General features: G+C 52.4%; 34 protein-coding genes (1 of these 34 running past the window's edge). 17 read left to right on the top strand and 17 right to left on the bottom strand.

Translation table 11 applies throughout. The features are described from left to right. The 6 genes from CWS43_RS15380 to CWS43_RS15355 all read left to right on the top strand — a co-directional run. Positions 1 to 611, top strand: the 3' portion of a protein-coding gene (locus CWS43_RS15380) for a hypothetical protein (RefSeq protein ID WP_101077903.1). Its footprint begins 103 nt before the window's first position; only the last 611 of its 714 coding nucleotides appear in the window; its start codon lies off the left edge, out of view; the stop codon is at positions 609 to 611. A gap of 97 nt (positions 612 to 708) precedes the next feature. After that, on the top strand, positions 709 to 4356 hold the full coding sequence (locus CWS43_RS15375) for a hypothetical protein (RefSeq protein ID WP_101077902.1): 3648 nt from the start codon (positions 709 to 711) through the stop codon (positions 4354 to 4356). Then, a complete protein-coding gene (locus CWS43_RS15370; protein WP_101077901.1) occupies positions 4349 to 15136 on the top strand; it encodes a LysM peptidoglycan-binding domain-containing protein in 10788 nt (3595 codons plus the stop codon). The genes CWS43_RS15375 and CWS43_RS15370 overlap by 8 nt, the downstream gene beginning before the upstream one ends. Positions 15137 to 15138: 2 nt before the next feature. Beyond that, positions 15139 to 16101, top strand: a complete 963-nt coding sequence (locus tag CWS43_RS15365; protein WP_101077900.1) for a hypothetical protein — start codon at positions 15139 to 15141, stop codon at positions 16099 to 16101. Between the two features lie 123 nt (positions 16102 to 16224). Continuing rightward, positions 16225 to 16425, top strand: coding sequence for a hypothetical protein (locus tag CWS43_RS15360; protein WP_101077899.1), 201 nt, complete (start codon positions 16225 to 16227; stop codon positions 16423 to 16425). Between the two features lie 24 nt (positions 16426 to 16449). Continuing rightward, positions 16450 to 17979: an asparagine synthase-related protein gene (locus CWS43_RS15355; protein WP_101077898.1), complete on the top strand. Its 1530-nt coding sequence runs from the start codon at positions 16450 to 16452 to the stop codon at positions 17977 to 17979. A 733-nt stretch (positions 17980 to 18712) separates the two neighbouring features. Here CWS43_RS15355 and CWS43_RS15350 read toward each other — a convergent pair. The 5 genes from CWS43_RS15350 to CWS43_RS15330 form a co-directional block, all read right to left on the bottom strand. Then, positions 18713 to 19381, bottom strand: coding sequence for a pirin family protein (locus CWS43_RS15350; protein ID WP_232776994.1), 669 nt, complete (start codon positions 19379 to 19381; stop codon positions 18713 to 18715). Between the two features lie 158 nt (positions 19382 to 19539). After that, entirely contained in the window at positions 19540 to 20772 is a 1233-nt protein-coding gene (locus CWS43_RS15345) for an MFS transporter (protein ID WP_101077896.1), read from the bottom strand. Positions 20773 to 20911: 139 nt separating this feature from the next. Continuing rightward, positions 20912 to 21727 (bottom strand): alpha/beta fold hydrolase, encoded by an 816-nt coding sequence (locus tag CWS43_RS15340; protein ID WP_101077895.1) that lies wholly within the window; start codon positions 21725 to 21727, stop codon positions 20912 to 20914. 167 nt (positions 21728 to 21894) lie between these two features. Next, complete coding sequence (locus tag CWS43_RS15335) at positions 21895 to 22497, bottom strand: TetR/AcrR family transcriptional regulator (RefSeq protein ID WP_101077894.1); 603 nt, start codon at positions 22495 to 22497, stop codon at positions 21895 to 21897. A gap of 106 nt (positions 22498 to 22603) precedes the next feature. Then, the gene (locus CWS43_RS15330) at positions 22604 to 23281 is read right to left on the bottom strand and encodes an SDR family oxidoreductase (protein WP_101077893.1); all 678 of its coding nucleotides are present in this window, start codon (positions 23279 to 23281) and stop codon (positions 22604 to 22606) included. A 239-nt stretch (positions 23282 to 23520) separates the two neighbouring features. Here CWS43_RS15330 and CWS43_RS15325 point away from each other — a divergent pair, with 239 nt between their 5' ends. The 4 genes from CWS43_RS15325 to CWS43_RS15310 all read left to right on the top strand — a co-directional run bounded on the left by CWS43_RS15325 (position 23521) and on the right by CWS43_RS15310 (position 28091). Continuing rightward, positions 23521 to 24762, top strand: coding sequence for an MFS transporter (locus CWS43_RS15325; protein WP_101077892.1), 1242 nt, complete (start codon positions 23521 to 23523; stop codon positions 24760 to 24762). A gap of 18 nt (positions 24763 to 24780) precedes the next feature. After that, complete coding sequence (locus CWS43_RS15320; RefSeq protein ID WP_101077891.1) at positions 24781 to 25851, top strand: sugar phosphate isomerase/epimerase; 1071 nt, start codon at positions 24781 to 24783, stop codon at positions 25849 to 25851. Continuing rightward, a complete protein-coding gene (locus CWS43_RS15315) occupies positions 25844 to 26995 on the top strand; it encodes a Gfo/Idh/MocA family protein (RefSeq protein WP_101077890.1) in 1152 nt (383 codons plus the stop codon). The genes CWS43_RS15320 and CWS43_RS15315 overlap by 8 nt, the downstream gene beginning before the upstream one ends. 115 nt (positions 26996 to 27110) lie before the next feature. Beyond that, positions 27111 to 28091, top strand: a complete 981-nt coding sequence (locus CWS43_RS15310; RefSeq protein ID WP_101077889.1) for a LacI family DNA-binding transcriptional regulator — start codon at positions 27111 to 27113, stop codon at positions 28089 to 28091. A 47-nt stretch (positions 28092 to 28138) separates the two neighbouring features. Here the strand turns inward: CWS43_RS15310 and CWS43_RS15305 are convergent, their stop codons facing one another. Both CWS43_RS15305 and CWS43_RS15300 read right to left on the bottom strand, forming a co-directional pair. Beyond that, complete coding sequence (locus CWS43_RS15305) at positions 28139 to 28993, bottom strand: sugar phosphate isomerase/epimerase (RefSeq protein ID WP_101077888.1); 855 nt, start codon at positions 28991 to 28993, stop codon at positions 28139 to 28141. A 165-nt stretch (positions 28994 to 29158) separates the two neighbouring features. Further along, entirely contained in the window at positions 29159 to 30340 is a 1182-nt protein-coding gene (locus CWS43_RS15300) for an MFS transporter (RefSeq protein WP_101077887.1), read from the bottom strand. A gap of 272 nt (positions 30341 to 30612) precedes the next feature. Here CWS43_RS15300 and CWS43_RS15295 point away from each other — a divergent pair, with 272 nt between their 5' ends. Then, complete coding sequence (locus tag CWS43_RS15295) at positions 30613 to 31383, top strand: DUF3750 domain-containing protein (protein WP_369825875.1); 771 nt, start codon at positions 30613 to 30615, stop codon at positions 31381 to 31383. Between the two features lie 71 nt (positions 31384 to 31454). On the opposite strand, the gene CWS43_RS15290 is transcribed toward CWS43_RS15295, so the two are convergent. Beyond that, complete coding sequence (locus CWS43_RS15290) at positions 31455 to 33140, bottom strand: NAD-dependent malic enzyme (RefSeq protein ID WP_101077885.1); 1686 nt, start codon at positions 33138 to 33140, stop codon at positions 31455 to 31457. A gap of 489 nt (positions 33141 to 33629) precedes the next feature. On the opposite strand from CWS43_RS15290, the gene CWS43_RS15285 reads away from it, so the two are divergent. Beyond that, a complete protein-coding gene (locus CWS43_RS15285; protein ID WP_101077884.1) occupies positions 33630 to 34574 on the top strand; it encodes an AEC family transporter in 945 nt (314 codons plus the stop codon). A gap of 62 nt (positions 34575 to 34636) precedes the next feature. On the opposite strand, the gene fumA is transcribed toward CWS43_RS15285, so the two are convergent. Together fumA and CWS43_RS15275 are read right to left on the bottom strand one after the other, a co-directional pair. Further along, positions 34637 to 36283: a class I fumarate hydratase FumA gene (gene fumA / locus CWS43_RS15280; RefSeq protein ID WP_101077883.1), complete on the bottom strand. Its 1647-nt coding sequence runs from the start codon at positions 36281 to 36283 to the stop codon at positions 34637 to 34639. A gap of 190 nt (positions 36284 to 36473) precedes the next feature. Beyond that, positions 36474 to 37985 (bottom strand): anion permease, encoded by a 1512-nt coding sequence (locus CWS43_RS15275; protein ID WP_101077882.1) that lies wholly within the window; start codon positions 37983 to 37985, stop codon positions 36474 to 36476. Positions 37986 to 38712: 727 nt separating this feature from the next. On the opposite strand from CWS43_RS15275, the gene CWS43_RS15270 reads away from it, so the two are divergent. Together CWS43_RS15270 and CWS43_RS15265 are read left to right on the top strand one after the other, a co-directional pair. Next, positions 38713 to 41490 (top strand): flavocytochrome c, encoded by a 2778-nt coding sequence (locus CWS43_RS15270; RefSeq protein WP_101077881.1) that lies wholly within the window; start codon positions 38713 to 38715, stop codon positions 41488 to 41490. Positions 41491 to 41555: 65 nt separating this feature from the next. Then, positions 41556 to 42518: an FAD:protein FMN transferase gene (locus CWS43_RS15265; protein WP_101077880.1), complete on the top strand. Its 963-nt coding sequence runs from the start codon at positions 41556 to 41558 to the stop codon at positions 42516 to 42518. Here the strand turns inward: CWS43_RS15265 and dcuR are convergent. The 4 genes from dcuR to CWS43_RS15245 all read right to left on the bottom strand — a co-directional run bounded on the left by dcuR (position 42512) and on the right by CWS43_RS15245 (position 47995). Next, positions 42512 to 43231 (bottom strand): two-component system response regulator DcuR, encoded by a 720-nt coding sequence (gene dcuR / locus CWS43_RS15260; protein WP_101077879.1) that lies wholly within the window; start codon positions 43229 to 43231, stop codon positions 42512 to 42514. The genes CWS43_RS15265 and dcuR overlap by 7 nt on opposite strands. Beyond that, positions 43228 to 44847 (bottom strand): sensor histidine kinase, encoded by a 1620-nt coding sequence (locus CWS43_RS15255; RefSeq protein WP_101077878.1) that lies wholly within the window; start codon positions 44845 to 44847, stop codon positions 43228 to 43230. The genes dcuR and CWS43_RS15255 overlap by 4 nt, the downstream gene beginning before the upstream one ends. 142 nt (positions 44848 to 44989) lie before the next feature. Further along, positions 44990 to 46375: an MFS transporter gene (locus CWS43_RS15250; RefSeq protein ID WP_101077877.1), complete on the bottom strand. Its 1386-nt coding sequence runs from the start codon at positions 46373 to 46375 to the stop codon at positions 44990 to 44992. 45 nt (positions 46376 to 46420) lie between these two features. Then, on the bottom strand, positions 46421 to 47995 hold the full coding sequence (locus tag CWS43_RS15245) for a family 78 glycoside hydrolase catalytic domain (RefSeq protein WP_101077876.1): 1575 nt from the start codon (positions 47993 to 47995) through the stop codon (positions 46421 to 46423). A 215-nt stretch (positions 47996 to 48210) separates the two neighbouring features. On the opposite strand from CWS43_RS15245, the gene CWS43_RS15240 reads away from it, so the two are divergent. After that, positions 48211 to 49035: a helix-turn-helix domain-containing protein gene (locus CWS43_RS15240; protein WP_101077875.1), complete on the top strand. Its 825-nt coding sequence runs from the start codon at positions 48211 to 48213 to the stop codon at positions 49033 to 49035. Between the two features lie 37 nt (positions 49036 to 49072). On the opposite strand, the gene CWS43_RS15235 is transcribed toward CWS43_RS15240, so the two are convergent. After that, a complete protein-coding gene (locus CWS43_RS15235) occupies positions 49073 to 49390 on the bottom strand; it encodes an RcnB family protein (RefSeq protein ID WP_101077874.1) in 318 nt (105 codons plus the stop codon). Between the two features lie 682 nt (positions 49391 to 50072). Here CWS43_RS15235 and CWS43_RS15225 point away from each other — a divergent pair. Then, a complete protein-coding gene (locus CWS43_RS15225; RefSeq protein ID WP_101077872.1) occupies positions 50073 to 50408 on the top strand; it encodes a hypothetical protein in 336 nt (111 codons plus the stop codon). 47 nt (positions 50409 to 50455) lie between these two features. Here the strand turns inward: CWS43_RS15225 and CWS43_RS15220 are convergent, their stop codons facing one another. Then, on the bottom strand, positions 50456 to 51799 hold the full coding sequence (locus CWS43_RS15220; protein ID WP_101077871.1) for a glycoside hydrolase family 10 protein: 1344 nt from the start codon (positions 51797 to 51799) through the stop codon (positions 50456 to 50458). 137 nt (positions 51800 to 51936) lie between these two features. Beyond that, on the bottom strand, positions 51937 to 54150 hold the full coding sequence (gene fhuE, locus CWS43_RS15215; RefSeq protein WP_369825874.1) for a ferric-rhodotorulic acid/ferric-coprogen receptor FhuE: 2214 nt from the start codon (positions 54148 to 54150) through the stop codon (positions 51937 to 51939). 1067 nt (positions 54151 to 55217) lie between these two features. Between fhuE and CWS43_RS15210 the strand changes: the two genes are divergently transcribed. Beyond that, positions 55218 to 57386: an autotransporter outer membrane beta-barrel domain-containing protein gene (locus tag CWS43_RS15210; protein ID WP_101077869.1), complete on the top strand. Its 2169-nt coding sequence runs from the start codon at positions 55218 to 55220 to the stop codon at positions 57384 to 57386. Positions 57387 to 57671: the final 285 nt, after the last annotated feature.

The following is a 57671-nucleotide window of genomic DNA, read 5'->3' as shown; positions in this document are numbered from 1 at the left end:
TTACGTTTGATTACAATGGGCCGAATGCCAACCAGCCAAGCACTTATGGTAATACGGTATATATCTGGCAATCAGGTGAAGCAATCCCGTGGTCTGTCGATGCGTCCAATTCTACAACGCTTATCGGGAACAACCCGGCAGGCTCACAATCTTTCGATAAATTGAATGTGACCACGCTGTCCTACATCATCGGCTATGCGGTGGGCCCTATTCTGACTACCAGTTGGTCAAAATACTCCAACGTTGTGGCTTATACCTATGTTCCGGCCATTGGCGGTGGGGATATTTCTTCGGTCAAATCGACCGTCGCTGTGGCAAAACTGGGCTCTACGTCGCTGGTTGCGCAAATTACCTTACTTCCGGGCTTTAACCCTTCCGGGTCAAATACCTGGGTTGGGATCTGGGAGGGGCAGGCAGCTTCCTATAACCAGAAACCAAAATGGCGTGCAGCAGCAGCCAGCACGAGTGCCAGCAGCACCGTGTCACTCAATAACATTCAGCTGACTCGCGGAACCACCTACACCCTTGGCCTGTTCGCGACAGGTTTTTCCACCGATGACTCACAGCTCAAGCAAAGCTCGCTCGCAGCCACACACACTTTCACCGTTTAACTCCTGAATAGCGCCTTTCCCTGCCCCTCAGCGGGCTCAGGGAAGGGCGTTTTTCGTTCAAAATTTTGATACAGCAGATTTTTTGCGGAGGTGTTCAATGGCTTTTTTTACTCAGTCTGCCAGTCCGTCACTTTATCTTGCCAGCACCGACAGCGGAAACGTGGGCGCAGTGGCTTTTGTCACTGGCGCAGGCGTTGTGTCAGCGGAAAAGGGCATTGAACTGGCTGATGCATTAACGAATATCGACCTGGCGGGCAATTTTGTATTTTCACCGTCGCTGCTGAATTTTGGTGATGACGCGCAGGTGCAGGCAGCATTCGTGAAAGCGGTACAAAATCAGGTGGCACAACAGCCTTCACCGCGCGGGATTTTGTGGCTGCCAGACCCTGATCCGGCCGTGGTCGCTGCAGAAAATGCGCTGATATTTTTGGGGCTGGCCTATGACGGTTCTTCCGTGACCTCGGGGCTGGCGAATGCCAATATTTTGCCAAACCTGTCGTTGTTTATTCAAAACGGCATGACGATCAGCCTGTCGGGGAACACTTTCACACTCAGTAATGGAGCCGTGAATTTTGCCGGTGCAGCCGCGCCGCAAATGGTGTCCGCACTGACCGCCGTTCTGGCTTTTGACGGTGTAACGCGGGGCTGCGTAGGCTTTGATACCCGCATCCAGCGCCTGTCGTTGTACAACACCTGGAAATGGGGTTTCCATTTTATCTTCCCGCACGATGGCGCCTTTGACGGGTTGATTTCAGAATGGCTGCCGCTCGGCTCCGCGGATGACGGGCCGACCGACATGCTGGGTTTTCAGGTGTCAGCCGATCCGGCTGATCCTCTGAATACGCTGCAAACCATTAACAATCAGAACCCTAACCGCTCATCGCTGCTGTTTACCGGGCTGAACGACGACCAGAGCGTCACAAAAATAGCTTCGTTTTACCGGACCGTTTCAGGTGACGTTGTCACATTAATCCCCGTCGGGTTAGCGCCGGACGAAGGTTTACAAACCGGCGGTCTGGTGTTTGCTGCCGGCCACCGCATTGCCGAAGGTGTTGTGGATTTCCACGTTGCACCCTACGGCGATTTTTTGGTCTCAGCGAAGGCCGGGCCTAACGGCGTAACCACCGAATTGCTGTGCGGGCTATCCGGTAATGAATTTATCTCAGTCGTGCCGGGCAGCACGTCAGCTGACGCTTCGCGCATCCGCTTTGTGTCACAGCAGGGCGCGTATGCGGCCGATTTTCCGCCGCCCGTCGCGTCCCCGACCGGTGCGCCGCGTGACGGCGACAGCCTTCTGACCGGGGGCTATGTCACTTCGTGGATGACGGTTTTGCCTCCGGCGAATAAACAAAACAGTTATGCCGCCCAGCCGGACGGTGCCGCACTGTTTGGTTACGACAGCTATGTCTGGAAAAACAATGCGCAAATGCTCGGGCATGTCGATCCCGGCTATGTGCTGCCGGACGCCGGAACGACGGCATTCCCGATGGTGCCTTACGCCGGTTTTCAGCCACAGGATGGCAAGAACGGTTTTGACCAGACGCAGAGCCGCAACTTTGAGGCGCTGATTATCGGCGCGACCCGACGTCAGTTAATTGGCTCGGTCAGCAACCGGCAAGTGTTGTCGGCCCGATGTCATACGCAGGATATGCGTGCGGCATCGGCGGCAAATGATGCCGCAGCTGTCAACTTCACTACGCCGTCCGGCATGATTGCGACCCTCGACAACACATTGGCAAGCTGGCAGAAAATTCTGCTGGGTCAGATTGTCACGCCGGTATCGAGTGAAATGAATTTCACCCGGCCAGCACCTGAGCTGCAACAGGCGTTTCAGACTAACCAGCTAATGATGGTGGCGGCGAACAGCACAAATTTCTGTCAGCCGGACGGCACATTCAGCAACCGCCTGAATATCGGTGGCTGGAGCATTGAGGCCGACGTCGGCACCTCTCTTGATTACGGCGATTATTCCAACATCATGATCATCAAAGGGATCGACGGGCCGCTGTATGACCCTGATGGAGACCCGACGCACAACCTGATCGCCAGCCCTTCAAAGTGGACGCAGGCCGCACAATTCTCTGCACCGACCATGACGCGGGACGGTACGCCAGACCCCGGTCAGATAGTGAATCTTTCCCAGTGGTTGCAGGATTATTTTATCGACGCCCTCAGCCCCGGTGGCGAAGGCTTCTTTGATGATTTCAATGCGCTGGCGAAAGACCCGAACTGGAAAGGGATACTGATCCTGCGCGCTAAAATTGCCGAACCGCCGCAGGATCTGGCGGGTATCACCGCTGGTATCCGTAACCCGGATCGTTTTTATGCGCATCATCTGGCGATTCAAATCAGCCAGATCAAAAGCGATCCGCAGGGCGGTGGGATAAATATCGACAGACAAAGCTCGGTGTATGGCCTGATTTATTACATCGACAACGATTATGACACCGCCAGCGAAGGCAGCCCCGTGCAGCCCGCTTATGGCGTTGACTACGATTTCATTACCCTGACCCTGAAGGTGTTGTTTGAAAATACGGCGGTAAAAACCTTCTCCAGCTACACCCAGCTGACGCTGAATAACATCTTTGGCAGCGCGGTGACGGCAATGGGGGAAAACGGCAACAACTACAACTCAATCATTATGCAGGGGACTTTCCAGAACAATAACGGCCAGCCCACCTATGGCATGAAAACCCTCGCCAATTACAGCTTCCTGTTCAATAACAATGTGCTGAGTGACGTTGAAACGCTGTCTGCTGAAATGAACACCATCAGAACCGATAGCGTCAGTTCTGTCGTGCGCTTTGGCCTGAGTGGCTTTATGGGTTTCCGCTTGCTGAGCGGAACAGACGTTAACGGCGAAGAGGAGAACATTGATCTGTTCTCCTTCGGCTCACCGGAGGGTGATTTCTTGTCACACACCGGCCTCAATTATACCGGGCTGGGGCTGAACATGGCCTTTACCGCCGCCGATCCGGTCGGTTCCCGGGCTCTCACTTTTGACAGCAGCCAGATAAGTTTCAACATGGCGGTGAGCACGCCGCGTGCAGGCAGCCTTTATCAGGCGTTATCAATGGAGCTGGACGGGCTGACCAGTTCGGACAGTGCCGATGTGACCCCGGCATCATTAGGTTATCTCGATGTCGTGACCAATGTGCAAATGAACGGTGTATCCGCGCAGTGGAATGCGTTGAAATTCAAGCTAAATCTCGGCACCGCTGGTGAGCTGGCGGGCAAAGTGGGGCTGAATGCTTACCTGCTGCTGGCCTGGTCTGCGGACAGTTTTGACGGTTATCAGGCGCTCACCGGGATCAAAATGCCCGGTTCGACCCATGGCGCACCGCTGATCAGCCTGCAAAGTGTGCTCAGTATGTCCTACGGCACTATCCAGTTGTTGTATACCGATAAACCGGGCACCGTGCTGCATCCGACCTCCCTGCAGCCGGTCAGCTGGCGCAGTGATTATGCGCTGGAAGATGATGAGGCACCGGCAGCCAGCACCGGCAAACAATTCATGCTGGTACTCAACGAAATCGCTATCAAATTCCTCGGGATGCTCAAAATTCCTCCAAGCGGAAGCACTGCGTTTTACCTGTTCGGTGACGCTGACGGCACCGCTGGCAATAGCGACACCGGCCTGGCCTGGTATGCCGCCTACAACAACACACCGCCTGAGGGCAAAAATGCACTTCAGGGCAACCGCCGTCTTACTTCTTCTGTCAAAGGGAGTACAGCTAATGACTAAAAATCCTCCGGTAGTCAACCCGTCACGCAAAGTAAGACGCGGTGGCGGTAACTGGGACTTAGCCTCGCTGATCAAAGCCTTTGCTAACTCCGCAGAAGGCACCAACACCAATCTGACGCAGGCCGGGCTGGAGCGTTTGGGGAATTTGCTGACAGGCGTCAAACTGCGTTACTTCGTCTACCGTTCTTCCGGGTTTGGCAATCAGGCCAACACGGTGAACCTGATGAAGCGCATGATTGCGCTGGGTTTTACCAACCCGATTGAACTGATTTATGACACAACGGCGGGCAGCGAGGTCATCGACAAACTGGCCGTTCTGTTACCGGGGCTGAACCCGAAAAATCTGCAGCCGTACGATCTGAACGGTGTGACCATTACCTTCTTCCCGTACAAAGAATCCGGTGCGGGGAAAAAGGTCAACCGCTCGGTGACCGGGCTGGTCGGGCAGGTGCCGCTGTGTATCAACGGCGGCGCGGAAATGGACAGCATCGCCGACATGAATATCGCCAATGTCCTGTTGTCGGATTACTACCTGCAATTACAGCCTTACATGTGGGAAGTGGTTAACACCTCGGATAATCCGCTCAGCCTGATCCTGCCAAAAGATGCCAGCGTAGCGGTCAATCTTGCTGTGCAAGACAGCCTGCAAAAACGCGTATTTTCCACCCGTGCCTTCGGGATGCCCGCGCCCGCTGAGCCGGACTGGGCGCAGCTGCTGAGCATTCCTAAGGTTAACGTGACGTCGGTTAACCGCGCCCGCTCCGTGGTCAATGCCGTGGCTGGCGACGCGGTCTGGTCATTCCCGGTGTATGGTTTGTACGACGGGGCGATGGTCCGCAAACCGGTCAATGGTGACGCCTGTGATATGGCGTTTGAGCTGATTGCTGCCAGCGCGCTGGCGCAAAAAACCGGGAAACCTTTTGGTAAGCCGATAGTCGTCGGGTTGCTGAACTCCCTGCTGAAAACCACTTTTGAACGGCTGAAAAATTATTTTCCGCTAAACGGTGAAGTGCTTCAGGCGGAAGATATTTCGGAGATGGATCAGGACGATCGCATTACTTATTTTATCCGTCGCTGGTGCGTGCAAAACAAACTTTTTCAGCCGGATGTGGAAGGAAACAAGCCCGGCAATATTTATATCTGCCCGGACATTACTGACGGCGATCTGACAGCTCTGCTGACCCGGCTGGCGGCGGAAGGTAACGGCGGCGTGGTGGTGGTGAATCTTCCCGGTCTGCCGCAGGATTTGTTCAATTATTTGTATCAGATTGCCAGCCTGCCATCGGTATTTGAAGGACAGGGCACGGCAAATCTGGCGCTGAACCTCGGTAAACCTTTCTTTAAACTGGCGAAAGTCAATGTGAATCCCTACCCGAGTGATCTGGGAAACGCGGCGATTGGGCAGCCAGGCAGCGACGGGCAGCCGAGCACGTCCAGCGTTTTGTCTGAGCAACTGTACAATGCAACCTACGATCTGATTCAGATCGGCACCTACGAATTCAAAAAGGGATTTTCCGGCAAAATGCCGCCACAGCGTCTGGCCGATTTACTGGTGCAACAGGCGAAGGACTACAATGAAAACGGGCCGTATCGTCGGTATTTCGACGAATTGCCGAAATTTTATACCGCCGCAGCCAACGACAAACTGCTTCAGGCACTGGTGTTTCTGGTCACGAAATACAATCTCGGGACGGCAACAACCCTGCACAGCCTGAAAGCATTGGCTGTGGCAGAGGGCGATGAAACGCCGCTCGAACAACTCTATACGCAGATTGAAAATGCCATTTCGCGCGGCGTATTGGCGCTGATCCCAACGGTGATCCCCGACGGTCCGTTTGCTGATTTTATTACCGCTATTATTGAAGGCACCAATTTTACCCTGGGTTCGGAAACGTCGCCGGTGCAGGTTACGTTCCCCGCCAGCCATGACAAAATTACGGTGACGGGTCAGACCGATGATTTCCTCGGTGCGCCTTTAAAGGCGACGGTAGATTTCACTCTGAACGAAGATGGCAGCTCGATTGATATTGCGTTTGAACTGGCGGTGGGCGAAGTCAGACTGACCGGCGTTGAGTGGTTTACCCTCGACAGCCTGACTATTTCCGCCAGTATTCCCGGCACCGACGAACGTCTGACCGGCTCCGTGGCGACGCATATTAAAGTCGGCCAGCAGCCGCTGACCTTTAACATGGACTTCCCGACCTCTGGTGACGGTAAAATTGTCATAGACGGTGATTTTACGACCAGCCCGCCGTCGCTCAATGACCTGTTTAGCTTACTGGGGGGGATGAATTTTCTTAACACGCTGCCTTCCGCTATCAGCGGCGCGGGCAACATTACCCTGCAAAATCTCAAATTTGGCTATGACTACGAAACGTCATCGATCCAAACCTTTGAACTGGCGTTGCTCAACAACCAGCCGTGGCAACTGCTGCCGAAACTCACGCTGAATAATCTGGCCTTTAACGTGGTGCTGCTGGAGCCTACCGGTTCGCGCACTTACAGCTGGCTGGCGAAAACGTCAGTGATGATTGGCCCGCAGGGCGGTGATCCGCAGACCTACGGCAGTATCGACATCGGGGTGAATTACCCCAACCTGACGGTCAGCGCCAGTATGGCTGAAGACAGCACGCCGATCCCGCTGGGGGATCTGGTGACGTTCTTCCTGCCCGCGAACTACACCATCAATCTGGATGCGAATCTCGGCAATCTGGATATGACACTGACGCCCGGAGAAAAAGGTGCGGAAACGGTGTATGCCATTTCGGCGGGTATCGCGCTGGAAAACTGGGATTTATCGCTCGGCGTGGCGACATTCAGCCTGACCAATCTCTTTATTGATGTGGAAGGCACCGGCCTGAGTGAGGCGACCGGCAGCCTGGCGGCAACCACCGTACTGTTTTCCGATCAGCCCGATATTGCCGTGACCCTGAATCTTACGGCCATCTACTCCGGCAACGGTGCGTGGTCATTCGCCGGTGTGCAGGGCGACAGTGCGATAAAAGTGAAGCAAATCATACAAACCTATCTGGGCAGCAACTGGTGGACCGACGGGATGCCCAATCTGGATATTTCGGAGCTGGCATTCAAGGTGGAATCACCGGAAAGCGGTGAAGGAGAGGACGAAAAAGAAGCCACGTCTTACATGGTTGGCGGCACGATCACCGTATGGGACACGCCGCTGGGCGACTGCTTCAAAACCATTATTACCGGCAAGTTTGGCAGCGACAAGGCCGGGGGAAAAGCGTTGTCCCACGCCCGTCATTTGCTGGGCACGGCGCAGGTGCCGGTGCTGGATGAACGTGGCGTGATTGTACCGATGCAGGCGAAACAAATGTTGCCAGCGCCCGGCAATCTGAGGGATGAGCAGAATACCTCTTATGGCAGCGTTTCGGCGCAAATCATCTGGAATAACATCAACCTGACCGTCTTCTACGATTACGCTCAGGGCTATAACTCTTACGGTTTCAGCTGGGGGCCGCTCTCGGCCAAAATCGACAGCAAAACGAATACCGCTACGCTGCAGTTTACTGAATCCACCTCGCTGGGCTCGATGGTCGAAACCTTTATCTCATGGCTGACGGGGACCAAATTCGGGCTGGGCGCGCCGTGGAATATTCTCAATGACATCACACTGTCCAGTTTCAGCATCATCTGGAACTTTGAGACCAGTTCAGTCAAGTTCCACGTAGATGTCGGCCCGATTGACCTGATTTTTGCCAAAGTCACAGGCTTTACGATCGAGTACGTGCCAAAAGGCAAAGAGGTGGACGGTAAAAAATCCGGCGTTCATGTGGCGCTCGACGGTAATTTTATCTGGCAGGACAGCAACTCGCTGGAGTGGAACGCCGCCGATCCGGCCTCTACGCCGGCACCTCCGGGAGGCGGCAACAAATACCTCGACTTACGTCTGCTGGCGGCCGGTCAGCATGTCCAGGTGCCCGGATTACAAAACATCAAGTCAGTACAGGAAGCGATCGCCTTGCTGGCAGAACTGCCGGTGCCGGACGGCAAAACGGCTCCGTCCATAGGTTTTGACGCCGGCAACAACTGGCTGTTTGCCACCGATTTCGGCATCCTGAAAATTGAAGATGCCGGTAAGGACACCGACGGTTCAGGCACTCAGCTGATGACGGCTGAAGACGCTGCAGCCTACGTCTTTACCCTGCAGGTGGTATTTACCGACCCGACGCTGTATGCGCTGCGTATTGCGCTGGAAGGTGAGGCGGCTAAAGTGTTTGCCGGGCTGGATTTCCAGATCATCTATCGCAAAATCAGCGAAGGTCTGGGTGTCTTCCAGGCGGAAATCACCCTGCCGACGCTGATGCGCCGCATTGACGTCGGCGCGTACACCATCACGCTGCCGACCTTTGGCGTTGAAATTTATACGTCCGGCGATTTCAAGTTTGATATCGGTTTCCCGTGGAACGAGGATTTCTCCCGTTCCTTCTCGGTGGAGGCCATCATCCCGCCGGGCATCCCGGCGCTCGGTTCCGGCGGTTTCTACTTCGGCAAGCTACCGGCCATTGTGGTATCGCAATTGCCGCTGGCCACCAACGGCTTCTTCAATCCCAATCTGGTCTTTGGTTTTGGCGCACAGCTCGGGCTGGGGAAATCGCTGGATCTGGGCATTCTCAAGGCCGGTTTCAGCCTGACAATTTTCGGCATCATTGAAGGGATCCTCGCCAAATGGAACCCGTATGATGGCAGCAGCACCGGCGGCGGTGACAAACTGGCGCTGCAGGGCGACTACTATTTCTGGTTACAGGGCACGTTCGGCATTATCGGCCATCTGTATGGTTCCATTGACTTTGTGATTATCAAAGCTTCGGTGGATATCAATCTCAAGCTGTATGCGCAAATCACGCTGGCCTCCTATTCGCCAATCCCGATTACCGTTTCGGTGTCGGTCAGCGTCAGCGCCAGTGCCAGCATCAATCTGGGGCTGTTCAAAATCACGGTCAGCTTCAGTTTCTCAACGCACATCCGGGAATCTTTCACATTAGGCTATTTGCAGAATCCTAAAAATGCCCCGTGGAAAGTGGCATCGCAGGCTGATGGTGGCCGTTTGTTGTCGCTGAAATCTGGTCAGCACAAACTGCGCGCTTTTTCCCGTTTATCGCAGGTGACCTCACCCGACTGGAGTCACTTGCTGAGCGGTGGCAGCACAACTGAGCTCATTACCTATCTGGGCTATGGCCTGAGCGTGGCGGGGGATAACGCTTTTAGCGGCGATACGCCAGATCTCAGCAAACAGTTCCCTTGCTACGTTGCCAGCCTGTTTATCGATTCACCGGGGGCGGCAACCCAGGGCAATACCAACCTGCTGCGTGCCGCCGGGCAGAGTCAGGACACGTCGTTTGAGCTGTTAGCCAAAATGGTAGCGCGCTGGGCGGTTTCCGCGCTGCAAACCACGGCGATGACACCCGCTCAGATTGATGCGCTGGTGATCACCGATGACATGCTGGCCGGGCTGATTGATTATCTGAGTGATGGCGAAAATGTGCCAATGCCGCTGTCAGCCGCGGATATCGACACCTTCCTGACCAACCAGTTCGTGCTTAACGTCAGCCTGCCGGAAACCGCAGGCACGGCAGAAGCCGCCTACTTCCCGATGGCGCTGGATCTCAATATCAGTATGCCGTCTTATGCCGGTGGCCCGGCCATTGATTACACCTTCGGTGAATACAACCAGGTGAGCAGCGATTTTGTCACCTGGTTGCGTACTTATTTCAACCAGCTGGCGGTTCAGGTTCAGGAAGAAAGCGGGCAGAAAAACCTCCGTGCCAGCCTGTTGTATCAGAACGCGGGGATCTCAGTCGCGTCGTTTATTTTCAGCGATTACTTTGTGCTGGTGATGCGCCAGATGTTGCAGGCAATGCGCGACGGGCTGAAAGATTTCAACTACGCCATCAATGCCGGTGACACCGGAAACCGCGTCGTGGCCTGGACAAATACCACCGGTAATCTGGCTGACGCCGGTACGCCGTTCACGTTATTTGACCTGTTTAAAGGTAATGAAACCCATCTGCTTAACGCAGGTAAACGCCTGCAATTGCCGTTTGTCGGCTGGACTGCCACCGGCAGCGATAGCTTTACCTCAATTGCTGGCGAAGGGCGGTTCGGCGGAGCATTCACCGCAACCGCTCTGGCAACCAGTAACGCCGGGGTGGCCGGTATTCTGGCGGCTGGCGCAAAAGTGACCTACAACGCGGTGGCATATACCGTGTCGGGTAATCAGACGCTGAATGCACTGGCGCAAAATATCGCCGGAGGCATCACGCTGGCCGAGTTACTGGCGAACAGCGATATTCTGACGCTGGACACCGTGTTGCAATTTGGTGCGCTGCTGACAGTTCCGCCGTTTGCTTATACGACGGTGCAGGGTGACACGCTGCAAAATGTATCGACGAATAACGGGATTACCGTGCAGGACCTGGCGGGGCTCGACCGCGATGAACAAACCAATCCTGTCGGGGGGGTTAACGGGGATATTGCGGATTTGTTTGTGGCCGTCGATGACAACCAGAATCCGGTGTATCTGGATCTGGTCGAACTGCCGCAGTTCCGTGTTGCTGAACTGCTGGCGGAAGCGCAACGCGTGAACGCGATTAACCACCTTAGCGGTATGGCTTCGCGTTATTACTTCCACGGGTTACGTCTGCCTGCGGCGAAAATTACCCCGAACAAAGAGGGGATGTGGGTCACCAAAGACCCTCAGACCGGTGTGCTCAGCCTGCCGGACTATGCCGGGTTGTTTGCACTGACCGGTCAGCAACTGCCGCTGGCGAGCCTGCCGTCGGCACCGCTGAGTATTACCCTGAGCAAAGGCGCACCGGTCAGCTGGCTGGATTTTGCTGACGGTGCCAGCGCGCTGACTTTCACCGTCGTGCCGCCAACAGCGCAGGACAAAGAGGGGGATGTCAATTATCAGCGTATCTCTGCGCTGTACACCTACTCGACCACCACCATTTTACCTGCGGGGCCAGCCTCCGTAGCCGCCAAAGCCACGGTGGACGATGAACCGGCGAGCTATCCGTTGTCGAACGGGACGGTCTGGCAAAGCAAAGCGCCGGTATTGTTCCCGCAAGGTGCCAGCCGTGACGGCGACCAGCCGCGCCTGTGGCCGCTGCCGTCCTCTATGGTTTCCCTGTCCGGTTCAGGAACCCTCGATCAAACCCAGCGCCTGGCGCTTTCCAGCCCGAATTTCGAGCTGAAATCTGTGCGCATGAATGCCGCGACAGGCAAGGCGGAGGATACGCAGATTGATCGTCTGGGGTGGGCATCTTCGGTCGAATTCACCGTTAAGAAGCTGGCCCCGAATGCCACGGCGGGTAATGCCTATCAGAATACGTATGAGATCTCCGGTGCGAGCGCAGCAGATGCCCTTATTCTGGAGCGTATTGTGCAGTATGTTCAGGCGGATGCTGATTTTGCGTCGATGGCGATCGGTTATCAGTCAGCCAGCAGCAGTGCCGGTGCCATGTTGTCGGCAGATGTGGGTGACACCGTCACCTTTGGTATTTCGCAGACTAATTTGTCCACCGTGACGCAGCCGCCGGGGTTTTTTGCCGCCGCGCTGCTCAGGGAAGAAGATACGTCCGGCACTCATATTCTCAACAAACCGACCGAACTGGTGCGCCTGCTTTGGGAAGCCAGCATTACCCGTGCCGGTGGGTTCTTCCTGTATTACTTTGATGCCGGCAGCGGTGCGGGTCTGCCGGATGCGGCATTCAATGACAAAGGCGAAGCCACGTTGACGCTGATTGTGATGTATCAGAATCAGCCGCGTTTGCAGCCTTACATGAACGCTGTGGCAACGGGGGATCCGATGGATACCGCCAACTCGACGCTGGTGGCAAAAGCGTTGTCACAGGCCATCACACATACCGTTCAGAGCGGGGATTCGCTGGCGTCCGTGGCCTCACTGTATTTCAGCAATCTGGTTTCGGTCATCGATACCACGCTGGCTACCGGTGGAGAGTTCGCGCTGGCCTCCGGTGCGGTGCTGGTGGTCAATAACGGCGTATACCGGGTGCCTCTCAGCGGGGCGGCGCCGGGCGGAAAACTGGCGGATATCGCCAGCTACTTTGCGATGGACGCGCAGGCCATCAAAGCGATCAACCCGCGCGTGCCGGATAGCCTCTGGGCGGGCAGCCTGGTGCCGGGCTCGGCTATTCGCCTGCCGGTAACTGACCGGACAGTAGGGGTGGCTCCGGGCGGAGAAACGCTCGGTTCAATGGCCGCATTCTACGGCACCAGTGTGATCGTGCTGGCCGGGCATAATGCGGCGAACGGACAATTGCTGAAAACCGGGCAGACGCTGAGTCTGATGAGCGGGCCGTTATCGCAGTATGGCGCTCAAATGCCGGGCGTTCAGCCGGTGCTGGCAACACGCGCCGGATTACCGGTGGTGCCGGATGATCCGACAAATGCCAGCTTCGCCGTCGATTTCCTGCTTAATGATTACACCTTGCTGGCGTATCAGGTGGAGGAAAACGTCGATTTCACCGCCAGTAATATCGCGTTGCCGCTCGGGCAGCAGGCCGATGACTCTTCAACCGGTGACGGTAAACTGCGCTTTGTCCGCAACCTGACAGAAGACGACAGCCTGCTCTATAAAACCTCCGTGCCCTATATCCGGTTCGCTACTGACAATGATGCACCGGAGAACCCGTATTCGGCTAACGGGCGGTTGTTGCAGATCGGCTACAGCTGGAACGACCTGTACGGCAACCGGATTGTCTCGACGCTGGATGATGTTTCCACCCCGGCCGGGGCGGACAACAATGCGCCGTCACTGACCGGCTACACCGATAAATTGTTCACCACCGCGCAGTGGCCGTCGGTGTCAACCAGCTGGACGGTGGCAAATACCACGCCGGTCAGTGGCCAGTTTGACATCAACGTGACCAGCGCTTTCGACCCGAGCGCATTCAACCCGTCTGTACAGGATACGGCGCAGGCGTGGATTTCCCGTGCCAGCTCGTCGTTGCAGGTGGTAAATGCCGTTCTGAATCAGCTTGATGATCCGAACGGGATGGCCTTCTCAATGGAGACCAGCCTGCTCAGTGCGCCGGTCGTGATTGATGATGTGCAGATTGGCACCGGCAGCCGCTACGGTGCCGCCGGTACGCTGACCGGCTGGCTGGTTGCGATTCAAACTTTCCTGACCGCGCGTGCCAGCGGTAACAGCAGTGCACCGGTGCCGGCGATCCTCAGCTTTACGCTATCGGCGGTGGCAGACAAGCTCTCTGTGAGAACGGATGATGTCTTCCTGCTGGCGCTGAATCTGGTGATTACCCGCACCGGCGGGGTGGCGGAAGGCGATTATGCCGCGATGACTGGCGTCATGTCGGTTTCAACGCTGATTGCCGCCAAAACGTCGGTTGGCACGGCGGTTTCCGGTGCGGGCGGTCAGCAGGATATCTTGCAGGCATTTGCGCAAGATCTGGAAGATGCGCTCTCACAGCCTGGCTATAAACTGACTGTGGCGACCGGATCTGACCGCTACAATCCGGCGGCGGGGGCATCAACCCTGTGGGCGATGCGCCAGGAAACTGACGGCTCCGGGCTGGGGATTGGTTATCAGATAAACGATGCGGGTAAACCGGAGCTGTTCGCGCCACAGCCCGTTTCTAACCAGTTAATCAGCCGGGATGTGCAGGTCTATCCGTACAATCAGCTGACGGATTTTGATCCGGCCACAAACAGTTTCACCACCACGGCGCGGACGGACAACTGCGCAGGCGTTGAGGTCGATGCCTGGCTCAGCACCTTCTTCAATTATTTTGACACGCTATTCTCACCGGAACTGTCGTCATCGATGCTGGTGATTGATTTGAAAGCCACTAATAAACCGGCGGGCGTGAGCAGTTTCCTGACGTCGCTGGCCGGTCAGAAGGAGATACTGGCAAAAGTCGCCTCCGATCTGATGGCCCCGGTTTACGTCGGGCAAACCAGCACCCGCCTGGACTCCGCAAAAGAAACTTTCCGGCAGAATTTGCTGGTCAAACTGTCAAATCTCTATACGGTGCGCGCCGCCGTGTCGTTCGGAGCCACCGTGGTGGCGGATATTGCGCAACTTGCGGGCGAGCAGGCGCCACAGCTGTTTGGCAATCTGACCTGGAATACCGCGAATCCAACGCTGGAAAGCCTGATCACCCTGACATCGCCAAAAATGCCGCTGGTGAAAGGGGATAATCAGCCGGTGACCTTCCTGCTTGAATCGCCGGGAAATATCACGATTAACGGCGTGGTGCTGCAGCAGGTGACGCTGGATCTCGCCTACACCGGCGCGGCCATTGAGCACCAGATCGCCACAATTGCTGGTATCGAAGGCTATATGGCTTCCAGCTGGCTTTCGCCGGTGACGGCGGACGCCGATGCGCTGCTGACCGGTAACCTGGGCAGCTTCAGCGTGCCGTTGATTTTGCGTGCTTTCCCGGCGACACCACGCATGAATACTCAGGCCGGGGTGCAGACGAATAAGGGGGCAGCGGATCTTAATCAGCTCACACAATGGACCTACAGTTACGCTTACAGCCTGGATTTCCACTTCGAGCAGGATCGTATTTATAACGAAGTGCTGTTCAACATTCATGACAATAACGCCAGACTGCTGGCCGGATATCTGGATGCGTTCCAGGGCCTGGCGCAGTTCGTGAACAGTCAGGACGTGTTAACCCGCCTGGTCAGCCAGACGGTACCGCAGATTGATGCACAGACAACCGATCAGAATAAGATCACGAAGCATCGCAGGCTCTGGGGGCTTTCCTGAAAATGGCGACGGATATTGCCACGCAGGCCAGCACCGCGGGCGGGTTGAGAATTCATCCGCAATCGGGAGGCCTGTTGCAGGGTGAAGCCTGCCACTTTTATGTCTCCGAAGGCACGCAGGTGGTGAAAATCAGCGGTACGGATACGGAAGTTTGGGGCGTTGTGATGAACTTTACCGACGGTGCTCCGGCGGGGTTAACGGGAGATCCGCAGATACAAATCGAAGGATATACCGCTACCGCATTGCCTGCGACGGAAACTCAGGATCTCGTCAGTTACGGATATTACTATCTGGACAACGCCGGACAACCGCTGACGGCTAAGCAGGCGCAGAACATCGCGCAGCGCACCGTTGTGTTGCCGGGAATGCAGATTTTGTCGCGCCAGGATGCGATTTCCACGGTACATCTCACCCGCAACGAAGACATCGGTGGCGCGATTAACCCGCCGTTTATCTTCACCACGCCGGATGTTTCATTCGGCAACCCGTTACATCCTACCGTGCGTTCTCAGCAGGTGCTCAATATCGCCACGTTGGGCGCGGGGGGCAGCCAGCCGGTCACCCGGTCGTTGGATGCGCATCTGACCGCCCTGTTCAGTGCATTGTTCGCGCAGAGCTTCAGTGGCGACAGCACTCTTCAGATCAACGTCACTTATCTCTATACGCTGGCCGATGCGCTGACAGGCATGCCGGTTCCCCTGCCGGTGCTGGTGATGCCGCCGATGACCGTTAACGTCGATGGCAATGATCCGTCAGTCACGCCGCTGGCGCAGATGATAAGCCAGCTCAGCAGTGCGGTGACGGACTGGGCACAGGCTTATCAACCTTCCGCACGCGGGGCACAGCTGGTGTTTGAGGTCACCATGATGTCGAACCTGACGCAAAACCCGATGCCGCTGCTGGATCTGACCGGTCTTGAACTGCCGGTGGAATACATCGTTCCGTCGCTGCCGTCAGACCATTAAATGAGGGATTTCCACTCGCAAGAGAAGTCGTGTTGTTACTGTTGTTGACGTTGTTGTTTTACTGTCAGGCCTGCGGCTCCGTAGATAACGGAGCCTGTTAAAACGAACCTAATGAGGTGTTTTATGAATGCATTAAAACTGACTAACCGTAAGACTAAAACCAGCCCGCAGCTCCCGCAATTACAGCCATTATCTGACTGCATGGGGGATTTTGAAACTGAGCTTCACCGTGAACGCTTGCTGATTGGGGCTACGCAGGTATTCGGGAAAATGATGAGGGATAAAAAAGCCAATACCGCAGACGCCAAACAAAAACGTAATTAATCCAGCCAATCGCGGGAGATAAGTATGTTCAAGCTGCACATTGATTTACAGCAGTCCAGCATGGACTGGCATGTTGAAAATAATGCCTTAATCAGCCGTTGCGGCGAGTTTATACCTTTCTCCCATCCTATGGTGGGTGTCCGGGCGGTGCTGGTATCGCCCGGCCATTTAGGCATTTTTATTTTCGAACAGCCTTATGATGAGGATTTCACCGGAATACGGCTGGTATCCGCGGCGGGCGTGTTTATTCAATCCAGCCGGTTATCCACCGTGCCGGTATTTTTCACCGATAACGAGAAGATTCTGGATGTCAGCTGGGATCCGCTGGAATTATATCCGCTGATCGAGCCGGTTTTGCATGAGCAACGCGCGCTTCTTTATCTCAGTCATTTTGAACAGCCTTATGGTTTTGATACCGTGCTGGCGCAGATAAAACAACTGTGCGCCGGACATGGTGTGGTGTGGCAGCAGAATCACGGCTGGGACATTTATCAGCATCCGCTGCGTGTGACGCCTTACCCTAAAGTCCTCAAAAAACGTGCCGACCCTTGCCAGTCTTTCGGGCAATTGTTGGACAGCACCCTGCAACGGTTATTGCCGGATCCCTCAGTCACGCTGGCATCCGGTTTTAGCGGAGGACTTGATTCCAGCATTGTCACCGTTACTGCGGCGAGAGCCGGTTACAAGGTCAACACCTATGGTTTGCTGATGCCGGATGAAGGTCGAATCAGCCAGCAGCAAAGGCGCACCGCGGTGATTGAAAAATATGGCATCGTGGATCATACCGTTGACACTGCTGAAAATCGTCCGTCTGGCGCGGCATATGGACATACTGCACGTCAGCCGATGGTGCCCTGGGAAGAATTGCACTACGCCTGTTTTGACGAGATATATCAGCGTGCGGCAGAGGAAGGGTGCCGCGTGTTTCTGACCGGATTTGGCGGCGATGAGTTGCTGTGCGAATACTGGGATGAGATGGAAGATAAAGCCTCAGCGCTGCTGGAATATACTGAAGAGCAAAAATTGCCCGATTTTTTGAGCAAGAAAATACATCAAAATCAGCGGGATCGCTTAGACAAACTCATGGTTACACCGGCCATTTATGCGCAAAGCAGCGTTGTTGAGGCTATCAGTGGCGTCGCTGCGCAGTGTTTGCGCAATGGCCTGTGGCCGGTGCATCTGCTCACGACGCCTGAAGTGGTGCAATATTGTCACAGCTTGCCGCATGAATGGCGGGCGGAACGGACATTGATGCGCAAAGTATTATCGGGGTGGGGCGTCGATGACCTCATTGCCTATCCTCAGACAACCGAGAATTTCACGACGCTGTCTTGTCAGACGTTAACTTCCTGTCAGCAGGCAATGGCGCAGTTCCCACTTGAAAAGCTCGGGGCAATGGGATGGGTGGAAACCCGGGAGGTGGCCCATGCTTTCCAACGCTGGCTGGACGGAGTAGGTAAAGGGAAAATGGATATTCATTTTATTGCTGCTGTCGTGCTGGAATCGACGCTTGATAGCGTGGTGCAGGCGAGAGCCAGGGAAAATGTATCCTGATGATGATCATTTTAAGATCGTTATGTTAACGACTCTGCCTATATCCTGGGGGTAGATCACAGATTCCATTACGGTTTCTGATATTTCCCCCAAATACCAGACCTGTGCTTAAATACAGTGTTGACACACAAGATATAGCGAGTAGATTAAGACTCAGCACCCAAGAGAAATAGAATGAGAGTTTTATTTCGTGGTGCATTTAACAAGTTGATAAACTTGTAAGTAATGAGATGCGATAAAGGCCACGAAGTATTTTAGTTTGGGTGATTCAACACCGGGTAATATTTTCAAGCCCGTGAGATGATGCTTTAAGGCCACGCAGTAAAGCTGTGTAATCGCATGATGGGGACGAAAACGCGATGATGTAACGCCTTGTTATGAAGAGTAATGTTCGCGATTTGGGTACGTAAGTATGAAATCGGGAATATCGCGACGCGAGTAAGGTCACGCATCAAAGAGTCTATATCGCGAGGGTGATGTGCACATTTATCCTGATCTAAAAAAGAGGGGTAGATGAAATGAACAGGATACTGATGTTATTCCACAAAATTATAGGAGGATAGCGTTACCAGGCTTCAAAAATATATCCTGTGAAAATATGTACATCTTTAAAAGTAGTAATATGTAATTAAGTTGATGAATGTTAAATATTAATTTGAAAGTATCTTAAAAGCCCCGGTTTAACCACTGGGGCTTTTTCATTTCCGCTGTTCAGCTTTTTATTATGTCGTTATTACTTTCCGCTAATCGTGCCTTCCAGAATCGCTTCTGCGCCCAGGCAAACCAGAAAACACACCAGCGTGGTTTCTTTGACAGCAGTGGCCGCGGGCAATGCGCTTTCTTCATCACTGGCCGCATCGCCTTTTGACAGACTGGTCTCACCGATATTGATCTCACCATCCATGACATACAGCCATTGCGCAAACCCCGGATGTGAAGGGATGTTCGTGGTGCTGTTTTCGTCCATACGGATGTCGTAAACATAAACGGCCTGACGAATTTCCAGTGGAGATTCAATGCCTTCGGGTGCCGCCAACAGCGTCCATTCGTTTTGCCTGACGCCATCAGGGCGTTCCATAAACTGCACCTGCCCTTCAAGGTTAGCCTTACGCGGGCGAATAAATATCTGCAACATTTCTGCCGGGACCAGCGGAGTCGATTCCTCATGCCAGAAGCTTTCTCCGGCATTCATCATCATCAGTTTTTTGGGCGACAGAGGCACGCGGTTACCCGCAGAATCTTCATGCACCATTGAACCGCGCCACATATAGCTGAGGATTTCGTCATTATTATGCTCATGCATTTTCACAAGCGTACCCAGCTCAAGGTTCGCATGGTCTATCACACTCAGTGGCCCGAAAGCATCATCACCACTGCCGGGCAATATTTGCCCTGGGCGCATACGCCTGATTCTGAAAGGGCCGTATTCAAATGTTGTTTTAGGTTCGCCACGTAATACGTTAAACATAATTTCTCCAGAAAATGGCCTGAACGCAGGTTCAGATGAAAATACATAGCATGATTTTTAACATACTATTTTCATAAAGCGTAACTATGCCTTTAAGCGACGTTACTCTCCAGCTTCTGTCGTTTGCGTAATGCAGGGAACCACGTCATCCATAAACCGACGATGATCAATGTGCCTGCACCGCCGATGGCTGCAGCAGGCACGGCACCGACCCACGCGGCCAGCAGACCCGATTCAAACTCGCCCAGCTGATTGGACGTATTGATGAAAATAGAGTTCACCGCGCTGACGCGGCCACGCATATCGTCAGGCGTATCCAGCTGCACCAATGCGCCACGGATGACCATGCTGATCATATCGAAACCGCCCAGGGCGAACAGGGCAAGCATGGATAACCAGAGTGATGTGGAGAAAGCGAAAACCAGCGTGGCGACACCGAATCCGGCGACTGCGGCAAACATCGTCATCCCGACGTTACGCTTAAGCGCACGGTGGCTGAGCCAGAACCCGACTATCAGCCCGCCCACCGCCGGTGCACCGCGTAATAACCCTAATCCCCACGGGCCGGTATGCAGAATATCGTGCGCGAAAATCGGCAATAAAGCCGTTGCGCCACCGAGCAGAACAGCGAATAAATCCAGAGAAATCACACCCAGAACGTCCGGACGGTTGCGGATAAAACTGATGCCCGCGAACAACGTTTTAAACGTGGCCGGAACGCGGCGTGGCGGCGCCTGCTCGTAGTGCAAACGGCTGACCATGATAATCGATAACAGATAAAGACCGGCGCAAAAGGCGTAAGCGACACCGGCGCCGGCAACGTAAAGAAAACCGCCAAGTGCCGGGCCGACCATCGCGGCAGCCTGCCCGGAAACGCTGTTAGCCGCCATCGCCCGCGCGAGCAGATGAGGCGGTACCAGCGCAGGCAACATGGATTGCAGTGAAGGTGCTTCCATCGCCCTGGCGGTTGAAATGACAAAAATCAGCCCGAGGATAATCACTTCGTTCACATGATGGGTCAGCGTCAGATACGCCAGAGCGGCAATTGCCACCCACTCAGCCACCTGCCCGAGAAGCACTACGCGGCGTCGGTCAAACTGATCGGCAACGTGCCCGGCGACCAGCGCCAGTGCGACGGAGGGGAAAAACTGTACCAGCCCGATCAGCCCGAGATCGAACGCGCGGCCAGTGATCGAATAAATCTGCCAGCTCACCACAATGGAAAGCATCTGGAAACCAAAGCTGGAAGAGGCGCGGGCGATCCAGAACGCGACAAACGAGCGGTGTTGTAACAGTGAGTCCGGATCCACTGATGCTGATGACATGATAAATCCCTGAAAAATAAGGTATGCCGTGTTAGCCTGTCGCATGCGACAAATCAGCCCGGCAATTATTGAGAGTACAAATAATTAACAAACAATCTGACGGGCTGTTTTAGCATAAAAATTTCAGCAAATCTTCATTTCACATTGTGAAGAATGTGTGCAGCTCGCGGGCTAATACCTCAGGCTGTTCTTCAGGGATAAAATGGCCGCTGTTGGAAATGATTATGCCGGTCACATTTTCCGCGAAAGATCTCAGCGGTATCGCCATATCGGGGATAGACCCCTGATCGGCGCTCACGGCCAGCACCGGCATGTCTAATTTCCCGCGGCGATTAAGTTCGCGATTCTGCTCAGCGGAGACGGTGACCGAACGGTAGTAAGCCAGCCCGGCACGCAGGCCGCCGCTTTTGAGAAATACGCGCAGATATTCGCTGATGTCGTCATTTGAAAATACATCCGGCGCCGCCGTTTTTCTTCTCAAAAACCAGTCCAGATAAACCCTTTCATTCCCGGTGATCAATGCTTCCGGCAAATCGGGCAAGGTATGAAAGGCGAAATGCCAGGTTTTCCAGGATTTATCCGGCGTGACGGGTAACGCATCCGGCAAGGTAATCCCGGGGATGCCCGCATCCAGCAATGCCAGGCGTTTTACTTCATCATTAAAGAGTACGGCGTAAGGGTATGCCACCCATGCGCCGACATCGTGCGCGACCAAAAAATAACGGCTATGCCCCAGAGATTGCATTAAGTCGTGAGTTTTCTTTGCCAGAGTTTGCGTATCGTAGCCGGTTTCTGGCCGGTCAGAATCACCCTGGCCGGGCAGATCAGGGGCCACAAGCCAGAACTCCTTTTCCAGTGCTTTCATCACGCCACGCCAGGCATACCAGCTTTGAGGAAAACCCGCGAGCAGCAGCAGTACTTCGCCTTCGGGGTTACCGCCGCAGACATAATGCATCCTTACACCGTCAAGGGTGGCGTAGCGGTGATTAAAACCGGGAAGCGTGGTATCAGCGAAAGTCTGCGGCACGGTGGCAACCGGTGAGGATGAGTGAGTATGAGTCACGGTATTTCTCCCTATCAAAATTATTAGGAAACGTTTATTTCCTAAATGAGTAAAAAATATTAATCGAGAATTTTCAGGGCAAGTTCGAGTACCGTTTCTGCTGCCTGATGATTCTCCACTTTACCGGCGACGCGCATCCCCATTGCGATGCACAACATCAGCGAAGCGGCGGCTTCAGTGTAAACAGCATGCGAAACAGAGCCGTCGCTTTTACCCTGTTCGAGCAGTGATACCAAAACAGACTTATTGCGCATAATCGCCTGACGAACCAGGGCTGCGAGTTCATCATCAAACGTCAGCAGTTCTACGGCACTGCCGACGACCAGACAGCCCCGGCGGCCTTCGATTTCACGCGAAGATTTCTGGTAAAAGCGCAGGACTTCAGCAATACGTTCCCGTCCTGTCACCGCGCTTTCTATCTGCTGGCGCAACTGAGTATTGCGCAGCGACGTATAGCGTTCAAACACGTTCAGGAACAGGGTGCGTTTATCGCTGAATGCCTTGTAAATACTGCCGGAAGTCAGGTTCATCGCCTGACTGAGATCGCTGACAGATGCGGCATGAAACCCTTTTTCACGAAACACCGTCATTGCGTTATCCAGTGCCAGTTCAGTATCAAATTCGCGGGGACGTCCACGTTCTTTAGAAACGGAGGGTTGCATAAAAATGGCACCATTAGGAAATGATAGTTTCCTAATGGTGCCATTGATGAAAAGGTTCTGGCAAGATGTTTTTACGGTGAGGTCTGCTTTCCCCCGGCTGTTTGTATTACCAGCGCAATTCGCGGCCGGAATATTCTACAAAGTGATGGCCGCCTTTACCGCGCCAGGCCGCAAACACATCGGCAATCCCCTGGGTGCTTTCAGCGATGGTCAGCGTGGCGTTTTCGCCGCCCATGTCGGTTTGTACCCAACCCGGGTGAATCGACAGCAACGTCTGACCGTGCTGGTCTGTGGTCTCTTTCAGCGCCCGCGTCAGCATGTTCAGTGCCGCCTTACTGGCAGAATAAACCGGATAGGTGCACGACGGGTTCTCGTTAAGGCTGGATAACTCAGAAGTCATCAGCGCCATAATGCCGGTTTTGGGGGCCAGCAGCGGCAGCAGTTCGCGGGCACTGCGGACGGGGGAGAAGGCGTTGGTCATAAAAAGCTGAATGAGTTCTTCGTCAGAAGCCAGGCTGGCGTCCTGATGTTCCGGTCCGAATGCGCCTGCATTAACAAAAATCAGGTCAAACTGACGACCGGATAAGGCATCTTTGAACGACGCCCTTTCATCGGCTTTATTGATGTCCAGCTTCAGCCATTCAGCGGATCCTGCACTGCCTGCCGGTGCGGCATTGCGGGTTGTGCCCGTAACCTGCCAGCCGCGTTCTGCGAGCACATTCACTACGCCCAAACCGATACCCCGTGATGCGCCGATGATCAATGCTTTCTTTGAATCAGTCATATTCATCCTTTTAACTTCAATAAGTTATCTTATGGGAAATCTGTCAGCTCTGGTTGATCTTCCCTGCAGTATGCGACAGCATTTTTGTGGCATCAATTACCGCCTGTCCCATTTTCCCCATCGATATTTTTATCGTGACTAATCTCGCAAATTTATGACAAGTTGCGCGATAATTATTTTGTAATCGATTACTTTCTGAAAAACACAGTTTGTAATCGATTACTTTTGGCGAGGCGAAAATGATGTCAGCATTGGAAAGTAGTGAAAAAAGTCATGTGCAGTACCGGCTGTTGGTGCCACGGTTGTCCCTGATGATGTTCTTACAGTTCTTCATCTGGGGGAGCTGGTCGGTGACATTGGGGCTGGTGATGGCGCATCACAATATGTCTTTACTGATTGGGGATGCATTCTCGGCAGGGCCGATTGCCTCGATCCTGTCACCGTTTGTGCTCGGAATGCTGGTTGACCGGTTTTTCCCTTCGCAAAAAGTGATGGCAGTAATGCATCTGGCGGGGGCGGTTATCTTATGGTTTGTGCCGCAGGCGTTAATCAGTGAAAACGGTACTTTGCTGATCACACTGCTGTTTGGCTACACGCTTTGTTATATGCCGACGCTGGCGCTGACGAACAACATTGCGTTTCACAGCCTGAAAAACATCGATAAAAGTTTCCCGGTAGTGCGCGTATTTGGCACGATTGGTTGGATTGTCGCCGGTATCTTTATTGGCGTCACCGGCGTGTCGGCCAGCGTGAATATTTTCTGGGTGGCGGCGGCATGTTCTGTGGTGCTGGCGGTGTACAGCCTGACGCTGCCGCATACGCCGGCACCTGCGAAAGGGCAGCCGGTCGCGCTGCGCGACCTGTTTTGTGCCGATGCTTTTGCCCTGCTCAAAACCCGCCATTTCTTCGTGTTCTCGCTTTGCGCCATGCTGATTTCCGTACCACTCGGCACTTACTACGCTTACACCGCGTCCTATCTGGCGGATGTCGGGATCAGTGATGTCAGTACGGCGATGTCTTTCGGCCAGATGTCCGAGATCTTCTTCATGCTGGTCATTCCGCTGTTATTCCGCCGCCTCGGCGTCAAATACATGTTGCTGATCGGCATGCTGGCCTGGTTTGTGCGCTACGCCTTTTTTGCGCTGGGCGTCAGTGAGGAAGGCCGTTTTCTGCTGTATCTCGGCATCCTTTTGCATGGCGTGTGCTACGACTTCTTCTTTGTTGTCGGTTTCATTTACACCGACCGCGTGGCCGGTGAAAAAGTGAAAGGGCAGGCGCAGAGCATGATCGTGATGTTCACCTACGGTATCGGGATGTTACTGGGTTCGCAGATTTCCGGCGCGCTGTATAACCACCTGGTCGCCGGACAAATCGTGCCGCAGGCATGGGTATCGTTCTGGTGGATCCCGGCGATTTCTGCCGCCGTGATTGCGTTAATTTTCCTCTTCTCATTCAAATATAAAGAGAAAGAGCTGATTTGATTTTCTTTCGGAGGTGCAATGAAAACCATTAAAGGACCGGGCATTTTTCTGTCGCAATTCATCGGGGGTCACCCCCCGTTTAACACGCTGGACGGACTTGCCGGATGGGCCGCGTCGCTGGGCTATAAAGCGTTGCAGATCCCCTGTAATCATCCGCACATTTTTGATTTGGAAAAAGCCGCTACCTGCCAGAGCTATTGCGATGACATTCGCGAAACGCTGGCAAAACACGGGCTGACGATAAGCGAACTTTCCACACACCTTGAAGGGCAACTGGTGGCGGTTCATCCGGCTTATGATCTGGCGTTCGATGGTTTTGCGCCCGAAACCGTGCGGGGTAATCCGCCAGCACGTCAGGCGTGGGCGACGCAGGCGTTAAAACATGCGGCGGCGGCCTCGCAGAAACTGGGGCTGAAAGCACACGCCACGTTTTCCGGTTCACTGGCCTGGCCGTATTTCTATCCGTGGCCGCCGCACAACCAGGTCCTGCTGGACGAGGCTTTTGATGAGCTGGCAAGCCGCTGGCTGCCAGTTCTGGATTGTTTCGACCAGCACGGTGTCGATGTTTGTTTTGAAATTCACCCCGGTGAAGATTTGCACGACGGTGCAACGTTTGAGCGTTTTCTGGCTCGGGTAGATAACCATCCACGTTGCAATATCCTTTTTGACCCAAGCCATCTGCGCCTTCAGCACATGGATTATCTGGCATTTATCGACCGCTATCACGACCGCATCAAAGCTTTCCATGTGAAAGATGCCGAGTTTACAGCCAGCGGCCACACCGGTGTTTATGGTGGCTATCAGAACTGGGCCGATCGCGCAGGGCGTTTCCGTTCACCGGGTGATGGTGACATCGATTTCAAAGGCATTTTCAGCAAACTGTCGCAATACGATTATGACGGCTGGGCGGTGCTGGAATGGGAGTGTTGCCTGAAAGATGCTGAAACCGGCGCGCGCGAGGGCAGCGAGTTTATTCGCCAGAATATCATTCCGGTTGCTGACCGGGCATTTGATGAATTTGCTGCCGGAACGAACGATCGTGCCAATGCACGCCGTATGTTGGGGCTTGGGGAAATTGCCAATGATTAAAGTCGGCATTATAGGCACCGGTTTTATCGGGCCGGCACACATTGAAGCCCTGCGCCGGCTGGGCGTTGTTGAGGTGGTGGCGCTTTGTGATACTCCTTTGAGTGCGGCTCAGGGCAAAGCCCGGCAGTTAAACGTTCCGCACGCGTACGGCGATATTGATGCACTGCTGGCGCACCCGGGGCTGGAAGTGGTGCACAACTGCACGCCGAACCATCTGCATGCGGAAATAAACCGTAAAATCCTGCGGGCCGGTAAGCATGTTTTCTCTGAAAAGCCATTGTGCATGACGGGGGAGGAAGCCCGGGAACTGGTTTCGCTGGCGGAAACTGCGGGTGTGGTTCACGGCGTCAGCTTTGTTTATCGCCAGTTTGCGATGGTTCAGCAGGCCGCCAGCATGTTGCGCCACGGACAGCTCGGACGGTTATTCTCGACACACGGCAGCTATCTGCAGGACTGGATGCTGCTGGAAACTGATTTTAACTGGCGCGTTGATGCCGCGCAGGGCGGTGTTTCACGCGCGATTGCTGATATTGGTTCGCACTGGTGTGACACGCTGCAATTTGTCACTGGCAAACGGATCACCGAGGTCATGGCGGATTTATCCATTGTCTGGCCAACCCGTAAAGCCAATGTGCAGGGCAACTCCACGTTTACATCAGGGCAGGGTGAAGCACTTTATGAAGATCGCCCGGTTTCGACCGAGGATGCAGGCTCGGTATTGTTCCGCTTTGACGACGGCAGCAAGGGGTGTTTCACCGTATCTCAGGTCAGCGCAGGCAGAAAAAACCGACTCAACTTTGAGGTGAATGGCAGTGTGGCGTCTGTCGCCTGGGATCAGGAGACACCACAACAACTGTGGATTGGGCACCGTGCGCAGGCGAATCAGATTTTGTCGGATGATCCGGGGTTGATGAATCCGGATGTCGCGCACAGCGCACACTTCCCCGGTGGGCACATTGAAGGCTGGCCGGACGCATTCAAAAATATGATGTTGCAGTTCTACAGCGCCGTGCGCGAAGGCCGCGTGCCGGCAAAAGGCAGCAGCCCGTTTGCTACTTTCCATGAAGGGGCCAGCGTGATGTTTATCATCGATGCCATTGTGCAAAGCCATCAGCAACAACGCTGGGTGAAAGTTTCCGCCTGAACCTGAGTTAATAACCTTGCCCGGCGTACAGATAACGTCGGGCTTTAATTCATGCCGTCCGTAAACTGTGGTAGCCTCTGGCAAAAAAGAGCTGACCGCAGGATGTGTTGTAGCTATGTCCATTCAGAAAATTGCCAAACTGGCCGGTGTCTCGGTCGCGACGGTTTCCCGCGTGCTGAACAACAGCGATACCGTTAAAAGCAAAAACCGTGAACGTGTGCTGGAAGCGATCAGGGAAAGTAACTATCAGCCTAATCTTTTAGCCCGCCAGCTGAGAACGTCCAGAAGTTCGATGATTCTGGTGATGGTGTCGAATATTGCCAACCCGTTTTGTGCTGATGTCGTCAAAGGCATTGAAGAAGAAGCCGAGAAGAACGGCTATCGTATCTTGCTGTGCAATTCTGGTTCGGATATTGAACGTTCAAAATCCAGCCTTGGCTTGCTTTCCGGCAAAATCGTTGACGGTATTATTACCATGGATGCTTTTTCCAAATTGCCGGATCTGACCACTATGATTGGCCAGACGCCGTGGGTACAGTGCGCCGAATATGCGGATGCGGGAGAGGTTTCCTGTGTGGGGATTAGCGACTGTGAGGCTTCGGAATTTGCCATCGAACATTTGTTCTCACGCGGCTGCCAGCGCGTTGCGCTCATCAACCACGATCTGAGTTACAAATATGCCCAGCTGCGCGAGCGTGGTTATAAAACCGTGATCCGCAAACAGGGTTCCGCGTTTGAAGCTATCGAATACGCCAGCGAATTGAGTTTCAGTGCCGGTAAGGCCGCAATGGAACAACTGCTGCAGGCAGATATCCGGCCCGATGCTGTTTTCGCGGTTTCCGATACGCTGGCTGCGGGCGCGATGCGCGCCATTGAAGAAGCCGGGCTAAAAATCCCGCAGGATGTGGCCGTGATCGGCTTTGACGGGACGGAACTGGCAGAAATGGTTTCACCACAGCTGACTACGATTGAACAGCCGTCGCGTGATATAGGGCGCCAGGCGGTATCGCTGCTGCTACGTAAAATTGATAACCCTGAGGCTCCGGCAGAACGCCTGATGATGGACTGGCACTTTATTGCCCGAGCCAGTGCCTGATGTGAATGCGTAATATTGCCCGCCAGTTTGCGGGCAATCTCCTGACGTTATTTCTCCGTTGCGGCCAGCGCCTTGCTCAGGTTCTTGTAGGACGTCGTGATGATGCTCCAAGGATCTTGCGGAGCGTCATGCTCTACAATGAACCACTTCACACCGCTGCTTTTTGCTGCCGGAAGAATCGTTTTCCAGTCCAGCAAACCTTCGCCCAGCGGAGCAAAATTCATCTCATTATCCCGCACGCCAATCGCGGCATTATCTTTGGCGTGAATAGCATAAACACGGCCCGGAAATTTCTTCAGCAAAATGTCCGGATCCTGCCCGCCGCGCGAAACCCATGCGGCATCCATTTCCATCACCAGATTCTCGGCGCGCGTATTCTCAAAAATGATCTCGAGAGCAGTTTTTCCGTCATACTTTTTCATCTCGAAATTATGATTGTGATAACCCAGCTGAATACCGTCTTTACGCAGCTTCGCGCCCATTTTATCCAGGCGCAGCGCATAGGCTTTCCAGCCGGCAGCGCTGTCCGGGCGGTCTTCCGGCTTGATCCACGGCACGATAATCACCTTATTGCCAATTGCCTTATTGAATGCCAGCGTTTGGTCATATTGCTCATCAAGCGCTGCCAGCTGTACGTGTGCGGAGATCACATACAGCTGATTATCTTTCAGTACCGCATTCATTTTTTCTGCAGTTAAACCGTGGTCGCCCACCAATTCTACATTTTTGAATCCGGCGTCGTGCGCCATTTTAAATTGCGCTGCGGCATCACCGACGTTACGCAGTGTGTACATTTGCAGCGCGATTTCTTTATCTGAAGAAGGCGCTGTGGCGTGAAGGGGTAAACTGATCAGGGACGACAGCACCAGCAGGCCACCGGCGAGGTAAGGTTTTAAAAACATGTTCCGCTCCATTTATTTTGTAATCGATTACAAAATTTACATTCAAAAAGTAATCGATTACAAAACATAAATGGGATGATTATCAGGAGTGTGAGAGCGCTCACAAATACGATATTCGCAAACTGAGGAATAAAAACCGCCCCAAAACCCGGAGCGGTTTGATGGCTAACGTTGCTGGCGGGCGAGACGGATAACCAGACCCAGACCGACAACACTGCAGGCTGCGGCGACGGCGAATACGGATGAATAACCTAACTGTGTCGCCAGCACGCCGGTCAGCGGGCCGGTTGCCGCATAGGAAACATCCTGGAAAGCGGCATAAGCGCCAATCGCGGTTCCGCGTACCTGTGGCTGAACGCGTTTCACCACTTCCACGCCGAGAGATGGATAAATCAGTGAGCAACCGCAGCCGGTTAATGCTGCACCGAGCAGGGCGATATAAGGTGACGTCGCGGCAAAAATCAGCAGCAAGCCGGCGGTTTCAATCACAAATGACCCCAACGCAACCGGCAAACCACCGCATTTATCCGGCAGATGGCCGAAGAAAACGCGCATCAGCACAAACGCACCGCCGAAACAGGTTAACGCCAGCCCTGCATGGGCCCAGCCTTCGGCGCTGAACAGCAGCGAAACAAATGTCCCGATAACGGCAAATCCGACACCTTGTAAAAATAACGCAATGCCGAGAGGAGAAACCTGCCCAAGCAGCGTCCACATCGGTACCGGATGGCCGCGCAGGGGTTCAACGCCGGCTATCCGCAGATTATTGAGAAAGCCTGCCAGCGGTAAGATAATCACAGCGATACCCAGCGCCAGAAAACCCCACTGCTGATGGATGTAAAGCCCGAGTGGCGCACCGGCGGCCAGTGCGCCGTAAATGGCCATACCCGCCCAGGACATCACTTTTCCCGATCGCTCTCGACTGACCAGCCCAAGACCCCAGGTGAGATGCCCGGTAATCAACTGGCTTTCGCCAAACCCTAAAATCAGCCGCCCGACAACCAGAATGCCGAACTTCGTCATCACATCGACCGGCAGGAGTGCAGCAAGAATGTAGGTTGTCCCTGCCAGCGCGCAGGCCAGCATGCCTTGCAGGTTTGAGCGTTTACCGCCCTGACTGTCAGCCAGACGCCCGGCATAAGCGCGGGTCAGCACGGTGGCCAGAAACTGGATACCCACGGCGATGCCCACCATCGTATTACTCAGGCCCAGGACCTGATGTACATACAAAGGAATTACGGGCAGCGGCAGGCCGACGCATAAATAGGAGAGAAAAAGGGAGAACGAGAGAGGCAGCAGAAAACGGCTGTTTTCGGCAGTGTTAGAGGTTGAGACTTCAGATGACATAAATTACTCACATCGCCCGACGGGCGCAGATTGCACAAAATTCTTTCTGCGCAAAATAGGGCAGAAAGCTGTGCGTTGAGTAACGTTAACGCTTACGCGTAATAGAATTCCTATTACGTTGTGGCATTAAAATAATGTAATTTCAGGAAAATGCCAACCCGCTATTTGCAACAAAGTTTGTGATGCACGACAGATTTTTGCGTTGCCAGCCTTGCAATGGATGCGTACTGTTGTTCTTTCGTACAGATTTGACACAAGGTGAATGAGAAATAATGGCCGTGAAATGGATAATTCTATGTTTTGCAGGCGTTTTGTTGCTGTCATTTGGCTACAGCTATGCCCGGGCGTCGCACACTAAAACGGAGCCCGCCAGTCAGAACTGGTCTACGGCGCGTCGTGATTCATCCGGTATTGCGCCCGATCCGGTCAAACTTAAAAGCACCGCGATCGTTCAGATTTACGCCGCACCGACTTACGGCTGGCGTGGTCTGGTAGCAGTACATCCGTGGATTATCTTCAAACGTGAAGGTGAAACCGAATTTACCCGCTACGACGTTATCAGTTGGGGGAGCAGCCATGTGGTTCGCCGTAATTATGCCATCCCCGATGGCTACTGGTTTGGTTCACAACCCAAATTGCTGGTTGATCATCGCGGCGCGCAGGCGCAAATGATGATCCCAAAAATTGAAGCGGCGATCAAAAATTACCCTTATCCGGAGACATATCACGCCTGGCCCGGGCCAAACAGTAATACGTTTATGGCCCATATTGGTCGCGAAGTGCCGGAGCTGAAACTGGATATGCCATCGAATGCCATCGGCAAAGATTACCGGGGGATTACGGATCCTGTCGGTTTACCGCCATCCGGGCGAGGTGTGCAGGTTTCAGTGCTGGGGCTGCTAGGTGTCACGCTCGGCGTTGAAGAGGGGGTTGAAGTGAATGTGTTAGGGCTGAATCTGGGTATCGACTTCAAAAATCCGGCGCTGCGTTTGCCGTTTGTCGGACGTGTCGGTTTTGATAATCCGCAAAATGCTGAGCTCTGACGTGTCGTGCTAAAATTTGTTACAGATGCAAAATGGCCGGTACTTAATAACATTACCGGCCAGGCAAATCATCAGAACGAAGAATGCTTATAAGAACGGTATTCTGGCTTCCAGAACTCAGTATCGAGACGGTTTTGTAACGTTTCCTCCGGGACTTCCGGTGCCACGCCTTCCTGTTGCGCGACGCGGGCAACTTCTGTCGCAATCACTTTCGACACATGCTGAATATCGGCGATGGCCGGTAGCAGTGAGCCTTTGCCAGTGGTCGCCAGCGGAGAAAGGCTGGCGAGTGCCTGGCTGGCAGCCAGCAGCATTCCGTCGGTCACGCGACGTGCTTTCGCGGCCAGAATCCCCAAACCTAAACCCGGGAAGATATACGCATTATTGCATTGCGGGATCGGGTAAGTGCGATCCTGGTAATGTACCGGCGCAAACGGGCTGCCGGTGGCCATCAGCGCCGCGCCTTCCGTCCACGCAATCACATCCTGAGGACGCGCTTCTGCGCGGGACGTCGGATTAGACAGTGGCATAATGATCGGATGATGGCAGTTATGGTGCATTTCACGGATGATTTCTTCAGTGAAAAGCCCCGGTTGCCCGGAAACGCCAATCAGAATCGTCGGTTTGGAATGGTGCACGACGTCCTGCAACGAGATGTTTTGCGCATCCACTTTCCAGTGGGCAATGTTGGCTTTGCGGGTGACCAGTTTGCGCTGAAAATCGAGCACGTTCGGCATGTCGTCGGTCAGCAGGCCAAAGCGATCCACCATAAAGACCTGGCTGCGGGCTTCGTCTTCCGTTGCGCCTTCGGCGACCATCTGCGCGATAATTTTTTCTGCAATACCGCAACCGGCAGACCCCGCGCCGAGGAAGGTCACGCGCTGATCGCGTAGCTGCGTTCCTGCTGCGTGGCTGGCGGCAATCAGACAGCCCAGCGTCACCGCTGCGGTGCCCTGAATATCGTCATTGAAGCAGCACAGTTCATCGCGGTAGCGTTCCAGAAGCGGCATGGCGTTGGTCTGAGCGAAATCTTCGAACTGCAGCAACACATCCGGCCAGCGTGTTTTCACAGCCTGGATAAACATATCCATGAATTCATTGTATTCGCCGTCGGTAATGCGCGGATGACGCCATCCCATATACAACGGATCATCAAGGCGCTGTGCATTATTGGTGCCGACGTCGAGCATGATCGGTAACGTGTTCGCGGGATTAATCCCACCGCAGGAGGTGTAGAGGGACAATTTTCCGATAGGGATACCCATCCCGCCAATCCCCTGATCGCCCAGCCCGAGAATACGTTCTCCGTCGGTGACGACGATCACGCGGATGTCATTCTTGGAGAAGTTTTGCAGCATTTCATCGATATGGTCACGATCCGGATAGGCGATGAACAGGCCTCTGGCACGACGGTAGATATCAGAAAAGTGCTCGCAGGCTTCACCGACCGTTGGGGTATAGATGATCGGCAGCATTTCTTCCAGATGAGAATTGACCAGGTTATAGAAAAGCGTTTCGTTAGTGTCCTGGATATTACGCAGATAAACGTGTTTGGAAATATCGCGTTTGAATTCAGAAAATTGCGTGTAAGCGCGGTCGGTTTGTTCGCTGATAGTTTCTACCTGATTTGGCAGCAATCCGTTCAGGTTAAGTGCCAGACGTTCCTCGCGGTTGAAAGCAGAACCTTTGTTTAGCAGCGGATTTTCGAGCAACAGTGAACCGGTGTAATGCGTGTAGAGTGGGCGTTTTTTTAACATCGTTAAGCCTTAGAGCGTTTGTACTCAGTGATTTCCCTTAGCATTATTTCTTTGCTTCAGGAACCCTCGCAGTAAAATCCTATAAACAATCAAATCAGCGTGAATTAAAAATAAATAAAATGGCGCACAGCAACCGTAAATATAAGTTATTTTTGTCCTGTTTTTATATCATGTGAAAAGGGGTGGTGCTGGTTACTTAAATTACAAAAGCATTTTAATACTTACTTAGTGATGAAAAACAACAGTGTGTTGTTGGATATTTCAAAATACTTCAGTGTAAGTAATAAAATAACAGTGGACTTAAGTTAAATAACGCAATTCACAATAAGTATTTGATTTAAATGTATTTTGTTGTTAAGTAATTATTGTTATTTATATCTAATATACAGATGTGACAACCATCACAAATACCCGAAAGGTAAAATAATATAAATACTCGCGATTTTATTTTCCTTCATTCAATTAACTATAAAAAGAAAAGGTCTTATTATGCCGACGTTACTTTTATCCTCTTTATTTCCTTTGGTTTTTGTTATGGTTTTAGGCTGGCTGAGTGGGAAACTCGGTTATATGAAACGTGACGATGCAACAGTATTAGCCACTGTGGTTATCCGTTTTGCCTTGCCACTGCACCTGTTTATCGGTGCATTACATACCGATCCTTCCAAAATACAAAACTTATCCTTTATGGCCGTGCTAGTGATCGGCCTGATGGGATCTTATCTTCTGACACTGTGTATTTCACGTTTTCTGTTCCGTCACGACATAAAAACCAGCGCGATTCAGTCGCTTGTCTGTGCATTCCCGGATATGGCGTATTTCGGCGCGCCGGTTCTGGCTGTGCTTATCGGGCCGGAAGGTTTTCTGGGCGTCCTGGTGGGCAACCTGATCACCAGCGTACTGATGATCCCGCTGACCATCGTACTGATCCGCATGGGGGATAAGAACAGTGAACTGGCCGGACAGGGCAGTCTGGGCAAAATGATCCTGACTAACCTGTTTAAAGCGGTACGTAACCCGATAGTGTGGATCCCGGTTCTCGGCGTCATCATGAGTCTCGCGGGGATCAAAATTCCGGAACTCCTGTCGTCTTCGGTTGAAATGATGGGGAAAACGGCAGGCGGGATTTCGTTATTCGCGCTGGGGCTGTTGTTCTTCGGTGAACGTCCGACCCTGAATATCCATACTTTTACCAACATCGGGATGAAGAACTTAATTCAGCCCGCCATCATGGCCGCCGCCGGGATAGCATTTGGGCTGAGCCATACGCTGATGCAGCAGGTGGTGATTATCGGTGCCACACCTTCGGCGATTGCTGCCGGAATGTTTGCGGTGCGCAGTGATACTTACGTGGAATCCGCGTCGTCTTCCATTCTCATCGGAACAGCGCTCGGGATTGTGACGGAAGGGATCGTGATTTATATGATGTCTTAACGCCTGAACCGATAAAAAAGGCCCGCCATTTCTGGCGAGCCTTTTGTTTTAGCACAATCTGATCACTTCACGCATTTAGCGCATTGGTTTTGCTGAATCTGCTGGAAGAAGTCATTACCTTTGTCATCCACCAGGATGAACGCCGGGAAGTTTTCCACTTCAATTTTCCAGATTGCTTCCATCCCTAATTCAGGGTACTCAACGCATTCGAGGCTCTTGATACTCTGTTGCGCAAGAACCGCTGCCGGGCCGCCGATGCTGCCCAGATAGAAGCCGCCATGTTTGTGGCACGCATCCGTCACCTGCTGGCTGCGGTTGCCTTTTGCCAGCATGATCATGCTGCCGCCGTTCGATTGCAGAAGATCCACGTAGGAATCCATGCGGCCTGCGGTGGTTGGGCCGAGGGAACCGGACGCATAGCCTTCTGGCGTTTTCGCCGGGCCTGCGTAGTAAATCGGGTGATCTTTGACGTACTGCGGCAAACCTTCGCCGTTGTCCAGACGCTCTTTCAGTTTGGCGTGCGCAATGTCGCGGCCCACGATAATCGTACCGCTCAGGGAGAGGCGGGTTGATACCGGATATTCTGAAAGTTGTGCGAGGATTTCTTTCATCGGACGGTTCAGGTCAACTTTAACGGCTTCGCCTTCACCTGCGTGACGCAGTGATTCAGGGATGTATTTGCCCGGATTGCTTTCCAGTTTCTCAATCCAGATGCCGTCTTTGTTGATTTTCGCGCGGATGTTACGGTCAGCGGAGCAGGAAACGCCCATGCCTACCGGGCAGGAAGCGCCGTGACGCGGCAGACGAACAACGCGGATGTCGTGAGCAAAGTATTTGCCACCGAACTGTGCGCCGAGGCCCAGATTGTTCGCTTCGACCAGCAGTTCCTGTTCGAGCTGTACGTCGCGGAACGCCTGACCGTGTTCGTTGCCTTCAGTTGGCAGGCCATCGTAGTAATGTGTGGACGCCAGTTTTACCGTTTTCAGGGTAGCTTCGGCAGAAGTCCCGCCGATTACAAACGCGATATGGTACGGAGGGCAGGCTGCGGTACCCAGCGTGCGCATTTTCTCAACCAGATAACCTTTCAGTTTCGCCGGGGTGATCAGCGCTTTGGTTTCCTGATAAAGATAGGTTTTGTTCGCAGAGCCGCCGCCTTTGGCGATACACAGGAATTTGTACTCGTCGCCATCGACGCTGTAGAGGTCGATTTGCGCTGGCAGGTTAGTACCGGTGTTCACTTCTTTGTACATATCCAGCGCAGCATTCTGCGAATAGCGCAGGTTGTCTTCGATGAACGTGTTGTAAACGCCCTGAGACAGGCTGGCTTCGTCGTTGCCGCCGGTCCAGACGCGCTGGCCTTTTTTGCCCATGATGATCGCGGTGCCGGTGTCCTGGCAGGTTGGCAAAATGCCTTTCGCGGCGATCTCTGAGTTTCTCAGGAACTGCAATGCAACGTATTTGTCGTTTTCGCTGGCTTCCGGGTCATCCAGGATAGCGGCAACTTGTTGCTGATGTGCCGGGCGCAGCATGAAAGAGGCATCGTGGAATGCGTGCTGAGCCAGCAGGGTAAGTGCTTCGGGTGCGACTTTTAAAACATCTTCACCGTCAAACTGGCTGACAGAGACATGCTCTTTGGTCAGCAGATAATATTCGGTATCGTCTTTGGAAACGGGGAAGGGATTCTGATAGTAGAACGGTTTATTCGACATTGTTTTCTCACTTAATCCGTTATGGCCGCCATGGGTACAACGATTTTCAGGAAGAGTACGGGAAAATCACGGCGACGTTTCTATTCGTTCCGTATGTTGCCAGCCAAATACACAGGCTGGCAACGTGGTTTAACTGTTTTATTTCAGTAAATGCTCTGTTAATGCTTTGTGGGCGCTTTTATACGCACCCTCAGAACATCATTACCATCCACGGGTAGCCGATAACCAGCAAGGCAACCAGGAAGATTGCACCGAAGATGGTGCCCAGACGCCAGTAATCTTTAGTTGGCAGATAACCACTCCCGTAGTAAATCGGGCTCGGGCCAGTTCCGTACGGTGTGATGATCCCCATGACACCCAGAGACGTTACCATCAGCAGACAGAACACCTGCATATTGATGCCCGGAATGGCCGCACCAATAGTCAGCATAGCCGGTAAAAGTGCGGTGGTATGTGCGGTGGTGCTGGCGAACAGATAGTGCAGCAGGTAGAACGCCAGCAGCAGGGCGATTGTCGCCGCTCCCGGAGAAATCCCGCCCATCAGCGCCGCGCCTTCTTTGCCCAGCCAGGCGATAAAGCCAGTGCGGGATAAACCGTCAGCCAGTGCAACCAGGGTGGCGAACCACGCGAAGGTATTCCAGGCTGGTTTATTGCTGGTGATATCGTTCCAGTTCAGCACGCCAGTCCACAACATCAGAACAACGACCAGTAAGGCTGCCATCGCCGGTTCGATAAAGTTGGCAGCGAAAATCCACATCGCCAGTGCACAGCATACGAAGACCAGCAGCAGGATTTCGTGACGGGACATTCTGCCCAGTTTCGCCAGCTCAGACGTTGCCCATTTTGGCACTTCGTCATTCACTTTGACTTCCGGCGGGTAGAACCAGTACGCCAGCAGCGGCATGGTCAGCAGCAGCAGTACGCCGACGGGCAGGAACGCCATGAACCAGGTACCCCAGGAAATGTTGATCCCGGTGACGCTGTTCACGATACCGAGCGCCAGCAGGTTAGGTGCCAGTGCAGACAGGAACATGGAGCTGGTGATACACGCCGCAGTGATCGCAACCCACATCAGGTAAGAACCGATTTTACGTGCGCTCGGGTCGTTAGGTTTTGAGCCGTACAGCGGTGGCAGGTTGGCGATGATCGGGTAGATCGTGCCGCCGCTGCGCGCGGTATTGGACGGTGTAAACGGAGCCAGCAGCAGGTCGGCGAAAGTGATCGCATAACCTAATGTCAGGCTGCGGCGACCCAGATACTTCACCAGAATCAGCGCCAGACGGCGGCCGAACTGGGTTTTATCGTAGCCCGCGGCAAACATGAACGCGCCGAAAATAAGCCAGACGGTTGAGTTACCAAAACCACTGACAGCCCATTTGAAAGACTGTGCGGCGGTTTTGAATTTCGGATCCGCCAGCTCTGCCGGGCTGAACAGCAACCACTGGCTGAACAGGGCGATGACCACGACGCCGGTCAGGCCAATAACGGCACCTGGCAGGGGTTCGAAAATCAGGCCAACAATCACACCCACAAAAATGGCAAAGAAATGCCATGCATACGGCTCCAGGCCCGCAGGCACCGGAACAAGCAGCAACAGCACGGACACCAGTACGGGAAGTACCATAAAGATCCAGCGATTTTTTTGGCCGGATTCGGCTTTTTTCGCTGGCTCTTTCACCGCAGTTTTTGTTATTTCGCTCATAATATTTATCTTAGGTAGTTAGGAATATTGTGATGGTGCATAGGTAAGATGTTGTATGGTTTTTTTAGTTACTTAATATTTTCTTTAGTTATTCAATGGTGGCATGTGAATTGCCTCGTTATTGTTATTTGCGTTTGGTACATCACATTCCCCGTAAGAGGGAGGAAATGTTCATATAATGCGTTTTCCCTATTTATTGCTGTTGATCTTGATCAATAAAATACGGTGATGATTTATTTTTAAATCGAATAAAACAAAGGCGCAGGCTTTATTTTTTAAGCAGAACACATTCTGTGATGGGGGTATCTCTGGCGGTATGAAAATCCGATACAACGGAGTACGCCAAATGAGAGTAATTCACAGCGGGGTAAGGGGCCTGATGCGAACAATGCATAGCTTGCCAGCCCCTGAAGGCTGTGATCTGTAGAGGGAAGTTTTCGTTGAGTTGTAATAATAATCTCATCAGTTAAATACAAAAAAGCCCTTAATTTAAAATAATGTGATTATTTAAATTCGCGGTTAACATAATTTTAATATAGCAGATGTTAAGTTAATAGATAAATAGTTAATTAACTAATGTTAGAGGTTTTGAAAGTAAAAATAAAACTATATTAATAGTATGACGCCGGCGTCGAAATAAAACGATAAATAATAACCCGACCCTTAGCTAAATAGCCTGCCGGCACCGAATTCAGAAATTAAAACCTTTAAGTTTGGAGTAACTATTATGAGCACCAACGAACTGCTATTGAGCCCATTTACTTTGCCGAATGGCACTGTGCTGAAAAACCGTATTCTGATGGCACCCATGACGACCTGCACAGGGTTTTATGACGGTACCGTGACCAGTGAACTGGTCGAATATTATCGTGCCCGCGCCGGTAGCATCGGGACTGTGATTGTTGAATGCTGCTTCGTCGACGACCGTGGGCTGGCATTTCCCGGCGCTATTGGTATCGATAATGACAGCAAAATTGACGGACTGGCAAAAATAGCCGCGGCAGTGAAATCGCAGGGCTCGAAAGCGGTATTGCAAATCTACCACGGTGGCCGCATGAGCGAGCCAAAACTGATTGGTGGGCAGCAGCCGGTTGCACCGAGTGCTCTGGCCGCTCCGCGTGAAGGAGCTGCAACGCCTGCTGCCCTGACGGCAGAAGAAGTTGATGCGATGATCACCAGGTTCGGCGAAGGGGTTCGCCGCGCCATCGAAGCCGGTTTCGACGGCGTGGAAATTCATGGCGCGAATACTTACCTTATCCAGCAGTTCTTCTCCCCGAACTCTAATCAGCGTGATGACAAATGGGGTGGCAGCCGCGAAAATCGTGCCCGCTTCCCGCTGGCGGTGCTGGATATCACTCATCAGATGGCGCAGAAATACGCCGATTCCTCATTCATTATTGGCTATCGTTTCTCGCCGGAAGAGCTGGAGGAACCGGGTATCCGTTTCGCCGATACAATGTATCTGCTGGAACAACTGGCGGCACGCGGTCTGGATTATCTGCATTTCTCCCTCGGCTACTCGCTGCGGCCTTCTATCGTCGATACCACAGATCCGACGCCGCTTATCGACAAATATGTCGCCATGCGTTCCAGCACGCTGGCGAAAATTCCGGTGATGGGCGTGGGCGGCATTGTGAACAAAGCCGACGCGGAGCTGGCGCTGGAACACGGCTATGACATGATTGCTATCGGTAAAGCCTGCATCGCGTATCCGGACTGGACTGACCGTATCGCCAACGGCCAGAAGCTCGAATTATTCATCGACAGCACGCAGCGCGAAGCCCTGACCATTCCTGAGCCTTTGTGGCGTTTCTCGCTGGTGGACGCGATGATCCGCGACATGAGTATGAGTTCGAAGAAATTCAAAGCCGGTGTTTTCCAGGAAAAGGTGCAGGATCCTGCCCATGAGCTGGCGATCAATGTCAGCCTGGAAACTGACCGCATTACCGACATTGCGCTGGAAGCGGGAGCGGATCTGGATGTTGAGTTCACCACCAGTTTTGAAATCATCCGCACGCGTATTCTGGATGCTAACAGTCCGCACGTGGATGCGGTGACTGGTGCGACTGAGCAGAGTGAAGCGGTGAAAAAAGCGGTTTCCAAGGCGATCGCAAAATCCTGCAAAGCGCAATTGCTGGAAGAGGGCGGAAGCCTGAATGAGCCGCAAACGTATGACGTGGTCGTGGTCGGCAGCGGGGGCGCAGGTTTGGCTGCAGCGATTCAGGCCTGTGACGAAGGCGCAAAAGTGCTGATCGTCGAGAAAATGTCGACCATTGGCGGCAACACCATTAAAGCGTCTGTGGGCATGAACGCCGCCGAAACCCGTTTCCAGAAACTGAAAGGCATCGAAGACAGCAAAGAGCTGTTCTATCAGGAAACCCTGAAAGGCGGCCAGTTTAAAAATAACACGGTGCTCCTGAAAGAGTTTATTGAACGCGCCCCGCAGGCTGTCGAATGGCTGGCGGCGCACAACATTGAACTGAGTGACATCACTATTACGGGTGGGATGAGCATCGACCGTACGCACCGTCCGGCAGATCGCAGCGCTGTCGGCGGTTTCCTTATCAGCGGTCTGGTGAAAAATCTGAACAAACGTAACATCGACGTAATGCTCGACACTTCTGTTACCGACATTCGTTATGCCAGCGGTGCGGTGCAGGGCGTTGACCTGCTCAATGACGAAAACGAAGTGTTGGTGGTTAACGCGAAAAGCGTGATCGTCGCGACCGGTGGTTTTAGCGCCAACCGCGATATGGTGGTGAAATACCGCCCTGAGCTGGACGGATTTGTGACCACCAACCACAAAGGCGCAACCGGCAGCGGTATTGCTATCCTCCAGAAAATCGGTGCCGGTACGGTGGATATGGGGGAAATCCAGATCCACCCGACCGTGGAACAGACAACGTCTTATCTGATTTCTGAAGCCATTCGCGGCGGCGGTGCGATTCTGGTCAGTCAGGCCGGTAAACGTTTCTTCAATGAAATGGAAACCCGCGACAAAGTCTCCGCAAATATCATTGGCCTGCCGGAGAAATTCGCCTATGTGGTGTTCGACGAGCAGGTTCGCATGAACAACAAAGCCGCCGATGAGTATATTGCTAAAGGGTTTGTGATAAGCGCTGAGTCGCCGCGTGAACTGGCCGCTAAGCTGGAAATGGGTTCTGATGCCTTCCTGGCAACGCTGGAAAGTTACAACGTTGCGGTGGAAAAACAGGATGACGTCGAGTTCGGCCGCAAAACAGCGTTGCGCCACCCGATTAATCAGGGGCCGTTCTATGCCATTCGCATCGCCCCGGGCGTTCACCATACGATGGGCGGCGTGACGATTAATACCGACACGTGCGTTCTCGACGCTCAGGAGCAAGTGCTCAGCGGCGCGTATGCTGCGGGTGAAGTGGTCGGCGGTATCCACGGTGGAAACCGCATTGGCGGGAATGCCGTTGCAGATATCATTATCTTCGGTATTCTTGCTGGGCGTAACGCGGCGCAGCACGCTATGCGGTAACGCTTAAGCGCCTGTGCAGCAGCCTTTGTTGTACAGGCCTTCCCCCACATTTTCAGGTAATTTCAATGACGCCAGACGATCGAATTTATGCTTATTCTGCTGTTTTGATGGGTTCACCCATTCTTCTCAAGCTGTTTGAACATAACGAGAGTCTGGCTTCCCGCGTTTTCCGGCTCATCAAACTTCAGGAAAACACCTTCACGGTTAACCGCTCACATTCAGATATTATGGCGATTAACCATGCCGCAGGCCGTGACGCTGTCACGGTGAGCGCGCCGGTGTTTGATCTCATCAGCCGTGCCAAAGTGGTCAGCTGCCTCCCGGACAGTAGTTTCAATTTCACCATCGGCCCGTTGGTAAAGCGCTGGAAGATAGGCTTTAGCGGCAGCAGCGTGCCGGATGCACAGGATTTACAGACTCTGCTGGCGCTGACTGATCCCGAAGATGTCATTCTTGATGAACAAAACCGCTCGGTGTTTTTGCTAAAAGCAGGTATGGAGATTGACCTTGGCGCAATAGCAAAAGGGTATATCGCCGATATCGTAAGAGATTTCTTGCAAGAACAGCAGGTTGAAAATGCCTTAATCAATCTCGGCGGGAACGTGCAAACGCTCGGAACAAGCGCTGAAGGAGCATGGGGCATCGGTTTGAAAAAACCATTTTCTGAACCCGATGCTCTGATTGGTGTTATCCATGTCACGGGGAAGTCCGTGGTCACCTCGGGTATTTACGAGCGCTATTTTGAGCTGGCAGGCCGCTGCTATCATCATATTCTCGATCCGAAAACCGGTTATCCGCTGGATAACGAACTTCTCAGTGTGACGATTATTTCTGATGATTCGATTGACGGGGATATCTATACGACGCTGTTGTATGGAATGGGGGTAGAAAAAAGCCTGAAGTATTTGCAGCAGCACCCGCATATCGAAGCGATTTTTGTGACACGCGATCGTCAGGTTATCTGCTCATCGCAGCGGCAGTTCAGGTTCACGCCGCTCGATGGCAGTTATCGTACTCTGTCTTACTGACTATATTGCCTGAGCAGGGAATAGTGATCGGCTTGCAAGCGGTAGCGGTAAACGGGCCTGCCGGTAACACCGTAATGAATGCTGGTGAACAAAATGTTCATCTGCGCGAGCCAGATCAGGTATTTCCGGCAGGAAACCCGCGAAATGTTGACGGAACTCGCCAGCTCATCAGTGGAGAATTCCATTGTCGGATGGGCATCAATCCACTGACACAGGGTGCGCAGGGTTTGCGGTGTTAAACCTTTCGGCAACTTTTTAGTGTCTGCTGCCGCAGGATTGCTGCCATGAATGAGTCTGTCAACGTCAGACTGTTCATAATATTGCTGGTTATCCATCAGCGTCTTTTTTTGCTGCCAGCCGGTCAGTGCTTCCTCAAAACGGGAAAACTGAAACGGCTTGATCAGATAATCCACCACGCCATAGTTCAGCGACTTTTTAATGGTGTCGGCATCAGCGGCCGATGAAATTACGATCACATCGACAGGACGGCGCGAATTGCGCAACTCAGGCAGAAGATCCAGCCCGTTATCCTGCTGCATATACACGTCGAGCAAAATCAGATCGATAGACAGTTCTGAATTCAAAACCAGATCTTTCGCCTGTTGCAACGTCGATGCGGTGCCACAGCAGGCGAAGCCTTCAATCTGGCCGACATAACAACGGTTCAGCTCTGCCACCATGGCATCATCATCAACTATCAGCACATTGATCAAGAACTTGTCCTCTCTGCATCCCAGGGAAGTTGTACAAAAAATTGGGTATAAACATCGGGTTCTGATTCTACATTAATCGTGCCACCGAGGCTTTCCACTTGCTGTTTAGCCAGGAACAAACCCATACCACGTTGTTCGCCTTTCGAGGAAACGCCTTTCCCGAAAATAGCGTCAATATTGTCCGCTGCAATACCCGGCCCGTCGTCGCTCACAATGCAGGCCAGGTAGCCATTCTGATAATGTAATAACACGCTGACTTCACCATCAGGTTGTTCACCCAGAGCATCCAGCGCATTTTCAATCAGATTTCCCAGCACGGTAATCAATGCCGCAACCTGGTCTTCGTTATTGTTATCAGGCAGCATGCTGTCATCACTGAGTGTCAGTAAATGCCGGGTATCCGATGCGCGGTTGATTTTGCTCAGCAGAAAACCGGCAATGACCGGAGACTTGATTTTCAGCAACAGAGAACCGATTTCTGCCTGATAGTTATTGGCCGTTTTGAGAATGTAATCTTCAAGCTGCGCGTAACTTTTCATGTGCAGTAATCCGAGGATTACATGCAATTTGTTCATGAACTCGTGCGAGCGCTCACGGAGCGAGTCTGCGTAGTTTACCATGCCGCTCAGGCGCTGCATCAGCTGACTGACTTCGGTTTTGTCCCTGAAGGTACAGATTGCGCCAATGATGATGCCGTTATTACGGACCGGCACGGTATTGCTCAGCAATAAGCGCCCCTTAAAGCTGATCTCTTCGTCCCGGCGCGGAACGCCGGTATTGAGGACATCCCGCAGGTTGGCGATGAGAGGCAGAGAATCCGTGTGCGGTGTTTCATCAATAGCCGTTTCCTGAAAAGTCTGGCGCGCTGTCTGATTGATCAGTGTGACATGCGCCTCATCGTCAACGGCAATCACGCCTTCTTTTATCGATTGCAGCATCGCCTGGCGCTGCTCGAACAGCGTGGAAATTTCATAAGGCTCCAGCCCAAACAGAATACGCTTGAGCATTTTCACCAGGCAGTACGTTCCCAGTGCACCGACGATCACACCGAATAACACCGTCCACAGAATGCTCCAGCGGCTTTTGTTGATTTGCTCGGTCACTTTTACCAGTGAAATCCCAATCGCCACCACGCCGATTTGTTTATGGTGATCGTCATAGACCGGGGTGAATACGCGCAGTGCCTCGTCAAGAGTGCCCTTATTGACCGAAACGTTCTCTTTGCCCAGTAACGCCGGATTGATATCGTCGCCGATGAAATGGTGGCTGATCACGTCTGCATTAGGGTGTGAGAAACGGATGCCGTCCATATTGGTGACAACAATAAACAGCAACCCGTTTCGTTTTTGCACTGAACTGGCAATGGGCTGAATAATATTGCTGTCGGGCGGCAGCAAGAGGGCGCGTTTTGTTTCAGGTAAATCCGCCATTGTTCTGGCAACCGCCAGCGCCTTTTCCTTTACGCCATCGCGCGTGGTGTCGCTGACCTGCACAAAGTAGAGCATGTGCACCACCAGCAACACAGAACCGATGACGGCACTGATCATCAAAATGACGGAAGTACTGAGCTTCATGGGGTGCTTGCGCACGGAATGACGTTGCTGCGAGTCGCTCATGGGAGCCCCGGAGAAAAAAGAGCCAAAAGCTCATTGGTGATTTCTGACAGTTCGCGTTGTTCTTCCGGCTAAATGGCGTTGAACACTGCGTGAACCAACCCTGTTCACGCATAATGATATGTCTATTGGATTGATATTTCCGCTATTTAATACTTTCTAAAGTGAGTTTTGCGGCGCGCCTTCCATCACTGTTTGATTTTCTTTCATCAAGCTCTGCTTTGATTTCCTCATAATTATCGTCGAGTCGATAATAGCGGCCAATCCAGAACATAGAGCAAAGTATTAGCGCCGCGGGGATGTACAGATAGCACGTTTTAATGGCCAGCAGTGCCTGCGGGCTTTGTGACTGATTGGCGAGATAGCCTCCGGCTGACAGCAGAATGCCGCTGATAGCACCGGCACCGGCCATGGCGACTTTCCCTAAGAAACCGTTGATCGACGTCAGAACCCCCGCCGTGTTAATCCCTGTTTTCCATTCCCCGTAATCCACAGGGTCTGCCTGCATGGAGAAATAAATGGCTGTGCGCTGACCGGCGCCTACAGATAATATTGCCGCACCCGTTAATAAACCGATAACGGCATTGCCGGAAAATATCATGACCAGCATGCCGGCTAAGTTAATCGCGCAGGCGAATAAATAAACGTGACGTTTCTTCATTCGCACCGCCATAAATGGAACGGTTAATGTCCCCAGCAACGGTACAAAAGTCGAAATACCTGCGGCAACAGCTGTAATACCCGGGTCGCCCACGTAATAATTAAAGAAATAAACCAGCGCCCCTGTCTGGAAAAAGAATGCGCCCCACATCAGAAAAATATTCACGGCAAAGACGAACCACGGGCGGTTGTGGCGCAGGCTGATCCACGCCCGGCTGAGCGTCATTTTTTCATTCTGAACGTTTATGCTTTCTTTGACATTCGCAAAACTCAACAGCAGGAAGAAGACTGCGATCCCACCAAAGATCATTGCGGTATAGAGAAATCCAGATTGCTGATCTCCGTTGCCCAGAGAGTGCACCAGCGGCAGCGTAGCCACGGCCACCAGGGTTGACCCGAGTGAGCCCATCACAATGCGTACCGCCGAGAGCGTGGTGCGTTCTTTCGAATCATTGGTGATGAACGGTAACATCGCGCAAAAAGGAATGTTCACGAGCGTATACAGAAATGAGAGGCACAGATACGTCAGGAAGGCGTACCAGAGTTTGCCCGTCAGGCCAAAATCAGGCACATAAAAAGCCATGACGCACAGCAGGCCAAACGGCACAGCACCCAGCAGCAGGTAAGGGCGGCAACGCCCCCAGCGGGTGTGGGTATTGTCGATGAGCAATCCCATCAGGACGTCCGCCACGCCGTCGACCAAGCGGGTAACTAAAAACATTAATCCGGCGTAGTAGGCGGGAAGCCCCATGATGTCGGTATAAAAGAACATGAGGTACAGCGAAATCATCTGCCAGACCAGATTGCAGGAAAGGTCGGCTATTCCATATCCCAGGCGCTGCCGCCAGAGGGACAATGTCGTATTGTGCATGGTGTATTCTCTTCAGGGTTGAGGTTATTGTTATTTTTGAGTTAATTACAAACCATATTTACGGATGAAATAGGCCGGAGTGCAGCTCCAGGCATGGCAATAGCTGTTAATCAGTTTGCTGCCATACGGCGAAAAACCAGGTCGTTGCGGATCGTACAGCTCCCAGAATGTGTCTGCCCCGGCCTGAACCATTCCGCCCCAGTATTTTTTGATTTCCTGCACGGCTCGTTGGGTTTCGCCGACGCTAATCAGCGCGTCAATAAAGTGGTGCATCATGTAAGGCGTGTTCATGCCAATTTCCGGCGGGTTCGCCAGTAAGTTGCGCATTAACTGTGCCCGGAAACCGGGGTCACCGACGTGTGCCAGAACCAGCCATACCTGTGATGCACTGGAAACCTGCTGCCCGGCACCGCTGACGAAAAACCCTTTTTCTTCATCCCATAACTTTTCTAATGCTGCATTTTTCAGCTCGCCTATTTTTGCCTCCAGCCAGGTGACTTTTTCACTGTCGGCTCTCCGGGCCAGTGCCTGCGCTTTCATAAGACAGTAGATCAGCACACCCTGGGCCGGAGCCTGTTTGTTCAGTGATTCGTGCCAGTCGATGAAAGCCCACCAGTCCTCGCTGTCTTGCAATATTCCCTGTGTGCCGACACGTCCGAGAGCCAGTTCAATCTGACGCCATGCGACCGGCCAGAGATCTTCCAGCGTTTGCTGATCCTCGGTAACGGCGATGTAATCCGCGAGCGTTGCGACAAAAAAAAGTGCGTAATCAAACAAAAAAGTATCGTCAGCGATGACGTCAGGCTTCATAAACAGATTGGACGACACCATGCCATCCTCGCGCGTGACACCGGCGAATAAATACAGGCAGCGTTTAACCAGGCTGTTTTGTTCAAACGTCTGGTAATTCACCAGCGCCTGTAAACGCAAATCGCCCAGCCACAGGCGGCGGTCACGCTTTGGCCCGTCCTCAAACACTTCCTGCATGCAGTTTCGCAGTGTCAGGACGCTGACCTCATCTATCTGATTCAGCAAGGCATCCGGGTGATGCAGTGGTGTGAGCGAAGTGGTGTCCGCTGATGTCACCGTGTCCAGATGAATATCGCTCAGCTTCAGGTTAAATTTCGCTGATGCAGAGATGACTTTGATTTTCACATAACGACAGCAATAGCGGCGCGGCAAACGTACGGTCTCCGGCAGTACGTCAAGATAGATATCTGCCTGTTGAAGCCAGCTGCTGCTTAGCCAGCCGTTATATTCACTGAACGGTTCGGCCACCTCCGCCGGCGTCTCACCGAAGATAAATTGCAGATGCGCTGGCGCATCTGGCGGGCTTCCTGCCGCTTCGCAACGCAGCCCAAAATACCCCACGCAGTGCGTTCCGAAATCGACAATGATTTCATCGCCTGCGGCCAGCTCCCGCTGCAGAAGGCTGGCGGGAAGGGCGCATCTCATCGTTTTCCAGCCCAGGGCCTGTGAAGCCTCGGCAATGACATCCACCAGCTCAACCGGTTGTAACCGGGTTTGCCGCAACGCCGGTAACAGCCCGGCAGCGGCAGATAAAAAGCGATTATTGCGATGAAAACTAAGGCTGCTATTTTTCTGAATTCCCTGAGACATTTCCAATTCCTGTTCAAAAACGTGTGAAATGGAGTGTGCGCCAGGCTCAGGATGCCAGCTATTCTGTGATTGCCAGCTTTGCACCGGAAATGGCAGCCAGAGTGGGGTCAGAAAGGGGATGATCACAGATTTTGAAATCAGATTCGCTGGCCTGCGGTCAATAATTTATGGTTACTGTCTGCTGGTTAAAATATCAAGACGAGACAAATCACCTTATGGATAAACTCCGAGTAGACGCTTATTTTTCTTCTGTTGAGGAAAAACTGTCGGTTTATTCCAGCGATCCGGAAGATAACAACAGTGAGCATTGCCACGATTTTGATGAACTGGTGATCGTTGACAGCGGCCACGGGCTGCACGTTATCAACGGCAAGCCGGTTTTTATTCAGGAAGGTGACGTTTTTTTCGTTCGTGACAATGACTACCATTTTTATGACGAACTCGGCACGCTGAAGCTTATTAACGTGCTGATCAATCCGCAGACCGAATTCAATTATCTGACTAACACGGAACGCCTGCTTTCTCCCTTTTCTGCCAGCGAAGGCAGCCGGTACGGCTGGCTATTGCCGGAGGTGAAAAACCATTGCCGCGGGCTGGTAGAGCAAATGTTTGCGACCGCGCAGGACAGTGACCAAAACGTGCACCCGGTACAGCAGGAGGGGCTGTTTTTCCAGCTGATTATGAATCTGGTGAACCAGCGGGAAAGCGAGGATCGTAACCATACGCAGTACAAGCTTCACCGCATGCTGGGATACTTGCAGGAGCACTGTTTTACCGAAATCAACTGGGTGGACGTGGCTGAGGAATTTTTGCTGACGCAGCGGACCTTGTTCCGTCGTATTAAAGAAACCACCGGCATGACGCCGGAAAACTATCTGAAAAGGCTGCGCCTGGTATCGGCGCGAGTGAAGATTAAAAGCACGGAAATCTCCATCACCGACATCGCATTTATGTGCGGTTTTTCAAACAGCAATCACTTCACTACGTCTTATAAACAGGTGTTTGGCATTACCCCGTCTCAGGAAAGAAAAAAGGCCTGAATTTTTTCAGGCCTTTCAGGCTCGGACTCAAAACACGTTACTGGAAGTAAATATCGCCGTTTTCAGCTTTGACGATTTTGCCGTCAGTATCGGTGATTAACGCGTAACTACCGCCGATGTACGTCCAGTGTGTACCGGCATCCGGTGCAGGAAGATGACGTTCCTGCCAGCCGATGATCTCGTAAGGTTTGGTGCGGTACAGAGCCGGAACCTGGTCGCCAATCGAATAAAGTTTGGAATCATCGTAAAACGATTTGATTTCATGCGAATTTGACGCGGCAAAAGCCGTGTTGACCAGGGGGAACAGTGAAGAAACAACCAGAGCCGACAACATAAAAATTTTAGAATGACGCATAAATTATCCCGTTTAAAACTCTCAACCTAGTGCCTGCTTCGGTGATATGCCGCCGTCCCTGGTGTGAGCCGTAAAGCCGAAGCCTGTGCTTTTTCTGTAGGACAGGATAATAGCGAGAAAGTGTCCTCATGACGGGAGGTTTTTTTGTGTCGAAATGCAAATGAAAGGGGGGGCAAGAGAGGCATGCTGATCTGGTCGCACAATACGGAGTTTAACGACAGGTCACTGAATGCAATTATAGGCAATAAGATTATTCTAATTATGCTATATTTAAGTAAAATTTCCCCTTTTCGTACCGAGTTAATGACATGCCGGATATCAGAATTGTTTGCGAACAATGCGGGTCTGATCGTTTTATCGCCACGGCTAACACCCCTTTTGCAGAAACAGTGCATTCGCTGGTTTGCGCGGTTTGCGCACATCCGGTCAGGGTCGATGACGTTATCATTTTTAAAGACGGCATTTATATGAGCGGAACCTTTGACACTTTCTCTGGTGAAACAAACAGGCTGAATGATTTCGATATTTGACCGTGCCGGAGTAAACGCCTGATAATTCCCGGATGATGATGGCGCCTGCCTGACTGATTAATCTGTTCTCAATATAAACCTGTGCAAGCAGCGCAGGTTTTCGCCCGATGGATGAAAGTGAAAGTCGGTATCGATTTACTCTGGGGATTGTCATGCTTAAAGAAAAAGGCAACGCCAAGCTGGATGAGGATATCTGTGTTCATATTTTTACTGCCTCTGCCGGGATGGTCGGGGTTTGCATCACGGTCATCGGGATTTTCCAGGTTATCACGACGCTCAGGCGCGAAGGCACGCTCGGCGATGATCTGCTCGCCATTAACGCCATCTTGTATCTTATGACGACAATACTCTCTTACTGGGCGCTGAGAACCCGCAGACAGCGCCGTAATCACACCCTTGAAAAAGTGATCGATATGCTCTTCCTGGCCGCACTCACCTTTACGACCGTAGTTGCCGGTGTGATTACCTGGGCGATGACGTTCACCTAGATGAGCAATGTGCCCTTTGCCCGGCGGGTGCGAAGGGCATCAACGGGTCAGTGGCTTCCCCAACGACTTTGCAGATAACTGACGGCCTGACGGGTCTGCGGCTGATTGAGAAAGTCTTCCCTGAACAAAATGGTGCCGTTGATTTGCGGGACGGATTCGTTCATATCAAGCTGCTTTTTCAGCTCAGGTACGCCGCCGTTTACCAGCCAGTCAGGCTCATTTTTTGACGGTTCGCCCACTTTATAGAGTGCAATACCAATATAAAGGCGCGTATGAGTTGGCTTCACGACATTTGCCCACCAGTTTGCCAGCACATCATAACGTGCCGCCTGACGTGAGAAAGGCCAGTATAGCTGCGGGGCAATATAATCCAGTAAGCCTTGTTGTACCCAAAGCCGGGTATCGGCATAGGCTTCGTCATAAGCCGCTGCGCCAGAGGTTTGGGAACCTGCGGGATCGTGCGAGACATTACGCCATACGCCAGCCGGGCTGACGCCGAATTCGACACCGGGTTTCAGCTGTTTTATGGTGCGCGATACCTGCTCAATCAACGCCTGGGTGTTGTGCCGCCGCCAGTCTGCTTTGGTGCGATATCCCTGACCATACTTCCTGAACGTCAGATTATCGTCGAGCAGGGAACCGGGGGACTCGGAATAGAAATAGTCATCAAACTGCACGCCATCCACAGGGTATTGCGCGACAACCTCAGCTACGATGCTGGTGATCCAGTCGCGCACCTCCGGGATACCGGGGTCGAGCACAAAGCGGTCGCCTGCGGTGCGGATCCAATCACGGTGTAGCACATAAACGCTGGCCGGGTGCTGCGACAGAGTCTGATTCAGCTCAGCAACCGTTGAAGGTTTTGTGTTGACGGAGACGCGATAAGGGTTCAGCCAGGCATGCACTTTCATTCCACGCTTGTGCGCTTCATCCAGCATAAATTTCAACGGGTCATAGCCGGGATCCTGGCCAATTCTCCCCGTCATGACATCAGACCAGGGCAAAATTTTTGACGACCAGAGCGCGGTACCATCAGGCTTCACCTGGAAGAATACGGTATTGATGCCGAGATTTTTCAGTTTATCCAGTTTGTCAGTCAGCGCCTTCTGCTGCTGGGTGATGCGAAGGGCATTATTGCTGACATTGACCGAAGACAGCGGCGGCCAGTCGAGGCGGGAAACCGTCGCCAGCCAGACACCGCGTACGGGTTCCTGGTTCTGTGCGGGCTTCGCCGGAATAGCCGGTTTCGCAACTGAAGGAAGCGGGGTGACCAGTGATTTTGGTGGCGTAGAGCTACAACTTGCCAGTAACGCAGCGGCAATCAGGACACCCGGCTTTATGACTGTTTTTATCGAAGGGAAACCACGTGAACAGACGATGATAAACTCCATTTATTTCTGCTGGCCGCTCGGAAAGAAACATTTTCGTATTATTCACGTTGAAGTCAATCTATTAGGGATTCAGAGGTGGGTATTCATTTAGCGATTAAAAAAGAAAATGCCCCGTTTCCGGGGCATTCTTGCGTCACTTAGAAGCTGTAGTTTGCCGAGATGGAAACATTTCGCGGCTCGCCGTACACCGTATTTCTGCCGACATCGATATTGTAGGTTTTATCGAACAAGTTGTTCAGGTTGGCCTGAACTGACAGTTGTTTGGTGACACGGTAACGGCTGAACAAGTCGACCAGAGCATAGCTGCCTTGCTCTGCATACAGGGTGCTCGCCCCGTCTGGCCCGGCAACGTTATCCCAGGTATGTGTCTGCCAGTTAACACCGCCGCCCACGGTCAGGTCCTGCAACATTGGCAGACGATAGCTGGTGAACAGTTTCAGAGAAGTGCGGGGCTGAGTTGGGTTCAGCGCTGCGCCATCACCGTCTTTCGCCACATAGCGGGTTGCCCCGAAGGTCATTTGCAGGTTATCCGTTACCGCACCGTTGATTTCGAATTCAACACCTTTGCTGACCGTTCCGTCCTGCTCATAGTAGGCATAATCGGTGCTGCCCTGAACCAGCGCATAATCTGTTGCGCCCAGGTGATCCTGCTCAATACGGAACACGGCTAACGACGCCGTCACGCGGCTGTTCATCCAGTCGCCTTTGATCCCTGTTTCGTAGCTTTTGCCAGTGACCGGGGAAAGGTAAGCGCCGCTGGCATTACGGTAGGTCTGAGGCTTAAAGATCGAGGTATAGCTGGCGTAAGCCGAATAGGTATCATTGATGTCATACACCAGGCCCGCGTATGGCGTAACGTTATTCTTCTCCATATTCTGCGTCAGGGTATCAGCATTGTATTTCGTGTAACGCGCGCCGAGGATCAGATGTAGCGGATCGGCCAGAGACAGGCGTGTTGCCATATAGGCCGACTTCTGGTGAATGGTGTTGTCCTGCGCCAGTGCTTGTGGATCCCAGTCCGGTTCCGGGTAATTGCCCCAGTGATTAAAATCACCGACGTCGGCGGACGTGAAGCTGGTTGATGTACTGACGTAGCGGTCGTTCTGGCGGATATAAGTGACGCCTGCCATCAGTTCATGCTGGCGCCCGAACAGCTCAAACGGGCCACTCACATAGGCATCAACAGAGTTTTCTTTGCGCTTCGCCGTGTTATAGCCGGTTCCGCCCAGCAGGTCATAACCGGCGTAAGGGCCAACGCCAATGCCGGTTGTTTTGTCAAAGTACCCGTCGATATACAGCAGTTTACTGTCCATCGTGGCTTCAGTATGCGTACCGCTCAGGTTGAACAGCCAGCCGTTACTGAAATTCTGTTTCAGGCTGGCAAAGACGGTTTTCGAGTCGCTGTCGTTGTACGCCCAATCCGGTGAAAGATTGGTGCTGCGGTCGTAATGTGTCTTGCTGCCATCAAGATAAAAGGTGGGTAACCCGCCCCAGGTTGCGCCTGCGATGTGGGTTTCCTGGTAATCATACCCGACTGAAAGGGTGGTCGAATCGGTCAGGTCGGCATCCACGACACCATAAAAGAATTTCTTCTGAGTGTGATAGTTATCCAGCCAGCTGTCGCCATCCTGATAACCAGCGACCATGCGGCCACGTACATTGCCTGATTCGGTCAGGGGTGCTGAAAGGTCGGCAACATAACGTTGATTATCCCAACTGCCGTAACTGGCGGAGACATTGCCCACGAATTCTTTGCTGTCGGCATGTTTGCGGATCATATTCACTGACGCCGCCGGGCTGCCTGCACCGGTCATCAGGCCAGTCGCACCGCGAACGATCTCGACGCGATCGTAAATCGCCGTATCGGAAAGGGTGTCGCCGATATTCCACTGCGAATCGATAAGGCTTGGAACACCATCGATCTGGTAGTTATCAATCATAAAACCGCGTGAATAGAAATTGCTGCGGTTCGCCCCTGAGTTGAACTCACTGATGCCGGTGGTATTTTTCAGCACATCATTCAGCGTCTCTAATTTCTGGTCTTCCATACGCTGTTTGCTGATGACGCTGATGGACTGTGGAGTATCGCGCGCGGTCAGCGCCATTTTAGTGGCGGCGCGGGTGACCGGCACGTTGTAGTCCGTATCCTGCGTATTGGCAGAATTATCATCCGATGCCGTCACTACCATGCTTTCTTCTTTTTTGGATGTATCAGCACCCACAGCGTAGGGAACCTGTAGTGCGGCCGTAATAACCACGGCAAGTAATGAAAGAGACGGAATGCGAAGAGTGGAAGGAGCGGGATTGGTAACACGATTGTCCCGTATACGGTTGTGAGCAGAAAACATCATTACCCTCAAAAGGTTTTATTTTTTTAATTAACTGGCTAAACGTGCGTCTTATAAAAAATGATTAACGCAACACGCAAAGGCAGAATCCCTGTGCCAGACATGTATTGCCATCACGACGGAGTCGCGGTACCCACGCGGGGGCTTGCCATGAGTGGCAACGCAGAGCCCTGGCTTACACAAAAAAGCGAATGAGAAGTATAATCATTTTGATTATTGATGCAAAAGAATTGTAACCCAATTTGAATCACTTAATTTTTCAGGTTTTTGGTGTTTATAAACCGTTGCTTCCTGCCCGAAATTTATCGCTAAATATGTGGCTTAAGGTGATTTATGCGTTTGTTTTGGTTGGCAGAATGGGAATAATAAGCTTGCTAAATAAAGTGGTTTTTAGGGGTGATAATTAATAATGGTAATTAATGCATCATCTTCTGTCCTTTTTCCCCCTAACGCCTTTTTGGCTTGTTTGCTCGCCGCGACACTTGCTCTGTCAGGAGAGGTTTATCATCCGGGAGCAATGTCTGTGACCAGGGAGGGGGAGGGGATTTCGGCGTTGATCGCGGAAATGGCCGGATTAATTATTTGGAAATCAGCTAACGGTTCCTTGTATAAACCTATTTGAAATAGCTGACGTCCAGTTTTGGTTTTTTTATTTCTTGCGTGAAACTGTTTTTATTTTAATGCTGCCGCTGATATAAATAAAACGCCTGACCTTCCTGGTTAGTTATAAAGAATGGATTCTGCCGGAGTCACTATGACGACTAATCCCCAGGAAAACCCGGCAGAAGATTCATTAGATAAGTTAAGTTATCTGATGGATTATTTTAATTAAATGTTGCATAAATCATCCACATCAATATTAAAATAAATTACATATTTAAAATCAATTTAAATAACTTCTGAATGTGTCCAAAAGTGGACAAGAAAAACAAATAAAAATAGATATCCTGTCGCCATCTAATCCCGATAACAACGGGGTTTAATTTCAACACCAGCATTATTCCGGCCATTGCGCTTAGAATGGTTATTGGAAAGATGTGTAATACATTCAACAAGGAAGGATTTCAGGAATGAAAAAAAACACACCTTATACCTGTCATACAAAGAAACTGATGCTGGCATCTTTAATATCAATGGTGATGGTTAATCACGCCCAGGCACAAAATGATAATCCCCCCTTGCTCCTGCAAAACTATGTTTCGGAACCTGATGCAATATACATCACCGATGCGCACTACAATAACTCCGTTATTTTAGAGGATCAGACCCAGAAACTATTCATCAGTAATAGTCAGCTGGACGCAGGTATAAGATACCTTGGCAAGGCCGATCTTGAGGGTGATGTTAAAGACAGTACATTCAGCGGTCAGTTTTTTGTTCAGTCAACAGAAGGCTCCGTCTCGCTGTCCCTCAATAATGTTGATGTTACAATAGATAACATTTTACATTCTGACGTGTTGCTTTACGCTCAGGAAAACGCCTCTCTTGATCTCATGAATTCCCGTGTTGCGACCAGTGTTCACGCTTATGGTTCTGAGGGGACACTGGCAAAACTGCAAATATCAGGTAGCAGAGTTGGTAATGATGATGACAATTTCAACGGCTATCGTGCCCTGGTGCAAAACGGTGTTGCCGGAGAAAGCAATTCCCATGCGGCTGAACTTGATATTTCAAATAGCCAGATTTATGGTTCTGTCCTTTCCAGTTCAATGGACAGAGGCACCGCGAGTATTGCTCTGACCAATGGCAGCGTGATTAAGGGCGATGCAGATCTGAATGGTTCTGTCATGTTACTGAGTATCGATGATGCCACATTGACTGGTGACATTCACGCTGGCAGTTACACCGAGCTGCCGGGTGATGTAGTCAGTACCACAGTGAATGTGACGAACGCGGTTTATCGCGGAAATATCACCTCTAACAATAATATCGCCGACGACTCTCTGACGATCAATATCAACAGCAGCGGTATTATCGGTGGCGAGACCGTCGACAGTTCCCAGCGTATTACCGGTTTCAATCATGTTGACGCAAATATTAATTATGTCGACACTTCATTGCTGAATACCGGCAAAGCCTCTTACTTCTTCTTCAACGATGGCGAAGACGTCGTGATTGCCAACAAAGTCGGTGCAAATACGGTACTGGATTCCGTGCGCAGCGGTTCTTACATTCTGGATCATATTAATTATCAGATTACCGATGAGAGCAGCAAGCAAGGACTGGCGGATAAAGGCTATTACAGCATCGTGTTCAATACGGCGTCAGATCCGGTTCCGGATCCAACCCCGGATGCAACCGTTGCCGCTGATTTACAAGCCGCGCAGGCTGGTCTGTTAGCCAGTGACGACATGATCCACCGCATCGCGGGCAGCATTACTCAGCATCTGGATGCGCGTCATATGGGCGAAAATGGTGCGCAAACGTCAGACAGCAATGTCTGGATGGACGGCATTTATTCCGGCGGTGACCGCACGGCGGGTACGGTGGAATACAGCAACGATATCTCCGGTTTCCAGTTGGGCGGCGATACGTCCTGGGCGCTGTCAAACGGTGATTCACTTGCCATCGGTGCGGGTTTGGGTTATCTGCACAACGATTTGGATGTTTCCAGCAGTGACGGCAGCAATGATATCGACGGTAATTACTACAGCCTGTATGCCAGCTGGACACAGCATCAGGCCGAAGGGCAGAACTGGCACCTGTTCGCAGACACCACCGCAACATACGGCGACATGAGTTATTCTGCGTCCGGCAAAGACGGCACGCTGAATGCAGGCGGCGATTACGACGGTAACTCGTGGTTGTGGCAGGCGCGTGTTGGTGCGCAGGTGAATCTTGCACAAGACTGGTGGGTTCAGCCGTATACCGTTTTAGGTTACAGCCAGACCAAAACTGATGCCTATAACGACGGTTACAGTCAGGTTGCAGACGGCAAATTCAGCGCCGGTTTTGCGGGCGCAGGCGTTAAAGCGGGTAAAACCATCGAGCTTAAAGGTGGGCAGACGCTGCGGCCTTACATTGAAACGTCCTACGTTGGCCGTTTCTCCGAAGATACTAAGTTTAATACGTCTGATTACCACTTCAGCGGCCAGAACCTGAACGGCGGCAGCGTCGGCGCAGGGCTGAACGCACAGCTGAGCAAGAACTGGAGCACCACGGCGAAAGTGAATACGGTTATTGCCAGTGATGTGAGTAATGAAGTTCATGCATTGTTGGGCGCGGAATATAAGTTTTAATTGTTTTATTATTCATCATTGTAAGGCTGCGAAAGCGGCCTTTTTTGTTATTGTCGCGCAAAGGTTGTTCAGCCGATAAAACACCTGGAACCACGACAATAAAGCGGACATTTGAAATTAGCCATAGGCGGACACTACAACTTTGCTACTACATATAATGTCTATCCCAGTTTAAAATGTCACCTTCAGTTCCAAAGTTAAAATGTCACTTTTGTTATTGGGAAAGTCTGAAAGAATAGGGGGTTAGCGTTTCAAACTGGCCCTGAATTCCGATGGATTAACCAG

Origin of the sequence: Rahnella sp. AA, from assembly GCF_002834385.1 — a bacterium.
Taxonomy (GTDB): Bacteria; Pseudomonadota; Gammaproteobacteria; order Enterobacterales; family Enterobacteriaceae; genus Rahnella.
The sequence above is the reverse complement of the archived record's forward strand: the minus strand, read 5'-3'. Positions and strand labels throughout refer to the sequence as shown.

Excerpts from the sequence above, each read along its gene's own strand:
- CWS43_RS15375 (WP_101077902.1), top strand. The coding sequence starts at position 709 with ATGGCTTTTTTTACTCAGTCTGCCAGTCCGTCACTTTATCTTGCCAGC.
- CWS43_RS15370 (WP_101077901.1), top strand. The coding sequence starts at position 4,349 with ATGACTAAAAATCCTCCGGTAGTCAACCCGTCACGCAAAGTAAGACGC.
- CWS43_RS15365 (WP_101077900.1), top strand. The coding sequence starts at position 15,139 with ATGGCGACGGATATTGCCACGCAGGCCAGCACCGCGGGCGGGTTGAGA.
- CWS43_RS15360 (WP_101077899.1), top strand. The coding sequence starts at position 16,225 with ATGAATGCATTAAAACTGACTAACCGTAAGACTAAAACCAGCCCGCAG.
- CWS43_RS15355 (WP_101077898.1), top strand. The coding sequence starts at position 16,450 with ATGTTCAAGCTGCACATTGATTTACAGCAGTCCAGCATGGACTGGCAT.
- CWS43_RS15350 (WP_232776994.1), bottom strand. The coding sequence starts at position 19,381 with ATGCGCCCAGGGCAAATATTGCCCGGCAGTGGTGATGATGCTTTCGGG.
- CWS43_RS15345 (WP_101077896.1), bottom strand. The coding sequence starts at position 20,772 with ATGTCATCAGCATCAGTGGATCCGGACTCACTGTTACAACACCGCTCG.
- CWS43_RS15340 (WP_101077895.1), bottom strand. The coding sequence starts at position 21,727 with ATGCATTATGTCTGCGGCGGTAACCCCGAAGGCGAAGTACTGCTGCTG.
- CWS43_RS15335 (WP_101077894.1), bottom strand. The coding sequence starts at position 22,497 with ATGCAACCCTCCGTTTCTAAAGAACGTGGACGTCCCCGCGAATTTGAT.
- CWS43_RS15330 (WP_101077893.1), bottom strand. The coding sequence starts at position 23,281 with ATGACTGATTCAAAGAAAGCATTGATCATCGGCGCATCACGGGGTATC.
- CWS43_RS15325 (WP_101077892.1), top strand. The coding sequence starts at position 23,521 with ATGATGTCAGCATTGGAAAGTAGTGAAAAAAGTCATGTGCAGTACCGG.
- CWS43_RS15320 (WP_101077891.1), top strand. The coding sequence starts at position 24,781 with ATGAAAACCATTAAAGGACCGGGCATTTTTCTGTCGCAATTCATCGGG.
- CWS43_RS15315 (WP_101077890.1), top strand. The coding sequence starts at position 25,844 with ATGATTAAAGTCGGCATTATAGGCACCGGTTTTATCGGGCCGGCACAC.
- CWS43_RS15310 (WP_101077889.1), top strand. The coding sequence starts at position 27,111 with ATGTCCATTCAGAAAATTGCCAAACTGGCCGGTGTCTCGGTCGCGACG.
- CWS43_RS15305 (WP_101077888.1), bottom strand. The coding sequence starts at position 28,993 with ATGTTTTTAAAACCTTACCTCGCCGGTGGCCTGCTGGTGCTGTCGTCC.
- CWS43_RS15300 (WP_101077887.1), bottom strand. The coding sequence starts at position 30,340 with ATGTCATCTGAAGTCTCAACCTCTAACACTGCCGAAAACAGCCGTTTT.
- CWS43_RS15295 (WP_369825875.1), top strand. The coding sequence starts at position 30,613 with ATGGCCGTGAAATGGATAATTCTATGTTTTGCAGGCGTTTTGTTGCTG.
- CWS43_RS15290 (WP_101077885.1), bottom strand. The coding sequence starts at position 33,140 with ATGTTAAAAAAACGCCCACTCTACACGCATTACACCGGTTCACTGTTG.
- CWS43_RS15285 (WP_101077884.1), top strand. The coding sequence starts at position 33,630 with ATGCCGACGTTACTTTTATCCTCTTTATTTCCTTTGGTTTTTGTTATG.
- fumA (WP_101077883.1), bottom strand. The coding sequence starts at position 36,283 with ATGTCGAATAAACCGTTCTACTATCAGAATCCCTTCCCCGTTTCCAAA.
- CWS43_RS15275 (WP_101077882.1), bottom strand. The coding sequence starts at position 37,985 with ATGAGCGAAATAACAAAAACTGCGGTGAAAGAGCCAGCGAAAAAAGCC.
- CWS43_RS15270 (WP_101077881.1), top strand. The coding sequence starts at position 38,713 with ATGAGCACCAACGAACTGCTATTGAGCCCATTTACTTTGCCGAATGGC.
- CWS43_RS15265 (WP_101077880.1), top strand. The coding sequence starts at position 41,556 with ATGACGCCAGACGATCGAATTTATGCTTATTCTGCTGTTTTGATGGGT.
- CWS43_RS15255 (WP_101077878.1), bottom strand. The coding sequence starts at position 44,847 with ATGAGCGACTCGCAGCAACGTCATTCCGTGCGCAAGCACCCCATGAAG.
- CWS43_RS15250 (WP_101077877.1), bottom strand. The coding sequence starts at position 46,375 with ATGCACAATACGACATTGTCCCTCTGGCGGCAGCGCCTGGGATATGGA.
- CWS43_RS15245 (WP_101077876.1), bottom strand. The coding sequence starts at position 47,995 with ATGTCTCAGGGAATTCAGAAAAATAGCAGCCTTAGTTTTCATCGCAAT.
- CWS43_RS15240 (WP_101077875.1), top strand. The coding sequence starts at position 48,211 with ATGGATAAACTCCGAGTAGACGCTTATTTTTCTTCTGTTGAGGAAAAA.
- CWS43_RS15235 (WP_101077874.1), bottom strand. The coding sequence starts at position 49,390 with ATGCGTCATTCTAAAATTTTTATGTTGTCGGCTCTGGTTGTTTCTTCA.
- CWS43_RS15225 (WP_101077872.1), top strand. The coding sequence starts at position 50,073 with ATGCTTAAAGAAAAAGGCAACGCCAAGCTGGATGAGGATATCTGTGTT.
- CWS43_RS15220 (WP_101077871.1), bottom strand. The coding sequence starts at position 51,799 with ATGGAGTTTATCATCGTCTGTTCACGTGGTTTCCCTTCGATAAAAACA.
- fhuE (WP_369825874.1), bottom strand. The coding sequence starts at position 54,150 with ATGATGTTTTCTGCTCACAACCGTATACGGGACAATCGTGTTACCAAT.
- CWS43_RS15210 (WP_101077869.1), top strand. The coding sequence starts at position 55,218 with ATGAAAAAAAACACACCTTATACCTGTCATACAAAGAAACTGATGCTG.